General features: G+C 70.3%; 53 protein-coding genes and 3 pseudogenes (1 of these 56 cut by a window edge). 24 read left to right on the top strand and 32 right to left on the bottom strand.

Annotated elements, in window-relative coordinates; translation table 11 throughout:
- Positions 1-669: 669 nt before the first annotated feature.
- Positions 670-3000: a replication-relaxation family protein gene (locus BR98_RS36215; protein ID WP_051969660.1), complete on the bottom strand. Its 2331-nt coding sequence runs from the start codon at positions 2998-3000 to the stop codon at positions 670-672.
- 326 nt (positions 3001-3326) lie between these two features.
- Positions 3327-3608, bottom strand: a complete 282-nt coding sequence (locus BR98_RS11220) for an HU family DNA-binding protein (protein ID WP_035844058.1) — start codon at positions 3606-3608, stop codon at positions 3327-3329.
- Positions 3609-4735: 1127 nt separating this feature from the next.
- Here BR98_RS11220 and BR98_RS11225 point away from each other — a divergent pair.
- A complete protein-coding gene (locus BR98_RS11225) occupies positions 4736-5191 on the top strand; it encodes a VOC family protein (RefSeq protein ID WP_035844059.1) in 456 nt (151 codons plus the stop codon).
- A 129-nt stretch (positions 5192-5320) separates the two neighbouring features.
- On the opposite strand, the gene BR98_RS11230 is transcribed toward BR98_RS11225, so the two are convergent.
- The 3 genes and pseudogenes from BR98_RS11230 to BR98_RS11235 form a co-directional block, all read right to left on the bottom strand.
- Positions 5321-5668 (bottom strand): hypothetical protein, encoded by a 348-nt coding sequence (locus BR98_RS11230; protein WP_035844060.1) that lies wholly within the window; start codon positions 5666-5668, stop codon positions 5321-5323.
- A gap of 268 nt (positions 5669-5936) precedes the next feature.
- A pseudogene (locus BR98_RS41085) lies at positions 5937-6218 on the bottom strand (helicase); the annotation flags it as partial.
- A 32-nt stretch (positions 6219-6250) separates the two neighbouring features.
- A complete protein-coding gene (locus tag BR98_RS11235) occupies positions 6251-7192 on the bottom strand; it encodes a hypothetical protein (protein ID WP_035844062.1) in 942 nt (313 codons plus the stop codon).
- A 319-nt stretch (positions 7193-7511) separates the two neighbouring features.
- Between BR98_RS11235 and BR98_RS11240 the strand changes: the two genes are divergently transcribed.
- Positions 7512-7757, top strand: coding sequence for a hypothetical protein (locus tag BR98_RS11240; RefSeq protein WP_035844063.1), 246 nt, complete (start codon positions 7512-7514; stop codon positions 7755-7757).
- Here BR98_RS11240 and BR98_RS11245 read toward each other — a convergent pair.
- Positions 7754-8644 carry a LysR family transcriptional regulator gene (locus tag BR98_RS11245; protein ID WP_035844065.1) on the bottom strand — a complete coding sequence of 297 codons (891 nt, stop codon included), beginning with the start codon at positions 8642-8644 and terminating at the stop codon, positions 7754-7756. The two genes, BR98_RS11240 and BR98_RS11245, sit on opposite strands and share 4 nt — an antisense overlap.
- A 187-nt stretch (positions 8645-8831) precedes the next feature.
- On the opposite strand from BR98_RS11245, the gene BR98_RS11250 reads away from it, so the two are divergent.
- Positions 8832-9521, top strand: coding sequence for an isochorismatase family protein (locus BR98_RS11250; protein WP_051969661.1), 690 nt, complete (start codon positions 8832-8834; stop codon positions 9519-9521).
- Positions 9522-9624: 103 nt separating this feature from the next.
- Here the strand turns inward: BR98_RS11250 and BR98_RS41970 are convergent, their stop codons facing one another.
- Positions 9625-9750, bottom strand: a complete 126-nt coding sequence (locus tag BR98_RS41970) for a hypothetical protein (protein ID WP_267886058.1) — start codon at positions 9748-9750, stop codon at positions 9625-9627.
- Between BR98_RS41970 and BR98_RS11255 the strand changes: the two genes are divergently transcribed.
- The gene (locus BR98_RS11255) at positions 9749-10882 is read left to right on the top strand and encodes an MFS transporter (RefSeq protein ID WP_232247365.1); all 1134 of its coding nucleotides are present in this window, start codon (positions 9749-9751) and stop codon (positions 10880-10882) included. The two genes, BR98_RS41970 and BR98_RS11255, sit on opposite strands and share 2 nt — an antisense overlap.
- Before the next feature lie 481 nt (positions 10883-11363).
- Positions 11364-12101, top strand: a complete 738-nt coding sequence (locus BR98_RS11260) for a hypothetical protein (protein WP_035844067.1) — start codon at positions 11364-11366, stop codon at positions 12099-12101.
- Positions 12102-12428: 327 nt separating this feature from the next.
- On the opposite strand, the gene BR98_RS11265 is transcribed toward BR98_RS11260, so the two are convergent.
- Complete coding sequence (locus tag BR98_RS11265) at positions 12429-13439, bottom strand: sigma-70 family RNA polymerase sigma factor (protein ID WP_035851632.1); 1011 nt, start codon at positions 13437-13439, stop codon at positions 12429-12431.
- A 152-nt stretch (positions 13440-13591) separates the two neighbouring features.
- On the opposite strand from BR98_RS11265, the gene BR98_RS11270 reads away from it, so the two are divergent.
- Both BR98_RS11270 and BR98_RS11275 read left to right on the top strand, forming a co-directional pair.
- A complete protein-coding gene (locus tag BR98_RS11270; protein ID WP_035851634.1) occupies positions 13592-14176 on the top strand; it encodes a dihydrofolate reductase family protein in 585 nt (194 codons plus the stop codon).
- Between the two features lie 665 nt (positions 14177-14841).
- Positions 14842-16398, top strand: a complete 1557-nt coding sequence (locus BR98_RS11275; protein ID WP_051969662.1) for an RICIN domain-containing protein — start codon at positions 14842-14844, stop codon at positions 16396-16398.
- Between the two features lie 450 nt (positions 16399-16848).
- On the opposite strand, the gene BR98_RS11280 is transcribed toward BR98_RS11275, so the two are convergent.
- The 4 genes from BR98_RS11280 to BR98_RS11295 form a co-directional block, all read right to left on the bottom strand.
- On the bottom strand, positions 16849-18429 hold the full coding sequence (locus BR98_RS11280) for an MFS transporter (protein ID WP_063774688.1): 1581 nt from the start codon (positions 18427-18429) through the stop codon (positions 16849-16851).
- Complete coding sequence (locus BR98_RS11285) at positions 18426-19337, bottom strand: SGNH/GDSL hydrolase family protein (protein ID WP_051969135.1); 912 nt, start codon at positions 19335-19337, stop codon at positions 18426-18428. Before BR98_RS11285 ends, BR98_RS11280 begins: the two co-directional genes overlap by 4 nt.
- A 302-nt stretch (positions 19338-19639) precedes the next feature.
- On the bottom strand, positions 19640-21253 hold the full coding sequence (locus tag BR98_RS11290; RefSeq protein ID WP_051969134.1) for an alpha/beta fold hydrolase: 1614 nt from the start codon (positions 21251-21253) through the stop codon (positions 19640-19642).
- The gene (locus BR98_RS11295) at positions 21250-22476 is read right to left on the bottom strand and encodes a macrolide family glycosyltransferase (RefSeq protein WP_407639400.1); all 1227 of its coding nucleotides are present in this window, start codon (positions 22474-22476) and stop codon (positions 21250-21252) included. The genes BR98_RS11290 and BR98_RS11295 overlap by 4 nt, the downstream gene beginning before the upstream one ends.
- A gap of 686 nt (positions 22477-23162) precedes the next feature.
- Between BR98_RS11295 and BR98_RS11305 the strand changes: the two genes are divergently transcribed.
- Positions 23163-23303: a hypothetical protein gene (locus BR98_RS11305; RefSeq protein WP_198042404.1), complete on the top strand. Its 141-nt coding sequence runs from the start codon at positions 23163-23165 to the stop codon at positions 23301-23303.
- On the opposite strand, the gene BR98_RS11310 is transcribed toward BR98_RS11305, so the two are convergent.
- The 3 genes from BR98_RS11310 to BR98_RS11320 form a co-directional block, all read right to left on the bottom strand.
- Positions 23290-23838, bottom strand: coding sequence for a TetR/AcrR family transcriptional regulator (locus BR98_RS11310; RefSeq protein ID WP_035844070.1), 549 nt, complete (start codon positions 23836-23838; stop codon positions 23290-23292). The two genes, BR98_RS11305 and BR98_RS11310, sit on opposite strands and share 14 nt — an antisense overlap.
- A 25-nt stretch (positions 23839-23863) precedes the next feature.
- Positions 23864-24619, bottom strand: coding sequence for a nuclear transport factor 2 family protein (locus BR98_RS41090; protein ID WP_232247859.1), 756 nt, complete (start codon positions 24617-24619; stop codon positions 23864-23866).
- Positions 24620-25685: 1066 nt separating this feature from the next.
- A complete protein-coding gene (locus BR98_RS11320) occupies positions 25686-26432 on the bottom strand; it encodes a hypothetical protein (protein WP_198042192.1) in 747 nt (248 codons plus the stop codon).
- 165 nt (positions 26433-26597) lie between these two features.
- Here BR98_RS11320 and BR98_RS11325 point away from each other — a divergent pair, with 165 nt between their 5' ends.
- Together BR98_RS11325 and BR98_RS11330 are read left to right on the top strand one after the other, a co-directional pair.
- Complete coding sequence (locus BR98_RS11325; RefSeq protein WP_035844072.1) at positions 26598-27029, top strand: hypothetical protein; 432 nt, start codon at positions 26598-26600, stop codon at positions 27027-27029.
- Positions 27030-27536: 507 nt separating this feature from the next.
- A complete protein-coding gene (locus BR98_RS11330) occupies positions 27537-28535 on the top strand; it encodes a hypothetical protein (protein ID WP_035844073.1) in 999 nt (332 codons plus the stop codon).
- 651 nt (positions 28536-29186) lie between these two features.
- Here the strand turns inward: BR98_RS11330 and BR98_RS11335 are convergent.
- The gene (locus BR98_RS11335) at positions 29187-29723 is read right to left on the bottom strand and encodes a hypothetical protein (RefSeq protein ID WP_157537664.1); all 537 of its coding nucleotides are present in this window, start codon (positions 29721-29723) and stop codon (positions 29187-29189) included.
- Positions 29724-30301: 578 nt separating this feature from the next.
- On the opposite strand from BR98_RS11335, the gene BR98_RS11340 reads away from it, so the two are divergent.
- Positions 30302-30556 carry an acyl-CoA-binding protein gene (locus tag BR98_RS11340; RefSeq protein WP_035851641.1) on the top strand — a complete coding sequence of 85 codons (255 nt, stop codon included), beginning with the start codon at positions 30302-30304 and terminating at the stop codon, positions 30554-30556.
- A 353-nt stretch (positions 30557-30909) separates the two neighbouring features.
- Here BR98_RS11340 and BR98_RS11345 read toward each other — a convergent pair whose 3' ends face one another.
- Positions 30910-31893 (bottom strand): CehA/McbA family metallohydrolase, encoded by a 984-nt coding sequence (locus tag BR98_RS11345; protein WP_198042193.1) that lies wholly within the window; start codon positions 31891-31893, stop codon positions 30910-30912.
- A gap of 65 nt (positions 31894-31958) precedes the next feature.
- Here BR98_RS11345 and BR98_RS11350 point away from each other — a divergent pair, with 65 nt between their 5' ends.
- A complete protein-coding gene (locus BR98_RS11350; RefSeq protein WP_324606668.1) occupies positions 31959-32207 on the top strand; it encodes a VOC family protein in 249 nt (82 codons plus the stop codon).
- A 243-nt stretch (positions 32208-32450) separates the two neighbouring features.
- Here BR98_RS11350 and BR98_RS11355 read toward each other — a convergent pair whose 3' ends face one another.
- Together BR98_RS11355 and BR98_RS11360 are read right to left on the bottom strand one after the other, a co-directional pair.
- Positions 32451-33692, bottom strand: coding sequence for an RNA polymerase sigma factor (locus tag BR98_RS11355; protein ID WP_035844075.1), 1242 nt, complete (start codon positions 33690-33692; stop codon positions 32451-32453).
- The gene (locus BR98_RS11360; protein WP_035844077.1) at positions 33689-34060 is read right to left on the bottom strand and encodes a YciI family protein; all 372 of its coding nucleotides are present in this window, start codon (positions 34058-34060) and stop codon (positions 33689-33691) included. The genes BR98_RS11355 and BR98_RS11360 overlap by 4 nt, the downstream gene beginning before the upstream one ends.
- A gap of 181 nt (positions 34061-34241) precedes the next feature.
- Between BR98_RS11360 and BR98_RS11365 the strand changes: the two genes are divergently transcribed.
- Positions 34242-35735, top strand: coding sequence for an MFS transporter (locus tag BR98_RS11365; protein WP_035844079.1), 1494 nt, complete (start codon positions 34242-34244; stop codon positions 35733-35735).
- Here the strand turns inward: BR98_RS11365 and BR98_RS11370 are convergent.
- On the bottom strand, positions 35714-36067 hold the full coding sequence (locus BR98_RS11370) for a hypothetical protein (protein ID WP_035844081.1): 354 nt from the start codon (positions 36065-36067) through the stop codon (positions 35714-35716). The genes BR98_RS11365 and BR98_RS11370 overlap by 22 nt on opposite strands.
- Before the next feature lie 678 nt (positions 36068-36745).
- Between BR98_RS11370 and BR98_RS11375 the strand changes: the two genes are divergently transcribed.
- From BR98_RS11375 to BR98_RS36220, 3 genes are all read left to right on the top strand, one after another.
- A complete protein-coding gene (locus tag BR98_RS11375; protein WP_035844082.1) occupies positions 36746-40309 on the top strand; it encodes an NACHT and WD40 repeat domain-containing protein in 3564 nt (1187 codons plus the stop codon).
- Between the two features lie 690 nt (positions 40310-40999).
- On the top strand, positions 41000-41281 hold the full coding sequence (locus tag BR98_RS39190) for a hypothetical protein (RefSeq protein ID WP_157537666.1): 282 nt from the start codon (positions 41000-41002) through the stop codon (positions 41279-41281).
- A gap of 82 nt (positions 41282-41363) precedes the next feature.
- Positions 41364-41828: a chromosome partitioning protein gene (locus tag BR98_RS36220; protein ID WP_157537668.1), complete on the top strand. Its 465-nt coding sequence runs from the start codon at positions 41364-41366 to the stop codon at positions 41826-41828.
- A 243-nt stretch (positions 41829-42071) separates the two neighbouring features.
- Here the strand turns inward: BR98_RS36220 and BR98_RS11385 are convergent, their stop codons facing one another.
- Together BR98_RS11385 and BR98_RS11390 are read right to left on the bottom strand one after the other, a co-directional pair.
- Positions 42072-42713 carry a helicase associated domain-containing protein gene (locus BR98_RS11385; RefSeq protein ID WP_035844085.1) on the bottom strand — a complete coding sequence of 214 codons (642 nt, stop codon included), beginning with the start codon at positions 42711-42713 and terminating at the stop codon, positions 42072-42074.
- Complete coding sequence (locus BR98_RS11390; RefSeq protein ID WP_198042405.1) at positions 42710-43069, bottom strand: hypothetical protein; 360 nt, start codon at positions 43067-43069, stop codon at positions 42710-42712. Before BR98_RS11390 ends, BR98_RS11385 begins: the two co-directional genes overlap by 4 nt.
- Between BR98_RS11390 and BR98_RS41095 the strand changes: the two genes are divergently transcribed.
- The 4 genes and pseudogenes from BR98_RS41095 (at position 43059) to BR98_RS11400 (ending at position 45287) form a co-directional block, all read left to right on the top strand.
- A complete protein-coding gene (locus tag BR98_RS41095) occupies positions 43059-43472 on the top strand; it encodes a TniB family NTP-binding protein (RefSeq protein ID WP_232247366.1) in 414 nt (137 codons plus the stop codon). The two genes, BR98_RS11390 and BR98_RS41095, sit on opposite strands and share 11 nt — an antisense overlap.
- Entirely contained in the window at positions 43466-43684 is a 219-nt protein-coding gene (locus BR98_RS41100; protein ID WP_051969665.1) for a hypothetical protein, read from the top strand. Before BR98_RS41095 ends, BR98_RS41100 begins: the two co-directional genes overlap by 7 nt.
- A pseudogene (locus BR98_RS41105) lies at positions 43681-44040 on the top strand (TniQ family protein); the annotation flags it as partial. The gene BR98_RS41100 and the pseudogene BR98_RS41105, both read left to right, overlap by 4 nt.
- A gap of 488 nt (positions 44041-44528) precedes the next feature.
- Positions 44529-45287, top strand: a complete 759-nt coding sequence (locus BR98_RS11400) for a hypothetical protein (protein WP_035844091.1) — start codon at positions 44529-44531, stop codon at positions 45285-45287.
- Positions 45288-45634: 347 nt separating this feature from the next.
- Here BR98_RS11400 and BR98_RS11405 read toward each other — a convergent pair whose 3' ends face one another.
- Positions 45635-46306 (bottom strand): formylglycine-generating enzyme family protein, encoded by a 672-nt coding sequence (locus tag BR98_RS11405; protein WP_035851650.1) that lies wholly within the window; start codon positions 46304-46306, stop codon positions 45635-45637.
- A 461-nt stretch (positions 46307-46767) separates the two neighbouring features.
- Between BR98_RS11405 and BR98_RS11410 the strand changes: the two genes are divergently transcribed.
- Positions 46768-46974 carry a hypothetical protein gene (locus tag BR98_RS11410; RefSeq protein ID WP_035844094.1) on the top strand — a complete coding sequence of 69 codons (207 nt, stop codon included), beginning with the start codon at positions 46768-46770 and terminating at the stop codon, positions 46972-46974.
- 76 nt (positions 46975-47050) lie between these two features.
- Positions 47051-47897: pseudogene (locus tag BR98_RS37790) on the top strand (pyridoxal-phosphate dependent enzyme).
- A gap of 50 nt (positions 47898-47947) precedes the next feature.
- Here the strand turns inward: BR98_RS37790 and BR98_RS11420 are convergent.
- Entirely contained in the window at positions 47948-48313 is a 366-nt protein-coding gene (locus BR98_RS11420) for a hypothetical protein (RefSeq protein ID WP_035844098.1), read from the bottom strand.
- A gap of 134 nt (positions 48314-48447) precedes the next feature.
- Positions 48448-48795, bottom strand: coding sequence for a hypothetical protein (locus BR98_RS11425; protein WP_035844101.1), 348 nt, complete (start codon positions 48793-48795; stop codon positions 48448-48450).
- A gap of 797 nt (positions 48796-49592) precedes the next feature.
- On the opposite strand from BR98_RS11425, the gene BR98_RS11430 reads away from it, so the two are divergent.
- On the top strand, positions 49593-50159 hold the full coding sequence (locus tag BR98_RS11430) for a hypothetical protein (protein ID WP_035844105.1): 567 nt from the start codon (positions 49593-49595) through the stop codon (positions 50157-50159).
- Here BR98_RS11430 and BR98_RS11435 read toward each other — a convergent pair.
- A complete protein-coding gene (locus tag BR98_RS11435; protein ID WP_232247367.1) occupies positions 50125-51033 on the bottom strand; it encodes an IS5 family transposase in 909 nt (302 codons plus the stop codon). The two genes, BR98_RS11430 and BR98_RS11435, sit on opposite strands and share 35 nt — an antisense overlap.
- A 260-nt stretch (positions 51034-51293) precedes the next feature.
- On the opposite strand from BR98_RS11435, the gene BR98_RS11440 reads away from it, so the two are divergent.
- Positions 51294-51659 (top strand): hypothetical protein, encoded by a 366-nt coding sequence (locus BR98_RS11440; RefSeq protein WP_051969666.1) that lies wholly within the window; start codon positions 51294-51296, stop codon positions 51657-51659.
- Positions 51660-51765: 106 nt separating this feature from the next.
- On the opposite strand, the gene BR98_RS40215 is transcribed toward BR98_RS11440, so the two are convergent.
- From BR98_RS40215 to BR98_RS11455, 6 genes are all read right to left on the bottom strand, one after another.
- Positions 51766-52839 carry a CHAT domain-containing protein gene (locus BR98_RS40215; RefSeq protein WP_198042195.1) on the bottom strand — a complete coding sequence of 358 codons (1074 nt, stop codon included), beginning with the start codon at positions 52837-52839 and terminating at the stop codon, positions 51766-51768.
- A gap of 992 nt (positions 52840-53831) precedes the next feature.
- Complete coding sequence (locus BR98_RS39195; RefSeq protein ID WP_198042196.1) at positions 53832-53966, bottom strand: helix-turn-helix domain-containing protein; 135 nt, start codon at positions 53964-53966, stop codon at positions 53832-53834.
- On the bottom strand, positions 53963-54694 hold the full coding sequence (locus BR98_RS41110; protein WP_456152113.1) for a helix-turn-helix domain-containing protein: 732 nt from the start codon (positions 54692-54694) through the stop codon (positions 53963-53965). The genes BR98_RS39195 and BR98_RS41110 overlap by 4 nt, the downstream gene beginning before the upstream one ends.
- Positions 54639-54950 (bottom strand): recombinase family protein, encoded by a 312-nt coding sequence (locus BR98_RS41115; RefSeq protein WP_232247369.1) that lies wholly within the window; start codon positions 54948-54950, stop codon positions 54639-54641. Before BR98_RS41115 ends, BR98_RS41110 begins: the two co-directional genes overlap by 56 nt.
- On the bottom strand, positions 54940-55794 hold the full coding sequence (locus BR98_RS42525) for a helix-turn-helix domain-containing protein (protein ID WP_083976472.1): 855 nt from the start codon (positions 55792-55794) through the stop codon (positions 54940-54942). The genes BR98_RS41115 and BR98_RS42525 overlap by 11 nt, the downstream gene beginning before the upstream one ends.
- A 485-nt stretch (positions 55795-56279) precedes the next feature.
- Positions 56280-56671: the 3' portion of a flavodoxin family protein gene (locus BR98_RS11455; RefSeq protein ID WP_051969667.1), read on the bottom strand. It continues 310 nt past the right edge of the window; 392 of the gene's 702 nt are visible here — the last part of the coding sequence; the start codon falls outside the window, past its right edge; the stop codon is at positions 56280-56282.

The following is a 56671-nucleotide window of genomic DNA, read 5'->3' on the forward strand; positions in this document are numbered from 1 at the left end:
TCCCGCGAGACGCCCCCGGAGCAATCACCAGGGCGACAACGCCAAACCGAACACCACCCCCAGCACCGAGCGGCCGAGGACACGGCGGGACCGCGACCAGGCGCGGGCCCTACCCTCCAGAAGTACTCACCCAGCCCCAGCCGACCACAACCCGAGAACCGACATGCCCGGCCCCGCAAGCACCCCAGACCCTCAGCTCCGCCCCAAGCTCAGGACCATTGCCCTGCGGGCTCTACTGGGCACGGCCAGCGCCATCACCATCGGACTCTTCCTTCTCCTCGTAACCCACCTGCTCGCCATCCACCGCCACACCTTCCATTAACCCCACCACCGACCAAAGCCCCGGAACAGGGCACAGCAGCGATGAGCGGACGACGGGGCACAGCAGCGAGCACGAGGCCGGCGGACCGAACGACAGCGGTGCAACACGCCCCCCGGCCCCCGCCCAGGGCTACATAACACCTGATCAACCCACAACACCCTCTTGCCCACCCACGCAACTAACCCCAGACGGGCACAGCACCCGGAGCCGGACAGTGGCCGGGAAGCTGGAGGCCGGCCTGACGGCCGATCAGCGCCCACCACCCCGGACAGCAACCCCGCCCCGCGGCTGTCACGGATGCCATCACGCCCACACCACACACAGGGATTGAGGGGTAACCGCCCACGTCACACCACACACGACACCCCAACCCGACAACACACAGCCAACCCCCGAACCACCCCCAGCCACCCCGGGAACGCCCTCCGGGGCGGCCTGACGGCCACCCACCACTGGGCGGGCGGCCCCAGCGAGGCGGGCGGGAACAGCGGCGCAAGCCCAGACGGCGGCGCGGGCAGAGACCTGGACGGAGCGAGCCCGGCAGAACGCACAGCAGCCGGTGGCCGGTCACCGCCGAAGGCCACCACCCGAACACACGGCAGGCCCCACCGGTCACCAGACCGCCCCGGCACCAGGCGGAGGCGCAGCCTGGACGCCTCCAAGGCCGCCTGACGGCCACCCAGCACGAGAGCCGACCCGACCCGGGGCAGCGGCGCAGCGGGTGGGCGAGCCCCGAGCGAGCCCGACGCCCGAACCGCAGCAACGGCGTGAGCAGAACGCGGACCTGGCCACCCGCCAGACAGAGGCCGACGCCGAGCCGCAGCACCCGGGAGCGAGCGGGGCCACGGACCGGGCAGCCCCCAGCACCCGGGCACCGGACTCGAACACACCTCCCCGCGCCCTCCCCCAGAAATAGCAGGCCCGAAATACCGCACCCAATTCCCAATATTGCCCCCGTGCGCAGTCAGGAAGGAAATCCATGCCCCCACCGGAGGGTGAAGGGCGGTCACGAGCCGCCCCCGCCCCCCGACCCTCAGACAACACACACAGTAACCGCCAGTGAAGCGAGTGCGGCCCTGCCAGCCACCCGAACCACCCGGACAACAGGTCCAGACAATATGACGATCAAGGCCGTCCCGTGCCACATATCGCCAACAGGTCACACCTGCGCTTTCGCCGGGTAAAGCCCCGCGTGCAACACCCGGACCTCCCACCCACGGATCGTCCGGAGCCGACACCAGCCCCCGCTTCGTCGGGACCGACAGCACCAACAGGCCCAAATCCATTACTACATGGTCCTGTTCACAACCCGGGCACCCCAGCCGGTCCAGGTCGGCCTTCTCTCGCAGCTCCAGCTTCGAGCCCTCCTCCCCGCCGATCGAGCCTCGGCACCTCCAGCACGGGCGCAGCGCGGCGTTCGCCGTGCGGGCGGCCTCCAACTGCTCTTCAGCCTCCCGTTCCAGCCGTTCCTCGCGTTCCTGGTGGCAGGGGTAGCAGCGGCCGCCGGGGCGGCGGGTCCGCTGGCCGTGGAGCCCGTACTCGTAGGTGCTCTCCTGCTTGGGGGCCTGGCCGCAGTCGGCGCAGGCCAGGGTCTGCATCAGCTCCCGGTGGGCCCGGCGGGCCTTCTTCTCCCGGGCGGCCTGGCGCTGGTCGTAGGCGGTGCGGTTGTCCGGGTTGTCCAGCGCGTCGGTCAGGAAGTGCCGGCCGGGGCGGCCGTAGCGCCACCAGATGGGGCCGAGCGGGCCGTGCTCGGCGAGGAGTTCCAGGGTGGTGGCGACGATGGGCACGGCGTCGTCGTACTCGCGCCAGCCGTCCCCGTCGTTGTCGTCCCGGTGCACCGTGTACCGCTGCCCGCGCCAGCACTCCGCCGACAGGCCAGACACCGCCTCCTGCCGGTTGGCCAGGGCGAGCGGTCCGGCGTCGGTGACGACCAGGGCGACCGGCGGGTACCCGGCGTGGGAGTGGCCGGGGTAGGCGCTGCGCCACCAGTGCACCGTCCGGTCGGCGGGTTCCTCGCCAAAGCGGGCCGGGTCGTTGTCGCGGACCTTGACGCGGAACAGCTCGCGATAGGCGGTGAGCTTCGCGGCGACCCGGGCCGGGGCCATGGTGGAGCGGTCGACCTCCACCATCAGCACCGGCACCCCGACCTCCGGGGCCTGGAGCACCGCGTCCGGGCGCACCTTGCGCCTGCCGCCGGGCAGCGTGAACTCCACCTCGGTCGCCCAGGACGTGACCAGGCCGATCCCGCCCGCCGACCCGGGCGCGGTGCCGCCGCGCACGAACGCCACCAGGGTCTCGTTGACGGCCGTCGCGTGCGGGGCGCCCGAGGTGCCGGCGCCCCGGGCCGTTCCACCCATCTCGGCGCGGGGCAGCCGGAGGACGTGCCCGGCCGCCTCCAGACCGGCCGTGCCATCCAGCCGCCACTCGCCGGTGTGGGCCTTGAACTCGGCGAACGCGGCGCGGCGGTCCTTGAGGCGGTCGGTGCCGGCCTCCGCCTTCGCCCGGATCCGCTCCGGGCGCTCCGCATCCGGCAGCAGCTGGGAGGCCTCCAGCAGGGTGCTCGCGAGCTCCCGCGCCGCGGACACCCGGGAGTGGAAGGTGATCACGCGGCGCAGGCGGAGGTCGGCGACCGCGCGCAGCACCGCGGTCTGCAGCGCCAGGAGTGCCGGTGCCCCCACGACGCGCTGCCCTTGGCCGGACTCGCCATCGTGAACGATCCCGACCGGACGCCGGAGTCTGTATCACGCTCCCTCACCCGGGCCGTGTACGACTATCTCGCCGCCACCGGGACCCCGGTTCTTGCCCGGCTTCCGTACCTGCCCCGTGTGGCCGCCCGCACGCCGCTGCCGCTGCCGGTCACTTACCGCCCCGTATCACGGGCAGCCCGGATGTTCGCCACGGACGCCGCGGGGATCGACTCCGCATGGCGGTCCGACGCCGAGGACGACCCGGGCCTCGCGGTCACTACACAAGCACCGACGCGCGGGTCCGCTGCACGGTTGGCTCAGTTGGCCTTCGCGGCGTCCTTGAGCTTCGAACCCGCGCTGACCTTCGCGGCGTAGCCGGCCGGGATCTCGATCGGCTCGCCGGTCTGCGGGTTGCGTGCGGCCCGGGCGGCACGGTGGGTGCGTTCGAACGTCAGGAAGCCGGGGATGGTCAGCTTCTCGTCGCCCTTCATGACGATCTCGCCGGCGATGTCGGCGAAGGCGGCCAGCACGCCGTCGGCGTCCTTGCGCGTCACCTGGGCGCGGTCGGCGATGGCGGTCACCAGTTCACTGCGGTTCATTGCGCGCACTTTCGATCAAGGGACGTACTGATCACCGCATCGTGCCAGACCGCACCGACGCGGCAGTCGTCGGCCCTTGGCGACGCGCCGGGCGAGAGCTCCGCTGTATGGCTGGTTCTCGCGCGTGGTCGCCTGGGCGGCCAGCTCGTGAGTTCTGCCGCCCAGGCCGGCAACGCCGTGGACCGAGCATGCGGGCGTGATGCCGGCCTCTGAGGAGCAGGCGTTGGCGTCGCGTCCCGGTTAGAACGCTCCCTCAGCTCAACGAGCATCTGCGGTGACGGGCACAGCTCGGTGCGGTATGTGCGCGGCCGACCCTCGCCGCGATCGCTCGGGCCGCCGGCACCAGCGATCGCGGCGGTCAGCTTCCATCTGTCCGGCGAGCGGCACCCGAGGGCGGAGGTCCTGCCGCGCCTGGCCCTGGCGGTCGGCCTGGCGGACCCGCTGGACCGACACGCGCTCGGCGCCGGTGCGCTGGCCGTGGACCTGTCTCTTGCCGCCCGAGCAGAGCACGAGCGCCAGCGACCCATGCCGCATATCTATACGAACCATGACAAACTGGGCGTAAGTGATAGCGCTCTACAGAGGAAAATCACCCATGACTCATGGAGCCCACCCCTACGCTCCTACCGTCCGCGCGAACATCGACTGGGCCCGCGGCTGCGAAGAATGCCGCAGCTGGGGCACCGTGATCACACCCGAGGGCCGCCACGAGCTGTGCCCCAGATGTCAGCACCCTGATTAAGCACGCGCCCGCCGGACTCAGGCGAGACCGGCGGCTGTCTCTCGTTCCCGCGGTGGACGGCTCGAGCCACCCGCAATAGCAGGTTGGTCGACTCCAGTCTGCTCACCCTGCTGAAGCCGGTCCGCGACTGAACGCGCCAGCTACGAGAGACGCGCCGCGACGACCTGCAGGACGGACGCCTCCTCGTCAGTTATCCGGTGTCCGATGTGGATCTTCGCAGCGCAGTATCCGAGTAATGAAGGCACGTCAGGATGTCACTGGCAGCCGTGCTGGTGGGTGGCTGCAACGCTGGCCAGCGCCGGACCGGTGCGGCACCCCGGCCCGTGCGCCTAGAGCCTGTTGCGAGAGTGGATCGTCTGTCAGACCTGTCTGGGATTCTCCGAGCATGGAGATGACGCTGCAGCTGACGATCGACTGCTCCGATCCGCAGAGAATGGTGACTTTCTGGGCCGAGGCCCTGGGCTACGTGCCTGAGCCTCCGCCGGGCGGGCACGCCACATGGCGTGCTTACTGGGCGGCGATGGGGGTGCCCGAGGCAGAGTTGCCAGCCGGAGCCGGGGATATTCCGGAGTCGATCATCGATCCCGCGGGACGTGGACCGAGGGTGTGGTTCCAGCAGGTTCCGGAGCCGAAGGCCGCCAAGAACCGGTGGCACTTCGATTTGAAGGTCGGTGGGGGCCGTGACGTTCTACTGGACGTCCGCACGCAGCGGGTCAAGGCTACGGTGGAACGGCTGGTCAAAGCTGGTGCCACCGTGCTGCGGATCAAGGATGAGCCGGACATGGGGTTCTACGCCGCCGCCATGCAGGACCCCGAGGGCAACGAATTCGACATCGTCTGAGGGCCGTTGCGACTGTGCTGGTCACAACCACTCGTTCACGGCTGCGACCAGCACAGTCGCCTCGTAGCGGACGGAGAGCAACTCGCCGAGCAGATCTCCGTCGCCGCGGAGAACCGGGCCGCCGCGGGCCTACTGGCCGTGCAGTCGGTGCGCGAGGAGCACGACGAGGCCGTGGTCGCGGCAGCCGAAGTCGACCTGGCGCAGTGGGGCGCCGTCTTCGCGCGCGCGGTCACCGAGACCGCGCGGCACCGCACCGCGACCATCGCCACCCATCGGCGGCTGCTCGACGCGGCGATCGAGCGGGTCGGGGACGATCCGGCCGCCGTCGCGGTGCTGACCCAGTTCCGGTCCAGCCCGGCGGTGTCGGCGCCGTGGCTGCGCGAGCGGATCGCGCACGACCCGGCACCGGCCCTCGCCCGCCTGCTCGACTCGGGAATCCTGGCCACCCATCCGCGCCTTCCCGGACCACTGGTCCACCCCCAGCTGCTCGCCGTCCTCGACGCTCCCTTCGACGCATCACACTCCGGGCTCGGCTGGTACTCCAGTGAGACTTCTCCATTTGCCCTGGTCAAGAGCCTAGTGGCGGGGAGTTTAGCGGGGCTGGTCGTTGGTGATCCAGGTGGCGCCGGACTGCCCGGTCAGATTGCTGGTGCCGGTGGTGGCGGTGGCGCCGTCGGCGCTGGTGTCGTTGAGGGCCAAGGTGAGAGGTCGCGGCGAACAGCGACTGGGGGCGCCGAAGCGCCCGCCCGATCGCCTGCACGATGTCGTGCGGCGCGCCCTTCGGATCCAGTAGGGCCACGCTGTCCACGCTCCGGATGTCGACACAGTCGCCCAGGACCCGACAGTTCGAAAGCACAGCCCGCTGCGTCTGGCGGCCGAACTCGCCCGGCACCCGCTGACGTCGCTCGCCACCGTGCTCGCCCTTGAGCCGGTTGCTCCACGGCTCCGCCGGGCACAGGTCCGGGTCGGCCGCGTGCGGCTGGGCCGCGACCGCGGGCAGGCCCTCGGCGAAGGCCCGCGCCTCCACGGGGCGGGAGTGAGCGGTGCGCCCACGCCGCGTCAGGCCTGCGCCTGGTAGTCGATCGTGTGGCGCAGTCGGTACAGGTACGCCTTCTCGCGGGCTACCACCGGCGGCCGGGCGGTGACGCTCTCGAACAGGCCCACGGCGGCGATCGTGCCGGCCGTGGCCAGACCGTACAGGACCGGCCAGCTGACCAGAAAGACGAGGACGGCGAGCGGGCCGACCACGAAGAGGGCCAGGGCGCTGAGCAGCGCGCTGACTACCGTGACGGTGACCCACTTGGCGGTCCGCCGCGGGGGCAGCATCCGCCTCTTGTCCACCACCAGCGCACCCAGGCACAGCACGGTCAGCGCCAGTGCGAGGAAGAGGCAGGCGCCGATCCAGTGCGACCGGTAGTCGGCGGCCGAGATCTCGACGAAGCCGCCGAGGTGGCTGCCCGGGTGGACGACCAGGCGGTGCGGGCCGAAGACGTAGCCGGCGCTGGTGGCCAGGGCGAGGGTGGCCAGCCCCGTCAGCCGCTGCTTGCGCAGCACCACGGCGGCCAGCAGCACGGTGACCAGGGTGGCGAAGATGGCAACTGCCTGGTTGGCGATCCCCCAGGTGACCAGGCCGATCACGGCCGCCGACAGCCAGACGGCCGCGGCGTGCAGCGGGGCCCGGGAGTTGAAGGGCGAGGTGGCCGTGCCGTAGAGGGCGCGCTCCCAGGCGGTGGCCGCAGGGAGGGTGAACTCGCCGTGTTCGAGGCCGTAGTCGACCCTGGCGTGCCAGGCGGACCAGCGCAGTGCCTGGAACTGGTCGCTCTGCTCGCTGGACAGCCCCGGGCGGTTCTCGACTGACTCGGTGCGGGTGCCGAAGCCGTAGTCGGTGACGACCAGCACCTGGTGCCCGGCCTGCCGGTCGATCATCTCCTGGGCCCGCACCTCGGCCAGGTACGCGACGTACCACTCGGCGGAGCCGTGGGGGTGGTCGGAGGGTGCCATGGCCGTCTCCCGGTCTGCGCGGCACGCCGGATCGGCGGCGGGCCGGGATCCGGTTGTGGAGCTGACGTGCAGTCACCATAGTGCCCCGTGCGCGGCCTGCGAAGGGGTCAATTGCCCTGCGCTGCAAGGGCGGTGGTGACAAGGCGCGGGCACCCGGCGCGTGGCGGGCCCGGTGGTGCGCCGGGCGGCAGCGGTGCCGTGCGGGTGCCGCGGGTCAGTGCAGGATCGCGTGGGTGACCGCGCAGGAGTTGGTGTCGGCGGACAGCGCCTCGTCCAGGCGCCGCGCTTCGGCGCGGTCCTGGAAGGAGCCGGCACGCGGATGGATCCGGCCGACCAGACCCGGCCAGGTGGCGGGCGCGCGGGGCGCGCCGTGCCGGTGCTGGTGCTGGTGCTGGTGCTGGTGGAGCTCGCCGACGCTCGCGGCGGCGACACTGCGGTCGCCGGAGCCGATGACGTCCGTGCCGCCGACGTGGCCGACGGGCGGTCGGTCAACGCGTGGCTGAGTGCGGACGGATTGGTGCTGGTCACCAGGGGTGGAACTCCTACTCGGCCCCTCTCGGACTAACCCGACAAGGCGGACGTCTCACCCAAGGCTGACAGAGAGGGCTGCAGCGCGGTGACGGCCGGAGACACCTGCCCACGGGGATGCACCACCATCACCTTCCAGGTCGGTGCGTTCTGGGCGAACCGGCGTGCCGTCAGGTCGGGAAAGCGGGCGGCCAGGGATTCCGGCATGATGCACACACCCAAGTCCTGGCGGACCAGGTCGGTGGCGCTCAGAATGTCGTTGACCTCGAAGGTGGCGGCACGGTCGACGAGGGCTGTACGAAAGGCACGGTCGACCGAGTGCCGGATCGCCCAGCCGACGGGGAATTCCACCAGTGGTAGGCCGGCCACCTCGGCGAGGGTGACCGGTCGCTCGGGTTCCACGGCGCGGCTCGGCGCCGCGATCAGGACCATCTCCTCCTCCTTCAGCACGCTTACGGCCAGTCCTCGCTGCTGCGGGCGGGCCAGCGCCACGACGGCCACATCCGTGGTGCCGTCGCGCAGTGCCCGCAGGAGGTCGTCCGCCGATGCCTGGCGAAGCCTGACCGTCACCTGCGGATGCTGGTGACGGAAGGCGGCCAGCGCCTCGGCGAGGCCCGTGTAGAGACCCTGCATGACGCCGATCGTGATCTCCCCCCGGAGCTCTCCTTTGGCCAAGTCAACGGCGGCCCGGGCCTGTTCGGCGGCCTGTAGCGTGGCACGGGCGGCTGGGAGGAACGCCTGGCCCGCCGGGGTGACGGACACCCGGTGGGTGCTGCGGTGGAACAGCGATGCGCCCAGCTCGCGCTCAAGGGCGCGCACCGTGGTGGACACCGCGGACTGCACCACGTGCAGGCGCCGCGCCGCCGCGCTGAAGCCGCCCTCCTCGGCGACCGCGACGACGACCTCCATCTGCCGAAGATCCATCCCACACTCCGTAAGCCGATCCCAGGCCATCTCTCATAGAGATTACCGTCATCTCGAACCATCTCCCTGACCTAGGAAGCGACCACGGTGGCACAGGGTTGAAGAGGTCATCGGCAGCAAGCGCTGCTGGTGAACGAGGGAATCCGGCCCGGTGCCGGACGCCCGCCCTTGCCCCAAGGAGACACCCATGTCGAGCAACAACGGCCTCATCGACCCCGCGGACGCGGCGGTACTGCTGGTGGACCACCAGAGCGGTCTGCTGCAGATCGTCAACCACACCAACGTCCGTGAGCTGCGCAACAACGTGGCCGTACTGGCCAAGGCCGCCACCCTGGCCGGCGCCCCGGTGATCGCCACCGCGTCCGTCCCCGAGGGCCCGAACGGCCCGCTGATCCCGGAGGTGTTCGAGAACGCGCCTAAGGCGACGTACGTCCAGCGTCATGGCGAGATCAACGCGTGGGACGTGGAGGGCTTCCGCCGCGCCGTCGAGCAGACCGGCCGCCGTACGCTCCTCGTCGCCGGCATCATGACCAGCGTCTGCGTCGTGGAGCCCGCGCTGTCGGCCCTCGCCGAGGGATACGACGTGTACGCCGTCATCGACGCCTCCGGCACCTACTCCGACGAAGCTCAGCGGATCTCGATCGAGCGCTTGAGCCGGGCCGGCGTCAAGGTCGTCGACGTCCTCGGCGTAGCGGCCGAGCTGCAGAAGACCTGGGCCCGCGAAGACTGGGCCGACTGGGGCGGCGTCTACGCGAGTGTCAGCCCGGGCTACGCCGCCGTCATGGAGTCGGTGGGCCGCGCCCAGGCGGAGGCCACCGGCGGCGAGGCCACCGGGGCCGAGGTCAAGTGGGCTCGGGCACGCGGCCAGCTGGCCTGAATCCCGTCGCTGCTCCCCCGGGCCGGCGGGCCCGGGGCGGCCGACCCCCGCAGCTGGCGTCGATCCCGGCCGCCGGCCGACAACCTTCACGAAATCGGAGCAGTCACATGTCGTTGTCCGCATCCCGGCCCGCTCTCCGGGCACCCTGCGAGGGGGTCGGCGAGCGGCACTCGTCCCGCAGGCACGGTGCCGGGTTCTGGTTGATCGCCTCGGCGTTCGTCACGGCCATGGCGTTCTCCACCGTCCCGACGCCGCTGTACCCCCTCTACCAGGCACGGGAGGGGTTCTCCACGTTCACGGTCACGATCGTCTTCGCCGTCTACGCCATCGGTGTACTGACCAGCCTGCTGCTGGCCGGGCACGTCTCGGACTGGGTCGGCCGAAGGAAGGTCATGATCACGGCGCTGACGGTGGAACTGGTCGCCGCCGCGCTGCTCCTCACCGAACCGTCCCTGCCGGTCCTCCTCCTCGCCAGGCTGGTCACCGGCCTCGGTGTCGGCATGCTCACCGCGACCGCCACCGCGCACCTGCACGAACTCCACAGCGCGCACCGCCCCGGCACCTCGTCGCAGCGCTTCGAGATCGTCTCCACCGCGGCCAACATCGGCGGCCTCGGCTTCGGCCCGCTCGTCGCCGGCCTCCTCGCCCAGTACCTCGACGCGCCGCTGCGCCTGCCCTACCTCGTCTTCGGCGCCCTGCTGCTGATCAGCATCGCCGCGGTCGCGCTCACCCCCGAGACAGTCAAGAAGCAGCCCGTCAGGCCGGCGTACCGCCCGCAGCGCGTCAGCGCCGACCACGGCGACCCGGCCGGATACGTGGCCGCCGCAGCCGCGGGCTTCGCGTCCTTCGCGGTCTTCGGCCTGTTCACTTCGCTGGCCCCCGGGTTCGTCAGCCACACCCTGCACCACCCGTCCCGCGCACTGGCCGGGCTGATCGTGTTCGCCGTGTTCGGTGCCGCCGCGGTGGCCCAGACGCTCACCGGCCGACTCGACGCCAAGATACGCAGGAACATCGGCCTGTTCGCCCAGGCGGCCGGGGTGGCCGCACTCGCCGTCGGCACGCGCACCGCCAGCCTCCCCGTGTTCCTGGCGGCCGGCATCGTGGCCGGCATCGGCGCCGGAGTGCTGTTCAAGTCCGCGGTCGGCACCGTCGTCGCCATGGCCACGCCGGCCAAACGCGGCGAAGCTCTCGCCGGGCTCTTCCTCATCTCCTACCTGGGCCTCGCCCTGCCCGCGATCGGCCTCGGCATCGCCACCCTCTACACCACCGTGACCGCCGCGATGACGTGGTTCACCGGTGTCCTGCTCATCCTGCTCACCACGGCGGGTGTGCTCGCCCGCCGCCCCGGCGGCACCGGCTGAGCGAACCGTCCGCCACCGGGTCGAAGACCTGGCGGCGGCCCCGTGCCCGGCCGGCTTGGCCAACCCGTCCCAGGTCCGGAAGGTGCACCATGGCGACGACGCCGGGCCGCACAGTGGCACCCCGCTCCGGCCGTTGCGCGGCCGGCAGCTGCGCAGGCCGTCGCAGCCGCAGCGCCAGCAGTCCGCGGACAGATCCGCGACCGCCTCCTGCCGGTTGGCCAGAGCGGCGGATCTTCTGCGTCAACTGAGCGGTTGGCGCCGGCCAATCGGGAGCGCAGTGGCGACGCGAACCAAGCCATTCGACTACGAATAGTGATGATACAGTCACTAAGAGTATCGACGGGTTTCCGTGAGCTTATCCCGGGTCGCCACGCGCCGACCCGGCCGGCACCCGAACGCCACGGCCCGAAGTACTTCAGCGGATGCAGGGTCCATCCGCTCCTGTCCGGGCCCATCAGTCGTCAACAGGAAGGCGGACACGGTGAGCAACGAGAATGCGCAGCTGATCTACGGACAGGGAGAAGAGGCGTGCCCCGAGGGAAGCTTCGGCCTCTACCGCGCCACCAACTTCAACATCGGTCAGGCCCCGGGGGTCGGTGACAAGATCCTGGTCATCCCGGTCGGCACGTACGTCAACGACTTCTCCGTGTACGGCTTCGACCACAGCGGCGACGGGGTGAGCAGCGTCGTCAACCGCACCGACGAGGACAACGCGCTCTTCTCGGCCGCCGACCAGCGGGGGCATTCGCTGCCGGTGGACCGCAGGTCCTCGATCGCGAACCTGGCGCGGATCGCCATGGCCGACAGCCCGAACGGCTCCTGGAACGACCAGCCGCAGTCGGCGCTGGCGGCTCCCTTCCTGGGGAACCTGATCGTCGAGCAGTCCTTCCTGAGCAAGTGGCAGGACTGGGAAACCCAGAAGTGGATCTACTCCTACCGGATCACGGTGCGCGCCGCGCAGACGCGCGTCGTGAAGTGGGCGCTCGGCTTCGGTGACCTGCCCGAGGAGACCTCCCTGTACAAGGGGTTCACCGATGTCTTCTGGGGCCAGATCCTGCGGGACGGCACCGAGGGCAGCGTCCTGCTCGGCTCCCCGGCGGGCGGCGGACACACCATCGACCCCGGCACCGACCTCGCCATCGACATCCAGGTCCTCCACGCGAAGGAAAGCACCGCCCACGAACACCTCACGAGCCTGAACGCCCAGCAACTGGGCTGAGCTCGGACACCACCGACCACCCCAGCCGCGGGCCGTTCCCCCACCGGGGGAGACGGCCCGCGCGCCGCCTCACCCACCGCCAGCCGGCGCAGGCAGGACCGCTCGAAGTTCACGCACCAGCGCGGCGGCGCCTGGCGCGCGACCACGAACACCCCCGCCAGCTCCGAGCCGCGCTGTACGGGGCGACGACCGCGAGGACTTCCGGCTCCGCCTCGGCACGAACCCCGAGAGGTCCCCAAGAGGTCCCTACCGGAGCAGCCCGCATCAAGGACCCGGTCCAACGCGGACCGGCCGCGCCGATAGCCAGCGAATCTCCGACCCAGGACACTAGGAACGGCTCGGGAGCGACCGTGGAAGCCCGAACCATGGCAGCACGCTGTTCTCGAAACGGGTCATCGTGCGGATCCGATCCCCTGAGAGCGTGAGGACGTAGAGGCCGACGCCGTGACTGACACCGGTCGGGTTGCGCAGGTAGGCCCCGAACGCCGGCTGGCCGTTGGCTCGCGTGGGAACGAGATCGAACCTGCGGCCCGCATCGAAGAGGGCGGCGCAGAAGCCAGCCACGACATCCCGGCCCTGGTATTCGAAGGGCATCGGCGGCATCGCCATGAAGACGTCGTCGGTCAGCAGCGCGACGAGGGCATCGAGATCGGCGCACTCCCAAGCGCGGACGAACTTCGCCACGAGCGCGTCTTCGGCCCGCGACCCGACAGCCGGCGCCGGCGCGACGTCGGCGATGTCCCGGGGCTGTCGACGGTGAAGCGCCGCGCGTGCCCGCTTGAGGGCGCTGTTGACCGACTCAACCGTCGCGTCGAGCATCTCGGACACCTCGCTCGCTCGGAAACCGAGGACGTCGCGCAGGATCAGGACGGCGAGCTGGCGCGGCGGCAGGAGCTGCACCGCGGTGACGAAGGCCAGGGAGACGGCCTCGGTCTGCTCGTACCGACTTTCGGGGCCAGGCGTCGTCGCGATCGCGTCCTCCGGCAGATCAGGAAACGGCTGCAGCCACACGACCTCGCCGAGCCGGGTCGGTTCGGGCATCTCGACCCCGGGCACGTCCCACTCCCTACCCAGGCGCCGACCTGCGGCGCGGCGCGCGTCGAGGCACCGGTTGGTGGCGATCCGGTACAGCCAGACCCGGAGGGACGCACGTCCCTGGAAGCCGCCGAGGCCCTGCCAGGCAGCCAGCAACGTGGCCTGGAGGGCGTCCTCGGCGTCCTGGAAAGAGCCGAGCATCCGATAGCAGTGCACCTGCAGCTCTCGGAGGTACGGCTCGGTCAGTTCCCGGAAGGCCTCGTCGTCCCCGGCCTGCGCCTTCTCGATCAGATTCGCCGCCATCGCCACACGCCACCCTCTCCACATCTCGTCCCATCCTGTACAGACGTTGGCCGGGGGCCGAACTGGGCGGGCGGTCGACGCCCGGTTTCGCGACTCTCCGGCGCCTTCATGAGTAGCGGCTGACAACGCCGCCACAGATGAAGGGAACCGTGATGGGAAAGATCGTGATGAGCGGTCCGCAGAACATGTCGCTCGACGGGGTGGTGCAGGATCCGGACGGCAAGGAGGGCTTCAGGGTCGGCGGCTGGTTCCTCGAGTACGGCGAGGGACTCGAGGCATGGAGCAGAGTCGCCCTCGACGACGCGCTCGGCGCCGAGGCGTGGCTGTTGGGCCGCCGCAGCTACGCCTACTTCGGGGAGCGCTGGCGGCCCCGCACCGGCCAGCTCGCGGACAAGTTGAACAGCATGCCGAAGTACGTCGTGTCGTCGACCCTCACTGAGCCCGACTGGAACAACACGACGATCCTCAAGGGTGACATCGTGACCGAGGTCTCGAAGCTGAAGGAGGAGTTGGACGGCGAGATCGTCATCCCCGCCAGCTATCAGCTCGGGCACACGCTGATCGAGCACGACCTCGTCGACGAGGTGCGGCTCGTCGTCTTCCCGGTGGTACTCGGGGCTGGAGAGCGGTTCTTCGGCGAGACCACCGGCAAGAAGCCGCTGTGCCTCGTCGACGTCAAGACCATCGGCGACGGCCTCGTCTCCCTGACCTACCAGTTCCTCCCAGGACGCGGCTGAGTGCGCGGATCCGGCGCCGCCGATCGACGGCGCCGGATCTTCGGTCCGGTATCTGCGCCAGCTGGCCACCGGCTGGCCCCGCCGTCGGGCCGGCAGCAGACGGTAGACGGCGCCGGGCAGGACGCTGCTCATCGAGGACAGGTCCCGGCCCTTCTCGACGGCGGTGGCCGGCAGATGCACAACCGCCCCGACCGGCCGGCCGGTCGGGGCGGCGCTCGGCCACCAGCGCCACGGCGATCCTTCAGTGACGCCTCAACCAACTGGGGAGCGAACAACACACCTGGCCGTCTTCAAGGCTCTCGCCGCAGTTGCGTGAAGGGCCGCCGCGAAGGTCGCTCCCCAGCAGCCACGACCTGGCCGGCCGTGACCTGGGGAAGATTGGGGAGCAGTGACGCGATCCCCTTCCCCGGCCAACGCACACCCTGAGCAGCCGCCCGCGCAGGACGACTCGTCGCGTTCCGCACAGGGCGCGCAGGCGGCGCCTCAGGGCTCGCGGCGAATAGTTCGCAACCAAAGTGATTCCGCCGGACCGCCGGTTTGTGTACGTGCTTCCGGGCGCTCTTACCCAGGCGGGCGCTTCGCACTGATCCTGATGATCGGCCAGGTCGCCGCTGAACCGTGGCCCTCGGCCTCCCACGCCAGCTTGTTCCTATGAGAGGAAACTTGTGGCCATCGGAATTCGCCTGCCGCGCGGCTTCGCCGTCCTGGGCGCCGCCCTGCTCGCCGCCGCCGCCGTTCCGCTGACGGCGTCCAGCGCCGCGGCGGCGTCCCCCATCTGCCTGAGCGGCAAGCTCCAGTACGACTACCAGTCGGCCGAAGCCGGCACGGGCAAGCCCACGATGACCAAGCCGGTCCGCAACGCGAACGTCCAGCTGTGGGGCAGGGAGAAGTCCACCGACACCCCGCACCAGCTCACCGCCGACTACCAGTACACCGGCGTCAACGACGGCGGCTTCAACCTCTGCTACACGCCCACCTCCACCACGTCGATGAGCAGCATCTGGGTGCGGTCCCGCACCGAGAGCACCAAGCTGTGGAAGGTCAGCGACACCACCGGCACCCCCTACACCCTGGACTCGCCGACCCTGACCAACGTCGCCGCCAGCACCTCCGTCGGCACCCTCAAACCGTCCGCCGACACCGCGCGGGCCTGGCACGCCTTCGATACCGTCAACCTCCTGTGGTGGTACCGCAACAACCCCACCAGCGACTGCTGGTCCACCCACGAGCCGAACAGCAACGCCTGCACCGAGCTCAACGTCCAGTGGAGCGCCAACTCGGCCGACGGTCCGTACTACGACCTGGCGGGCACCGTCCACCTGTCCGCCGCCGACCCCGACTCCGAGCACACCGTGCTCCACGAGTCCGGCCACTTCCTCATGCACCGCCTGTACAACGGACGGTGGCCGGCCATCACCAACTGCAGCCCGCACTACATCAACCTGGCCAGCTCCGGCACCTGCGCCTGGGCGGAAGGCTTCGCCGACTCCACCGCCGCCTACCTCCTCGGGGACCACCGCTACGTGTGGCCCAACGGCAGCAGCTACAGCTTCACCTACACCACCGGCTGGAACACCGGGGACCAGGTCCAAGGCAACGTGGACGGCTCACTGCTCGACCTGTGGAACAACCTCGACGACGGCTGGAACAGCACCATCAACGTGATGGCCGCGCAGACGCCCTCCACCTTCGCCGAGTACTTCAAGACCGACCGGCCCACGGCCAACCCCCCGCTCGCCACCACCGCAACCGCGCTCACCTACCTGGCCGCCCACGCCATCAACTACGGCCCCACCATCGTGGGCGACGGCCGGACCCACGCCCTCTCCAACAGCGGTGGGATGGCCCTGGAACGTGCCGACCAGTGCGGCACCTCCGGCAGCTCCCCCGCCATCCTCAACACCTACGACCCCACGCGCGCCAAGCAGCAGTGGACGCTGCGGGCGTATCCGAACGGCACCGCGAAGCTCATCGACGGCTGCCCGGACGCCCTGGTGCTGACCGCGCCCACCACCGCCGGCGGCCAGGCCACCCTACGGGCCGTCAACTCCTCCAACCCCTACCAGGACTGGCAGGTCACCCAGAACGCCAGCGGCACCCTGACGATCACCAACCCGGCGACCGGATACTCCCTCGACAGCGCCGCCGTCACCCTCGGCGCCGCCGTCACCGCCAACCCGGCCGCCAACGCCAACACCCAGAACTGGGCCGCCCTCACCTGACAGCCCGCAGCGCGCCGGCGCTCCCGCAGCCCCCGGCCGCGGGAGCGCCCCACCCACCAGCACACGAGCCTGTCCACAGGCGCGCCGCGCGCTGGATCACTGCTGGACCCGTCCATCACGCACGAAAAGGCGCGCGGCCGCGCGGTGCGGTGCGCGCGGCGGCGCGGTGCGGTGCGCGCGGCGGCGCGGTGCGGTGCGCGCGGCGGCGCGGTGCGGTGCGCACGGCGGCGCGGTGCGGTGCGCACGGCGGCGCGGTGCGGTGCGCACGGCCGCGCGGTGCGGTGCGCACGGCCGCGCGGTGCGGTGCGCACGGCGGCCCTACCGGGCCAGGCGCTGACCGAGCGCCACGCGCAGCAGGGCGAGCGCGTCGGCGGCACTCGCGCAGCGCGGTTCCTGGACGCCCGGGTTGGTCGGCCAGGTGGGGCTCCACATCTACGAAGACCCAGCCGGTCAGAGGCAGCTGCGGCGCACCCCGGGGCGGGCTGCCGGAACCTGGTCGGCGCCGCGCGGGCGGCCAGAAGCTGGTCGTGCCGGTCCATTCACGCTGTACACAGACCGGTCACCAGTAGCAGCCAGGGCCTCCTGGCGCTCGTCACTGCGCCGGTCGACGTGCGCAACCTCGAACCTGCGCGCAGTGGTCTGGCGTGTCCAGAGAAGCATGATCGAGGCGGCCAAGGTGAGCAGCGCGGCCCCGCCCCATAGCGTCGGTACCAGGCCGGCGACGAAGTCGGATCCGCTGCGGTAACTCCCGCAGACGGAGAACACGGTGGAGCCGACGGCGACTCCGAGGACGCCTCCGGTCTCCCGTAGGGCGCTGTTCACGCCGGCTGCGGGGCCCTGCTGGGCCGGGCCTGCGCGGGTCATCAGTAGGTGGGCGGAGGGGGTGAAGAAGAGGGCCATGCCGATTCCGCCAGCGAGCAGTCCTGGGACCTGGGTGGGGTAGGCGACGTCGGGTACGGCGGTCGTGGCGAGCCAGGCCAGGCCGAGGGCGCTGAGTCCCAGTCCTGTGGCTGTCAGGGCCCTGGCGTGGCGGTCGGCCCATCGGCCGGCCAGCGGGGCCACCAGCAGTGGCATGGCTGTCCACGGCAGCATGTGCAGCCCGGCCTGCAGCGGAGTTTGTCCCTGCACGGTCTGGAGGAACTGGGCGAGTAGGAAGACCGCGCCGAAAACTCCGGCGTGCAGGAGGAAGCCGGCCGAGTTGAGGGCGGTGAAGTACCGGTCGCGTAGCAGGGCGGGATCCAGGAGCGGGGCTTGGGCGCGATGCTGCCAGGCGAGGAAGCAGCCCAGCAGGGCGGTGCCGGCTGTGGCGACGGCGATGCGCAGTGGGGTGTTGCCATCGCCCAGGCCGGTTCCCGTCACCGCCAGGAGGATGCCGAGCAGGCCGAGGCCGGCCAGGGCGGTCCCGAGCAGGTCGAGTCGGGCGTGCGTGCCCCGGCTCTCGCGCAGCCGCCCTCTGGCGAGTGGCAGCAGCGCGCAGCCGATCGGGACGTTCAGCCAGAAGATCCCACGCCACGACCCGCACGCCATGACCGCTCCACCGACCAGCGGGCCGAGCGCTACGGCCACCCCGATTACCGCGCCCCACAGGCCCAGGGCGAGCCCGCGCCGTCGCTCTGAGACGGCGTCGGTCAGCAGGGTCAGGCTCAGCGGCTGAATCAGGGCCGCGCCCGTGCCTTGCACGACACGGGACACCAGCAGCGGCCTGACCCCCGGTGCCAGGGCCGCGAGAGTCGAGCCGGCGGTGAACAAGGCCAGCCCGGCGGTGAAGACTCGCCGGCGACCGTAGCGCTCGCCGAGGACCGCGGCCGGCAGCGGGAGCACGGCCAGGGTGAGTGTGAAGGCGTTGACCAGCCAGCCCAGCTCATGGGCATCGAGTCGCAGGTCGGTGCGAAGGACCGGCAGGGCAGCGGTGACGATGAGGTGGTCGAGGCCGCATACGAATCCGGCGATCGCGGTGATGATGCAGGTCCACCGGGCAGTTCGTGGGCTTCGTGCGCCGTCCTGGCAAGCCGCGCCTCGAACTGCCCTCACCGGACGGCGGCCTGCGCGGCCGGGTTATGAACCGGCGGTGCTGCGGGTCGGGAGGCCGACTGCCAGGGGACGCAGCGGACGGAAAGCTCGCCGGTTGGGCTGGTCCGCGGGAAGAACGATGCTCCCGGTCGGCGGTGGATCTCTCGCATCGCCTCCGGCACGCTCAGGTCGTAGGCGTGGTCGCCGAGGTAGCCGGGCTCGCTCGGCGGGCCGGAGGGGCAGGGGGAAGAGGATGTCCGGTATCGGTGGGCGTGGCCTGCCGTCAGGATCGCGGGCAGGGCGCGGTTCTGATAGAGGCGGTAGCCGTCCGGTGAGGGGTGGAAGCCATCCGGGCAGTAGAGCGCTCGCGGGTGGCTGCGGAACTCCGGTGCTGTCAGCGACACCACCGCCGCCCCGGCCCGCAGTGCGGCGGCGGTCTGCAGACTCGCGAGCCGCTTGGACCTCCGTCGGCCCAGCGGGCGGGCCCAGCGGCGTACCGCTCGCGCCGCTGATACGTCAGGGCAGGAGGTGACCACCACCTGCCAGCCGCCGGCCCGCAGGCGCTCGACATGGCCGGCGAGCCGGGCCGCGGTGCGGCGCAGGCTCACCGGGAGAAACACGTCGTTGCCGCCGATCTGGACGATCGCCACTCCCGGCTCCTGCGCCGCCACCGTGCGAATCTGGCGGCTCATCGAGGCGGTGGTGGCGCCGGCCCGGGCTTCCACCTGGACCTCGACCGGGCAGTCCAGGCCCGCTGCCAGTGCGTCGGCCAGGACGGCGGCGACGGTCTGCTCGACCCGGGTCACCCCGACCGTGACGGCGGAGGAGTCGCCGAGCACCGCCAGCCGAAGCGGTTCTCCGTGGGTTGGGCCGCGCAGCCCCTGCGGGTCGGGCACGCCCGAGCCGTCCCACAGGGGGTTGCGCAGCACGAGCCGGAACCCGGCGCGGGCGCCCGCGCGGCGTGCCCTGCGCGCTAAGCGGTCGCGCAGGGCACGCCGGGAAGCCGGGGACGGGGGCATGGACGGGGGCATGGATGTCTCCTCTGATTGGCGCGGTGGATCGGTCCGACGAATTTCGGCGGTGCCGGACATGCGTCGTCCGCAAGCCGTCGGACCGGGCCGTAAGACGGTCGCGGTCCCTGCGTGTCGGACCGTGTTCGGCCTGATCGGGACGTGTGCGGCCCGTGGCTGAGCGGGCTGGCCGGAGGGCATCGGCGCTCGTGCGGTCGGTGTCAGCCGGTTCGGGCGGGGGCCGTGAGACGGGTACCGGAGGTGTCGAAGTCGAGGGTGGCTCCGAGCGGGTTCTCGTCGGCGTAGCGGTGGTCCGCGGTGTCGATGACGAGGGCGAGCCGGTGTCCGGGGCGGATGGTCCAGGCGGTGGCGGGTAGAACCACGTCCACTGGCAGCGGTCTCCCGGCGGGTTGGCCGTAGAAGGAGTAGGGCGTGTGGCTCAGCAACCGGGCCGTTCCCAGAGGGTCCACGTCGTACAGGTAGCTGACGAATGTGCCGTGGTCGGCGGAGCCGGTCACAGTGGTGTGCAGCCGCGGTGAGCCACGCAGTGCCCAAGGAGTGTCGAGCGGTCGGCTCTGCCACACGGCGGCCAGGGGCGGGACAAGCAGCGGGAGCACGGTGGTGGGCGGCAGGCCTACGGTGTCGAGGCGACCGGCAGCCGGGAAGAGACCGGAGTCGGCCGGCGAGTCGGCGCCGGCGACCAGGCGGACGGAGTCGGCGCCCGGGAGGGCAGGCTCGAGCTGTACCGCCCTGAGGGCGAGGTCGAGGGCGGCCCAGGTCGGGTAGCTCTCCAGCCGGTCGTCGTCGCGCGGGCGCATCAGGACGGGCCCCAGTGCCTGGGCGCCGTTGGGCCGGCCGCGCAGGAAGTGGTCCAGCCAGTCGGTGGCGTGCTCCCACACCCGGGCCTCGGGCTGGAGCAGGTCCGCTTCGCGGGCGCTGGAGTCACCGTGGCCGCCAGGACTCATCCACAGTTGGCGGGGGCCGGTCAGGGCGTCCAGGAAGTGGCCGCTCTGGCCCGCGGGGACCAGCGGGTCGCTCCATTCGCCTGCCATGAACACTGCGGTCTGATGGGCGTTCAGCTCCGGTACGAAGGAGGCCGGCGAGCGCTGCGTGGTCCAGTCGCGGACCGCCGCGATGTCCTCTCCTGAGCGGATCCGGGCCATGGCATCGCGCGTGGCCGGGCTCAAGCGGCCGTTGAGCCGGCCGATGACCTCCTGAAACGTCACCATCGTGCCGGCTGGGGTGTTGCCCGGATAGAAGGAACCCGCGAGGTCGGTCCACGGACACAGCGCAGCCACCGCCTTGATGCGGGCGTCGTGGGCGGCCGCGTTCAGGCTGAGCGCCGCGCCGTAGGAGGAGGAGAGCATCCCGATCCGGTCCGGGTCGGCGCGGGTGTGCGCCAACGCCCAGCTGATCACCTCGGAGGCGTCGGAGACGTCGGCGGGGCCGGTCATGTCGATCTCGCCACCCGAGCGCCGCAGCCCGCGCGGGTCGTAGGCGACCACCAGGTATCCGGCCCGCGCCAGCTCTCGGTGACGGTCGATGATGGTGTCCAGCGGCATGGCCCACCAGGCGCCGGGAATGACGAGCAGCGGGTGCGGTCCGGGCCCGGCGGGCTGGTACACGTCCACGGCGAGCGCGGTGCCGTCCGGGACGTGGACAGTGGTGCTGTAGGTACTCCCTCCACTCGCCTCGGCGCTGTCGACGGCCGGGAACGCAGTGGCGGCTTCAGCCGCCGCGACCGGCCCAAGGACGCCGCAGAGCGCCAGCATCGAGGCCAGCAGCACGCGCGGGGCCACCCGCCGGCCGACCGACGCGACGCGGTTGCCTGTCATCGGTTCACTGCGGGCTGACGGCGCAGCGCCTGCTCGATCACATCGGCGGCTCGGGCGGCGCCGCCGGCCTCCTGGACCTGACGGCGCATCGCGGCGACAGCGCGCGCGACGTCCGAGTCCGCGGCGACCTGCAGGACCGCCTCGCGCAGGGCCTGTGGCGTCGCCAGCTCCCGCGGCAGGTGCATCCCCAGAGACAGCTGCTCGATCTGGTGGGCGTTGGCCCGCTGCTCGGCCATCTGCGGCACCGCGACCAGCGGAACGCCGTACGCCAGGGCCTCCATCGTGCTTCCCATCCCGCCATGAGTCACGAACGCGCTCGCCTGGGCGAGGACGCTCAGCTGCGGCACGCTGGAATGGATCTCGATGCTGTCGGGAACCGGCCCGATCTCCCGGGGATCGACACCCGCTCCGACAGACATGACGACGTGCCAGGGCAGCTCCGCGAACGCCTGCACGCACGCACGGTAGAAAGACGGCCGGCGCGTGTACTGCGAGCCGAGCGAGACCAGCAGGACCGGAAGACCCGATGCCGGGGCCTGCCAATGCCCCTGGTACGAGCGGTCTCCGAGCGCCGGACCGACGAACGCGACCTTCTCGGCAGCCACGGTCTCCGCACGTCGCTGGAAGCTGCGCGGGAAGAACGCCACCGCCTCGCGGGGCGCGAGCGTGAGTTCGTGGACCGAGGCGGTGACGCCGTGGGAGGCCAGTGCGGCGGCAAGTTGCGCGTACCCCGGAATCTGCGCGATGTCCGCCACCCCGAGCAGCTCCTGGACGATCCCCTCGTAGGGCAGATGGGTGGGCGCCAGCTGAACGGCCGGCACCCGCCAGCGCGCGGCCAGCAACGGGCCGGCCCACGCGTACATGTCGTACAGCACGATCTCGGGATGGTCGTCGGCGAACGCCGCCGCCAGGTCGGGAAGCGCGACGACGGTCTGCATGACGGCCTGGGTGACCCCCGCCGCCAGGTCCTCCGGCGCCTCCTGGCCCGCAGCGGCGTCCTGGTAGACCACCGGGGTCGCCCCGACAGCCTTCACCTGCGCCGCGAACTCCTCCGTGACCGCATAACTCACGCGGTAGCCCCGTGCGACGAGCTCCGCCACCACAGCAAGCGTCGGGTTCACATGCCCGTGCTGCGGGACGTTGAACACCGCGACGTGCCCCCTGCCTCCCACGGCGGACCGGGATGCCGGGAAAGCGGCACGAGCGTGGGGAAGAACAGTCACGGTGGCTCCATCGGATAGACCATCACCGCCAAAGCGGGCGGGATCATTGCAGCGATCAACTGCCGTCCAGCAGCGAGGAACCGGCCGATACCGCCTAGTTCGCCCACACGAGGCCGGCGCCCCACGGTTGGTTGACAGACCACCGGACCACCCCCTGCCGCCGCACCCCGGGCCCGGCCGACACACGGCACAGGTGGTACGTCCCCGGCGAGCCGACCGGCCGCCGGCCTGGCCATCCGCGCGGCCCTCCTGCAGCATCGCGTACGGCGCCCCGCTCAACGCAGGCCGCGAGTGGTGGCGCGAACACCTGAACCCGACACCCGACGACCCGTCAACGTTCGACCTGTCCGAGCTGACGGTCCGCCCCCGCTGGCGCAAGACCGGCACCGCCGACCGCCTCCACCAAGAGCTGCTCACCGACCGCCCCGAACACCTCGCCGTGCTCCTGGTCGACCCCGACCACCCCCGTGTCCAAGCCCTCTACGAATCCCGGGACTACCAACAGATCGACATCCGCCAACGCTTCCCCAACCCCCCGCCACACCGTCACACAGCGCTTGCCGCGGTACCGCTTCTACGATCCGTCACCGGGCAGGTACCGCCGGGAGGGCGGCGTGGGGATGCGGGAGCCGGAACGGATCAGGGCTCGCCGGGCTGAACTGGACACGCTCGCTGCGGAGCTGGCCATGCAGCTGCAGGAGGTCCAGGCCGAGCGAGAGACGCTCGTGATCGCCGGGCGGGTCCTGAACCGGCTGGCCGAGCCGGCCTACGAGGAAGGCTCGGGGCCGTCGTCGCCGAACTGCCGGTGTCGGGTCATCGAGCGGTGAGGACGTGCGCCCACGGCTCATCGATGTCGGCCAGGCCCAGCACGGCCGCCACGTTGTCGAGCATTCCGGCGCCGAACCAGCGCCGTACGGCGTCGTCGTCGCCCAGCAACTGCCGGACGGTGTCGACCTGCTTGGCGTAGCACCGGCGCACGGCCTGTGCCACCAGCGGCTCGCCGGCGGCACAGTTCGCGTGCATGAGGAAACGCAGGATGCTCCGGTCCGCGACGAGCGCGGCGTAGGCGCCGCGCGCCGCGTCCAACGCCGCCTCGGGCGCAAGCCCGGTCCCACCCGACGCCGGTGAGTGAGCGAGCAGCGTTTCGGTCATGACGACGGACACGTGGTCGACCACCGCCGCGAACAGTGCTTCCTTGTTCGGGTACAGGCGATACAGATACGGCTGGGAGACGCCGACCAAGTCGGCGATCTCGTGCGTCGTCGTACCGTAGAAGCCTTTTTGCGCGAAGCACTCGACCGCGGCGGCCACGATGGCCCGGCGTCGTTCGTCGCTCTTCGTACTGATACCGGCGGCAGGCATGGGCGTCAGTCAAACACGGCTCTCCTCAGCCTCCAAAAGTCACGCTGAGGTCGGAGTCGGACGGCACGTCGTCGGGTGTGAGCGCCTCGATCGCCACCAGCGGGTTCCAGTAGTCCAGGTAGTGGGTGATGCGCGCGTCGTCATCGGTCCGCACGACGGAGATGCACGTCTGCTCGTACGGCTTGCCGGTCGGCAGCGCGGTGCCCTTCGAGCGGAATTCGGCGATCACGAGACTCGGGTCGACCGTGTCGTGGAAGACCAGGTCGACGAATTCCACGTCGAAGGTCTCGGGAAAGTTGCTCATGTGCGCGAGCAGTGCGTCTCGCCCCGTCACCCGCTGGGGCACGCCGGCCGGCGCGTACGGAAACTCGAGCACCGCGTCCGGGGCGAACAGCTCCACCCATTCCTCGACGCGTCCCGCGGCTGTCAGGCGCAGGTGCTCGGCCAGGGCGTGCTGGGCAGCGGCACGGCGGGCGGCGTCGTCTTCCTTGACTGTCATCTTCACTCCTACGTTAGTGATCGACCTATAACCTACCACGCCGTGAACCGTTTCGGGTAGACGAGCAGAGGCAACACCCGAGGGATCCCGGCTGCGGGCCTTCGTCGAACGCCACCGCCCCAGTATCGGCGCCGAGCAGAGCGCGGCGCAGCCGGCGGCCTGCGCCCGGTGGTGGCGGACCTGCGCCCTCGCCGAGGAGAACCCGACCACCGGCGAGAAGAAGAGCACCGCCACTGCCGGGACCCGGACCGACCCGAGCGCGCGCAAGAGCACCAACACCACCGCCAAGGGCCGAGAAGACCTGCGCGCCCTGACCAAGGCCGAGCTGTACCAGCGGGCCACCGACCTCGACATCCCCCACCGCTCCACCATGACCAAGGAACAGCTGCAGGACGCCCTCGAACACACCCCCCTCGGTCGCCGACGCAGCGCCTGACCACCCGTCGCCTCGCCCGGGCCGGCCCGCCGTGCCGGGGCACCGGTTCGCGGTTTCTCAGCCTCCGGGTGCCGGCAGCCGCACCACCACCCGGACTGGAGGACTACCACCAGCGCGTCCTGGACTCCATCGAACCCGCCCGGGAAGCTACCGCCCCGCAGTAGCCACCGCCCCAGCAGAGCGTCGGCCCAGTGAACCGGGCCGACGCTCTGCTGCCCCGGCGCCGCCGTTGACGGCGACCGGCTCCCTATCAGCAGAACGCCTCCCACCTGGTTCCAAGTGCGGTCCGCCGCGCCCTGCGGTGCCCCTACGAGGCCGTGGTCACCCGTAGAAGGCCGCGGCCTGGGGGCCGGGCTGGATCAGCAGGGCATCCAGGGGGCGGGTGCCTGTGGGCTGGACGACCTCCAGCCATTGACCCGTGCGGGGCAGGGCGGGCGGTCTCAGCTACTCACTGGTTTCGCGACGGCCCGGGCGGCTTCATCGTCTGCTCCGGCCCGGCGATAGGCCGCCGCAGATGCCTCCCGCACGGCCCGCACCTGGATGCCCGACCGGTCGGCAGGTCACCGTGCTGGCCGTCCAAGCCGCCGCTGCCCCGCAACCGGCCCGTCCCGACGCCGGCGCACCATGGCGGACGAGTGCCCTCTACCTCGCCACGCACCCGCACAGCGCCGCACACGAGTTGGGTGCGCGCCTGGTGCGGGCCGGCCGTGCCCTGGACGATCTTGGTGTTGGCCTCTTCCAGGGTGATGCCCCAGGTCTCGTTCAAGTCCGAAGGACGAAGACCCCGCTGAATGACGGGCTCGTTGGGGTACCTGAGTTCGAGGCCCTGCTCTCCCGAAGCTATTGCCGGCTGTCGAGGTCCCCACGGATGGCTCCGGCCGGTGGCCCACCCAGGCGCCAGCGACATCAAAGTCACCCTGCCGATGACGACATGCCCAGCCGCAGGTTATCCGATGAGTGTTCGCTGTTTCCGCCAGCGGGCCTGGTGGAAGATCGGTTCGATGGCGTCGCCGAGAACGCGTGCATGGGCTGGTCCGTGCCCCCGGGGTCGAAGAAGCCCACCATGTCGCCGAGGAAGCTTTCGCCGTGCTGATGGACGCGGGGGTCTTGGGCGACGCGGTCGCCGGCGGCGGTGAGCCAATCGCCGATCCAGAACAGAAGTTCGGCACGGGCGGTGATGACGATCGTCGCGGCGTACTCGGCGAAGCGGGCGGGGTGGCGATCGGCTCGGCGACGGACGTCGTCGGGACGGTCGGGAGATCGTGCCGCTGGGGCGGTCACCCTCAACGGCACCGAGGCGCGGCGCATCCTGTGCCGCAGATCCGGCCAGTCGGAAGGCCGCAGGCCCGTATCCTCACGGGCCACGAGCATGGGCATCGGATGGGTGTCGCCGCTGGCGGAGGCCATCGGATGGGCGCCCGGTGGGACCGGGATGTAGATCGCGCTGTGCGAGCTCGCCGCGGCGACGCGGAATAGAGCGCCGAGCCGGAGGAGATCGGCGCGGCTTGCGTTCAGATACCCGACTTGGTAGTTGGGCGGGTGGACGAAAGTGTTGCGGAGCATGGGACCGGCACTCAGGATCCGGCTGAGCCCGGATCCGGGATCGGCAACAGGGTGGCTCGTCACCCGCAACCGCATCCGCCCGTCGCCAACCCCCATGCGCCAAGTACAACACGCGCGCCAGTGGCCGCAGGCTCCATTTTTTGCGAGCCCTGGGAGCCCCCCGCGGTGCAGGGCACAACCATGGTCCCAAAGCAAGCACCTGAGCGCTCTCGAAACTCGGCGACATCCGCGGCACGGAGTGCTCTCGCCGCTGAGCAACAGGTGCTCTCACTACTCGCCTACAAAGTCATCCAGGATGACCTGCACCAGCACCTCGCCGGCACGCTCACCCCCGGCACCGTGCAGCGCGAACTCATCGACGTCGCCAGCGGACGCACCGACGTCACCTACACCCCAGAGCCCGGCAGCCGCTTCGTCGCCGAGGTCAAACGCCGCGACACCAGATGGACGCGCGAACGCATCGAGAAGAGCTACCTCGCGCAGGCCGCCAACTACACCGCCACCGGGCCGCCCTTCGGCGTGCTCCTGGTCGGGGACGACAGCGGCCACGCCAGCGGCTACCGGAGCGTCGAGGACGGCGTCTGGATCATCCACCACGCGCGCAGCGCCACCGAGGTACCCCGGCTCATCGTGGTCGGCGTCCTGCCGATCGGGCGCCCAACCCCGTCCGCGCTACGCATGCCCCGGACCTGACCTGACCCCACTGCGACTCACGGATCCCATCCCGCTCGCCTGGCACCTTCAGCGGCTCGAACAACGCGAGCGGGCAACCCGATGACCATGCGAAGCCCCGCAGCCGCTCGGACGAGAGCGTGACCGCGGTGCTGACCGACGCCGACCCGGACGGCATTCCGGTCGGGGTGCCGGGCTGCGACTGGCTCGTCAGGCAAGGTGGGCCAGGTGGAGCAGGGCGTGGACCACGTCGCCGGCAAGGGCCCCAGCTGCGGCGGCGGCTGTGGCGTGCAGGAGCGCCCGGTGCAGCCGGTGTCGCCGGCGGCGAGCGGGCCTGGGCTGTCGGGTCCGGCGGGTGCTGCGGTGTGACACGTTCGTCCTCTTTCCGGATTGGGGACTCGTGCCACCCGTTACCTTTTGACGGGTTGTCGGTGCGGGGCGGCTGCTTCGTCTTCTGTCTCCAGCCTGGCGGCCGGGCCCCATCGGGTGCATGCCGCGGGCCGCGAATCTGGGTGTAGGTTCTGCGCCATGACGGACCCTCACGACGGCACCTGGGTGGAGGGCACGGCCGCCGAGTTGGTGGCGGACGCGATGGCGCTGGGGGTGGAGAAGGTCAGCACCCGGATGGTGGCTGACTGGGTCGGCGACGGCCTGCTGGCCAGCCCCGGCTTTCGCAAGAGCACCCGGCACGGCAGCGACGAGCGGGTCTTCTCCCCCGAGCAGCGCTGGCTGTTCACCGAGCTACTCAAGGCCCGCCAGCGCTCGTCCCTCAAGCGGATCCCGCACCACACCCTGACCCGGATGGTCTTGTACCTGTGGCTGGTGGAAGACACGGTGGTGCCCACCGAGCAGGCCCGGCGAGCTTGGCGCACATACGCCCGCGCCACCGGCCGGCACACCGGGCCCGGCCGCCGCAGGCTCGCCCAGCGGGTCGTCGAGCAGCTCGCCCACCCGGAAGCCACCTACCGTCAGCGGCGCACCGCGCTGCTGCTCATCGAGGCCGGGGAGAAGAGCAAGCAGCCCGACTGGGAGAAGCTGTCCCCGGTCATCGCCCAGCTCGCCTCCCCGTGGCTGGTCCCCGGCACCCCCCGGATCGAGCGCTCCCTCGGCCCGGCCTGGCTGCCGGGCACCGCCACCCAGCTCGTGGGGATGTGGTGGGCCACGCAGCAGGTGACGGAGCTTCTGCTCAACAAGAGGATCAAGGAGCCGGTCCTGGACGAGGTCCGCGCCGTGTTCCGGGCGTCGTGGTCCGACTACCAGGCCCGGCGCGCCGGGATGGCGGCGGCCAGCGGGGAGTACGGGCGCATGTTCGCGCCGCCGGCCAGCGCCGAGGCCCGGATCAAGGAGACGGTGGAGGCCTTCGTCGGTGAACTGGCCGGGGTGCTCGGCTTTATCACCGCCGCGATGGAGGCCGCCGACGCCGGCGCGGTGCCCGAGAGGCGCTCAACGCCGAAACGTGATCCGGCACTCGGCAGACCAAAAAGCCCCGTGATCCATGAGCCAACCATTCCCGATCTGTCTCGCTGAATCTGGACCGCAGTCACGAGTGCCACGTCCGCCAGGTTCGGTGAGACCGGACAGCCGCAGCCCTGCATCAGTGCTGCACGCAGCGGTGCAGCGGCAGCGGCCGGACGTTCCCGCTGTCCAGGTAGCAGCGCGACATGTTCTCCCGTCACCGGCCGTAGCCGCTCGCCCCCTTGTCCTGCTGCCCGCCGGCCCCTTGTCCGGGGTTGTCCCGCGCAACGGCCCGGTTGTCCCGTTGCGCATGCGCAACGGCTTTCCCGCCACCATGCGCATGCGCATCCGGCTGACCGCCCAGCCGAGGCCTGCGGAACCCGCGTCTGCGATCCCCGTCGCACCGCACCCACCTGCGGCGTCGCACCCGGCGGGCAGCCCCCGCACCCGCCCTCGCGCATGGCGAGCCGGGCGGCCGCGACCCGAATCGCACTGTCGCACCCGGCTCCGGCCGTTGCGCAGCCAGCGGCCGCGCGGGCTGCGCGCCGACGGTGCAGCATGCGCTGTTGCTGCGCCGCCGGAAGCAGCAGTGTGTAGCAAGGGCCGCCTTGCTACACGGGGGCAGCAGGACGCCCGGGTGTAGCAAGGTCCTTGCTGCTCCCGTGACCGTCCGGTCCGGCGGGCGGTCGCACCGGCATGACGACTTTCCAAGGCGGGCGGCGACTACTGCTCCACGAGGGCCGGGTAGTCCTCCAGCAGTTCTCCGTACAGCGGCAACCGCCGGATCTGCGCCAGGACGCTGTCGGCGACCGGCCGGGCCGCCTTGTAGGCGCTGGGGCCCTTCTCCCGCCTGTCGAACGGCATGCCGCCACTGGCGTGGATCTCCCGGCGTCCGAGGTTGGCCATGGCCCTGATCACGACGCTGGCCCGCACTCGGCCGCGGCCCTGCGGGTCGTCCGGCACGACCGCCTGGGCAATCTGCGGGATGGTGACCCAGACATCGGGCGTGCTGCAGATCCGCCAGACCGCGGCCAGCTGCTCGGTCGCGTCCAGGAGTCCCACCCAGCGGTGCAGCATCGCCCCGTCCCAGTGCTGGACGAACCAGCCGCCGTGCTGGATCCACACCGTCGGCCCTGGCGCATGCCTCACCCCCGTTTCGGGAGGCTGCACGGCATTGACAGCCCCGAGACCATAGGCGGCGCGGACCGCAGCCATGGCCTCTTCGAACGTGCTCTTCTCGGTGTCGATGACGATCTGCACGAACGGCCTCCCCTGACGCCTGCTCAGGCCACCGTAGCGAGCCGGCACCGGGCCGGAGCGAGGTTCGGCCGAGCTGGGCATGGTCTGGTCCGTGTTCGGCACCGCCTTCACCGACAATCTCGCCGCGGTGGCCGGCTACGCCGCCGACACGGGCAGGCCTGCCCCCCTGCCGAAGTGGTCTGGGGCGGTCGGCCGGTCGGGACCATCATGAAGAACCTGCGCACCGCCCAGCGGCGCACCAAAGCCCTGGAGCGCCGCGCGGAGGCTGGCGAGACCGGCCTCGACTGGGCCGGGCGCTGACCGCCGACCGCAAGGCTGCCCTGGACGCCATCGACCCGGCATGGTGCCCCACCTGGTCGGAGGAGTGGCAGCGGTGCTTCGCCCTGGCCTGGCGCCACGTGAAGGAGGGCGGCACGCTCGCCGGAGCCGAACCGGATTGAGCACCCGGACCGCAGCGGGCAGTCTGCGACGGGACCACTCCAGCGGAGAGGCCGTTTCTGCGTGGTTCAGCCCGCGCCGTCGATCTTGGTCGATACAGTCTGAACGCCATGCCAATGACCTCTCTTGGGGAGACCCAGATGACGCTTCAGGCTCAGTTCGCGCAGGCACAGGCCGATTCCAAGACGCTCTCCGAGCGCCCGGACAACATGACGATGTTGAAGCTGTACGCCCTGTTCAAGCAGGGCAGCAGCGGGAACGTCCAGGGCGAGCGCCCAAGGATGACCGACTTCGTCGGCCGGGCCAAGTGGGACGCCTGGAACGAGGTCAAGGGCACAACACAAGAAGACGCACAGCAGCAGTACATCGACATGGTCGAGAACCTGAAGAACTGACGCCCAACTGCTCTGAGGGCGGAACCGGCTGCGCGGGCCGTCGGCTCGCCTTCCCCTGCGCTGCCCCTTCTCCATCTTGTCAGCACGATGAGGGCCACCAGAAGCACTGACGCGCCCGCGAGCCGCCCAGTGGTATCGGGTCTCCGGGCTGCCACGGCGCCTGGCGTTCCTATCCCGGCTACCCCAGGCCGCGAGCGCCTCCGTCAGTTCCGGCAGGGCCTCTGACCTCAGCGGTCAATCTTCCGTGACACAAACCGGCATCCGTCATCTGCCTCCGTGTCGGCGGCGGTTGAAACCAGCTTCACCCGGCGCCGACACTCCGTCGCCTGCGCACCACACGATGAAGCGATCAGTCAGAACAGGATGATCGGATTGGTGAGTGCGGCGACGGTCCCGTCGGGATGGCGGACCTCGATGCGGACGAACGCCGAGTCCTCGGCTGTCGTGTACCACTGCACCAGACCTGCTCCATCACCCGGAACGGCCGCGCGGTGAACCTTCCCCCGATCGGTGTGGAAACTGACGGTCGCCGCCGGCACGCCCTGTATCGCTGCGCGGACCTCGACTTGCCCACCATGCGTTGCGAGCCGCTCCCCCACTCCGGCGATGTGACCCTCCAAATGGGCCACGAACGACACCTCCACGGCCGCCGACTCGGCGATCCAGCTCCGGCCCGAGCGGATCCCCGCCAGGATCGCCTCCGTGCTCAACTCCTCGGCGAAGACCACCGTGTGAGGTATGCCGATCTGCCCTTCCAAGTGCGTGTCGCTGCTGCCCATCGCCGGCCGCCACGAACCCGTCTGAATGTCGGCTGCGAGGCTTCGCCCCCATTCGGCCAGGGCGACCTCGTTGTCAGCCTGCCAGGGCTGGTCCGAAGTCCATGGCCCGTTCCACACCTCCACCACGTCGAAGCCCTGGAAGGAGTACATGAAGTCGCCTGATGGATAGGGCGCATGCGGATGCGCCGCCACGCACAGGCCCCTCACCCGATGGACCTGGTCCAGACACTGATCGATCAGTCCGTCGCTGACCCCGTAATTCCAGTCGACGACCTGGCCGGGTCGGAGGCCGAGCGCGAGCCAGTGCCCGGTCTTCGTGGTCACTTCCTGACCGAGAACAATCAAGAAGTCATCGGCGGCCAGATGCCCCCATGCACCGGGTTCCGCAGCAGCTTTGTGCTCTGTCGTCGCGATGAAGTCGAGCCCGGCGGCGCGGGCTCGGACCACCAACTCTTCCGGAGTGAGTTCTCCCCCACCCGAGCGCACGGAGTGGACATGGCTGTCGCCGCGGTACCAGGTCGCCCCGCGTCCGACCGCCCGCACCGGCGGGAAGCTCAAGCCCGACAAGGTTCTTCCCCCTCATAGCCCTGTCGAGGCAACGTGCAAGCAGAGCAACCTGTTCCGTGGCATCGCCGAGTTCCACGTCGCCGAGAAGTCGAGATCACGATCTCATTCTGAAACGATCAGTAGCCCCGGCCGCGCCGTTGGCTGTGATCCAGGTCGACGACCTCGATGCGACACGGCAAGCCGTGATCGAGGCGGGCGGCACGGTCACGGTCGAGGCGTTCGACTTTCCTGGCGGGCGGCGCATTCATTTTCGTGAGCCCGGCGGGAACGAACTGGCCGTCTGGGTTCCGATGAGCCAGGGGTGATGCCCCACCCCCAAGGTCTCGGGCGCTGCTGCGCCCGAAAGATGCCTGCCGAACCGCCGGTGCGGCGGAATGGGTGGTGGGCCAGGCGCAGTTGCAGTAGGCCTGCCGGGTCCGGGCAGGTCGCGACGGTGAGCCAGAGCGCGCCTGACGCGCCGACAGCGGCGACCGGCAAGCACACGTCACCGGGTGCGGCTCTGGCGGACAGCTGAACGCCGCCAGGCAGCCCACCCGCCGCCCGAGGACCTACTCGTCCAGGCGGGGGGAGGGCCTCGTCGCCGGTTTCACCCGGCTGGCCCGGGATTCCAGGTAGCGCTGCTCGGCGATGCTGGCGGTGGCTCTCGCGGCGCGTCGGTAGTGCTCGTGGGCCCCGGCCAGGTCGTCGGTCCGCTCCAGCAGATGCGCCCGCACGGACAGCAGTCGGTGGTGCCCGGCCATCCGCTCGTCACCGTCCAGTGTGGCGAGCAAGGCCAGCCCGGCTGACGGGCCCTCGGTCTCGGCGAGTGCGATCGCGCGGTTGAGGGTGACCATCGGGTTCGGTGCGATCCGTTCCAGGATCAGGTAGAGGGCGTGCACCTGCGGCCAGTTGGTCTCCTCGGTGGTGGCCGCGTCGGCGTGTGTGGCGGCGATGGCAGCCTGCAGCTGGTAAGGCCCCAGCGCCGGCCCGGCCAGCGACGCCCTGGCCAGCGTCAGCCCCTCGTCGATCAGCCGGCCGTCCCAGCGCGTCCGGTCCTGCTCGTCCAGCGGCACCAGGTCCCCGGTCGCGGTCGTACGCGTCTCCCGGCGCGCGTGGGTCAGCAGCATCAGCGCCAGCAGCCCGGTCACCTCGCCGTCCTCGGGCAGCTGCGCGTGCACCGTCCTGGTCAGTCGGATCGCCTCGCGCGCGAGGTCGGGGCGGTGCAGCTCGCTCCCGGAGGAGGCGGTGTAGCCCTCGTTGAAGATCAGGTAGAGGACCTGCAACACGACCCGCAGTCGCTCCTTGCGCTCGGTGCCCTCCGGCAGGGCGAACGTGCTGCCGGCAGCCCTGATGCGCTGCTTGGCCCGGCTGATCCTGGCCGCCATGGTGGGCTCCGGCACCAGGAACGCCCGGGCGATCTCGGCCGTGGTCAGGCCGCCGACCGCCCGCAGCGTCAGCGCCGTCTGGGAGGCCGCGGTCAGCGTCGGATGGCAGCACAGGAACAACAGCACGAGCGTGTCGTCGCTGTCCGACACCTCGGCGGGAGCGACCTCCGCCGAAGTCGCGGACTCCCGTTCGCGGCGGGCCCGCTCGCTGCGCATCTGGTCGATGAAACGACGGGACGCGACCGTCACCAGCCAGCCACGCGGGTTGTCCGGCACCCCCTCGGACGGCCACTGCACGGTGGCGGCGAGGACGGCCTCCTGCACCGCGTCCTCGCAGTCCTCGAACCCGCCGTACCGCCGTACCAAAGCGCTGAGGACCTGCGGCGTGAGCTCACGCAGCAGGTCCTCCGTCACCGGTGCTGTCATGCCTCCAATTGTCCGACAGCGAACATCACCTGCCGCACCTCGACGCCCAGGCCCTCGACCGAGGCATCCGGGATCTGCGCGGCCAACTCGATCGCCCGGCCCTTGTCCTCGCAGTCGACCAGGTAGAAGCCCCCCAGGTGCTCCTTGGCCTCCAGGAACGGGCCGTCGGTGACCACCGGCTGGCCATTGCGCACCGTCACCACGACGGCCTGGGACGGGTCGACGAGGGCCTGGGTGCTGATCAGCTCCCCGGACTGCTTCAGCGCCTCGATGAACGTGCCGTGCCCGGCGCCGATCGCCACCTTCTCCTCGTCGGTCAGCGCGTCCAGCACCGCCGGGTTGATGTGCAGGCTGATCAGGAACTGCATCTCGTACTCCTCGTGGTTCGCGAGCCCCGGCAGGGGCCGTCCGATCGGTTGGTCGGAGCCACTGCGCCCGTCTTGACATCCTCCGCCGGAAAATCTCGCACGAGTTCGATGTCAAGAACCGCTCCGCCGCTCCGACCAAGGGACGAAACCTCGAGAGTCGAGAGAGCGGAGCGTTTCGGACATGCGAGTCAACCGGGCATGGCTGGGGTTGGTCCTCCTCATGCTGCCCACCTTCCTCGTCGCACTGGACACGACAGCGCTGCTCCTGGCGCTCCCACGGTTGAGTGCCGACCTGGGGGCGGGCGGCGTCGAGCAGCTGTGGATCAGTGACGTATACGGATTTGCGGTGGCCGGCCTGGTCATCACGATGGGGACGCTCGGCGACCGGATCGGTCGCCGACGGCTGCTGCTGCTCGGCGCAGCGGCTTTCGCAGTGCTCTCGGTCGTGGCCGCCTTCGCGGTCGACCCGCTGATGCTGATCGTTGCGCGTGCGCTGCTGGGTGTGGCCGGTGCGACGTTGGCGCCGTCGACGCTGGCATTGATCACCAGCATGTTCCGCGACGAACGCCGGCGCGGGAGGGCGATCGCGCTCTGGGCGAGCTGCCAGTTCGCCGGCGGCGCGCTCGGCCCGGTGCTTGCCGGGTTCTTGCTCCAGTACTTCTGGTGGGGGTCGGTGTTTCTGGTCTCGGTGCCGGCGATGGCGCTGCTGCTGATCGCCGGGCCGGTTCTGCTGCCGGAGTCCCGCGGCGAGGGTGCCGGGCGGCTCGACCCGGCGAGCGTCGGCATGTCGCTGGCTGCGGTACTGCTGGTGATCTACGGCATCAAGCAGCTGGCCGTCGGGAGCGCGCCGCTCGTGCCGGCCCTCGCCGTGGTCGTCGGCGCCGCGATCGGCGCCGCGTTCGTGCGCCGCCAACTGCGGTTGGAGACGCCGCTGCTGGAGTTGCGGCTGCTGCGAGCCCGCCCGTTCACGGCCGTGCTCGTCGCGCTGGTCCTCGCCGGCGTCGCCATGGCCGGGACGGGCTTGCTGGTGACCCAGTACCTGCAGAACGTGCTGGGCCACTCGCCGGCCACGTCGGCGCTGCTCTTCGCCCCCATGGGCCTGGGCGTGGCGGTCGGCACCGTGGCCGCGCCGGCGCTGGCCGCGCGGATGCGGCAGCGGACCGCGATCGCCGGCGGTCTGGCGGTGTCGGCACTGGGCGGCCTCCTGCTGGTCGGTGTCGACGGGGCGCACGCCCTGCCCCTGGTGATGACCGGCGTCACGGTCCTCGCGCTGGGCACCGGCCCGCTGTTCGCACTGGGCACCGGCCTGGTCGTCGGCTCGGTGCCGCCGGAGCGCGCCGGCTCGGCGGCGTCGATGTCGGAGACCGGGAACTACCTCGGCGGCTCGCTCGGCTTCGCGCTGCTCGGGGTACTGGCCGCGGTGGTCTACCGCAGCCGGATGCACGGCACCTCCGGCTCCCTGGCCGACGCCGTCGCCGCGAGCCGGCGCCTTCCCGCCGCCCGGGGCGCAGAACTCCTGCACCACGCGCGGGAGGCGTTCACCGCCGGCCTGCACGTCGTCGGCGGTGTGGCCGCGGTCGTCTTCGCCACGTCGTCCGTACTGATCCTGACCATGCGTCCGGCACGCCCGACCACCCCGGCTGCGGTCCCCGACTACGAGGCGGTCCCTTCATAGCGGCGATCGCGCTCCAGGGTGGTCGCGACGATGGGCACGGCGTCGTCGTACTCGCGCCACCCGTCGTCGTTGTAATCGCGGACCTCCCTGCACCACCGGCCGCGCCAGCAGTCGGCGGACAGGTCAGCGACGGCCTGCTGCCGGTTGGCCAGCGCGACCGGTCCGGCGTCGGTGACGACCAGCGCGACCGGCGGGTACCCGGCGCGGGTGTGGCCGGGGTAGGCCCGGCGCCACCAGTGCACCGTCCGGTCGGCCGGCTCCCGGTCAGCGAGGGCCGGGTCGTTGTCGCGGACCCTGGTGCGAAACAGCTCGCGGTAGGCGGACAACTTCACGGCGACGTCGGCCGCGCGGGACGGCTGGTGGCGCAGCGGTGGCGATGGCCGGGGACGGATGACGGCGGCGACCGCGCGAGTGACCGCACGGCCTGGCGGCCACCAGGACCACTGGGCCGCCTACGAGTGTTCCGGGCGGGATAGAGGCAACTTGCAGGCCATGACAGCCGCTTCCTCACCTCACGACAGCCAAGATCCACGACCTCGACCATGAGAAGCCCAGCTCACGAGCCTTTAGGCTCAGCCAACCCGCTGCCACCCAACCCACTGACACCACCCCACCCACTCACACTCTGACTCGGAAAGGGCCGTGTCGAATCCCGGGAGAACTGGGTTCCGTCTTTCCTGGGTCTGTGGTCGCGGGGGTCTTCTCGGCGCTGGTGCTGGCGGAGGCCGTCGCCCCTTCCGGGTGCGTGCCCTGTCCGGTTCCTGTGGGTGCGGCAAATCGGGCACCGGCTGCGGTAGGGCGGCGCTACGCTCCATCAGCAGGGCGGACGGGCAGGGTGTCCGCGGCATGTGGGGGTGGGGACGCGGGTGGATACCGACGGCGCGGCAGCGCAGGACGGGCAGGACAAGCGCAGGACTGATGCCCCACCAGAGTTCCTCCAGGGCTGGCGCGGTGGCGATCCCGCCGGACCGGTCCCGGAGTCCGATCCCGGACGGGATGGTGGGGCGGGCGTGTCGATCTCGGCGAGCAACCGCTCGGCGGCGGCGTACCGCATGGATCATGTGGAGGTGCACGACCACCAGCACCATCACTACCCGCCGACCCCTGACCCGGTGCCGGGGCTGGTGCGAGTCGGGACGGTACCGCCGCTGGCGTCCGAGGCCGACGACTTGGCCCGTACCGTCGACGCGCAGTGGCGGGAGGAGGCCAGGGCCCGCAGTCTGCGGGACCCCCAGGTGGTGCCGCTGACGTGGTCCGCGACCCGGCGGGCCGTTGCCGACGGCCCGGAGGCGGTGTTCGGCCGGGGCCAGGCCGGACGGATCACGCGGGTCAGCGTCGACGGCAGGCTGGAAGGCGGCTTCGACGCGGCGGTCGCCTCCCTCGGCGAGGACTTCGGGCGCATCCCCAGCGGGCGGCTGGTGGTGCTCGGCGAGCCGGGCGCCGGGAAGACCGTGCTCGCGCTGCTGCTGACCCTGGGCCTGCTCGGACGCCGCGCGCCCGGCACCCCGGTGCCGGTCCTGCTGTCCGTGGGCGGCTGGGACCCGGTGCGCAGGTCGCTGGCCGACTGGGTGGTCGGCACGCTGGCCGACACCTATTACGCCGGGCGCACCGAGATCCCGCGCCGGCTGCTGCACCAGGGGCTGCTCGTGCCGGTCCTCGACGGCCTCGACGAGATCCCCGAAGCAGCCCGGCGCAACGCAGTAAAGGAGGTCAACCGCTTCATCGGGACGGACCGTCCCGTGGTGGTGACCTGCAGGTCGGCCGAGTACGAGGACGTGATCACCGGCGGTTCCCCGGTGCTGCGCCGCGCGCCAGTGGTGGAGGTGCGTCCGGTCCAGGTCGAAGACACCGTGGCCTATCTGGAGAGCGTGGACTGGCCTGACGGCACCTCGTGGGACCGGGTCGTGCATCACCTGCGCACGGAGTCCGACAGCCCGGTCCACCAGGCCCTGCTCACACCGCTGATGATCTCGCTCGCCCGCATGGTGTATGCGCGGTGCGGTGGGGACCCGGCCGAACTGCTCGACCCGGAACGGTTCGAATCCCGGCACGGCATCGAGGACTACCTCTCCTCCCGGGTGATCGAGGCCGCCTACGCACCGGACCGGCTACTGTCCGGTGCACCGGCCGACCCGTCGGACCCGGCCGGATTCCCGGGCGCGGGAAGGCCGTTGACGCCACCCGGTGCCGCGGGCGCGCCCGGTGCGGCCACCGCAGCGGCGGCCGCCGGAGCCGGGTGGGACGCCGAAACCGCCCGGCGCCTGCTGACGTACCTCGCCCTGTACCTGCATCGCCACGGCGAACGCGACCTGGCCTGGTGGCGGATGTCGGGCCGGCTGCTCCCGGCGTGGGCCGTGCCGGCCGCGGCGCTCGCCCTCGGTATGGTCATGGCGGCTGTGGCAGTCGTGGGGTCCGGCGTGGCATCGCACCGGGAGGCGCTGCCCGCACTCGGGATCGGCGGCCTGCTCGTCGGGATCGGCACGGCAGTGGTGGCTGTCGCCCTGCTCGCCGTACCCGAACGACTGCCCGGGCGCCTGTCCTCGGGCCGGGCCGGATCGCTGCGCCGGCTGCGCCGCGGATTCCTCAAGGGCTTCGGGCTCACCATGGTCCTGACAGTCCCGATGCCGGCCACTTTCGCCCTGATCCTGGCGATCGAGGAGGAGCCGCTCTCCGTTTACCTGAACTACGTCCAGCTGATCGGCGGCTGCACGGCTTTCGCCTGTGTGGTGGGGCTGGGGTTGGCGGCTCACCACTGGCTCGATTCACCGCCCCGCTCGGCGGTCCAGGCGACGCCGGACCTGTTCCTCGTGGAGGACCGGCGGGCGTCGGCCGTCGGCGCGGGGAGCGCGGGGCTGGTGGTGGCGCTGCTGACCTGGCCCCTGGTCCTGGTGGGCTTCGTGATCGGTGGGATCAGCGGGCGGGCCCTCAGCGGTTGGCCGGGGTGGCCCGACCACTACGACCTGGGCGGCGTCGTGCGCTCGATGTTCGCGAGCGTGTATACCCCGGGGAGCGGATTCGGTAATTACAGTGCCAAGTTGGTGCTGGTCCCCGTCCTCTCGTCGCTGGTGCTGGGTGCCGGCTTCACCCTCGCCGCGCTCATGACGAGGGCCTACCCGCGATTCCTGATCATGCTTGCCTATCTGGCGTTCCAGAAGCGGCTGCCCATGCGGTTCATGGCGTTCCTGCGCGACGCGCGGAACCGGGGGCTACTGCGGCAGTCGGGAGCGGCGTACCAGTTCCGCCATGCACGGCTGCAGGAGTATCTGGTGGCCGCTGCGACGGTGCCGGACGGGCAACGATCCGCCGCCCGAGGGGCGGGCCTCGACACGGAGGGCCGCCGGGGCGAAAACCGTGGCCGGATCGGGGGCCGAGGCCGGGTGGTTGCGCTCGCCTGTGCGGTGCTGGCGGTCGTGGTGCTGGCGACTCCCCTCACCAACCGCCCGACGGACTCGTCCAGTGCCGTACTCGGCGGATTCCACACGGGAGTGGAACACGTGGCGTTCGGCCCCGACGGCCGGACCCTGGCCACCGTGGACGGCGGCACGCTGTGGAGCCTCATCGGCAGCGACACGGCGTACGTAGGAGTGTGGAGCCTCGACGACGGACACCGCATCGCACGGATGGAGTGCTCCGGGTCGCTCGACAGGGTGTTCTTCGCCGGCAAGGGTCGTGCTCTGGTCGCCGCCGGGCGGACGGGACCCACCGAGCGACCCCGGCGCTACATTCAGGTGTGGGAGGCCGGCTCCGGCACCGCGCTGAGCGGACCCGACGGCGGGGAATCTGCCGCCTACGCGGGACTGGGCGCGGACGACCAGGTAAGCCTGCTCAGCATCGCGGCCGACCCCGACGCCTTGACATTGCGCGACGCCCGGGACGGGCACACGATCAGCCAGCTGACCGGGCCGAGCGCGCGGGGCGCTACGTCCGCCGTCCTCAGCCCTGACGCGCGCTTCGTGGTCACCACGACCCGGAATTCCCTGATGCAGCTCTGGCGGGTGGCCGACGGCCACCCGATCGGTGACGCAGGCACCGGCTTCGAGCCCACAGCCTCCTTCAGCGCCGACTCCTCCGTTGTGGCGATGGTTGCGACGGACGGGAAGAAGGTCGAAGTACGGGACACCTTCCAGGGACGGATCATCAGCACCTTGCAGACTGAAAGCGCCAGTGCTAGCCAAGTGCTGCTCAGCCCGGACGGCAGTACGGCGGCGACCGACACCTACTCCGACGTCCAACTGTGGAACACGGCAACGGGCAGTAAGATCGGCAGCCCGCTTGCCGGCACGGAGCCTGACACGTCGGACGGGCACCACGACGCCGTGATGCGCTTCAGCCCGGACGGGCGCACGCTCGCGACGACGGTGGGCCCGGACCTGGAGCAGATCCGGCTGTGGAACACCGCGGACGGACAGCCGATCGGCCCTGTTCGGTCCGGTCACGTCAAAGCGGTCAACGACATCGCGTTCAGCCCCGACGGACTCACCCTGGCCACAGCATCCGACGACAAGACCGTACGGCTGTGGCGGCTCGACACTCTGGGGCTGCGGGAACGGGCGGGTGCACTCGGCAAGAGGTGAACCGTCGCGTGAAGCTTCTTCGCGGTAGAGGGCGGCGACGTGGCCAGGGTCCAGACAATACTGGACCCGAGACGGCCATTCGTAGCAACAGGTCACACCCTCGATGGGGGAGGCAGTCCAACCTCTACCGCCGGGGCGGAGGCGGACCTGGCGGAGCGTGGCCCTGGTGGCGGTGCCGGCGCACCGCCCTGTGGTCGGCGCAGCGAGGCGAGGTGTCCGAGCCCCGCGGCGGACGGCAGGGCCCGGAGGCCACCGGCGCGCTGATGCCCCGCCAGGACCTGCCCCGGCCCGCCGTAAACAGGGCCGGCGGCCGGGCGGCAGACCGGGCCGGACAGCGTGCTCAGGACAGCTGCAGGGGCCCCGCTCCTCGTCCTCCTCGTCCAGGCGCAGGGTGAAGCGCCACCGGGCGCACGGGGCCGCCTCCCACGCCCGCCCCGGCCGCGTTCGCTGGCCGGTGGGTGTCCACGGCCCGGGCCGCGCCGGTGTCGGAGGGTCGACGGCAAATACGCCGGCGCCGGCCGCAACACCAGCCCCTGGTCGGCCACCGGCCCCGTCAGCATCGCCGCCGCAGCCACCAACAACTACCCGGCCGACAGCCGGGCCAACGGCGCCGTCAGCGACCCGTGCTCCCCATGCGATGAAGAGCCCAACTATGCCGTGCTCAACGGGCCGCGCCAACGTCGCGGCCGAGTGCGGCCAGGACATACCCCGGGCCTGGTCCACCCGGGACGCGCCCACAAGCAGCGGCCCGGCACCGGCACCGGCACCGGCACCGGCACCGGCACCGGCACCGGCAACGGCAACGGCAACGGCAACGGCAACGGCAACGGGATACGCTCCGTCAGGGCAGCACGGGATCGGCGGCGCCGCGGCAGGCGAACACGGCTGCCACCTCCCAGAGCACCCCGGCAGGCGGTGACGACCGCGCTGGCCGGAGCCCGGCATAGGCCCGACCCGGCCGGTTCGCCGTAACTTGCCATTCAGGATGGGCGGTTGTGGGTACGGTCTGATTCAAGTGTTCCGTCGGTTTCGAGGGGGTCTCGTGGTTCCGGGTGTGGAGGTCGCGGTGGGGTACATCTTCGCCTGGGCCGTACGCAAGGCGCGGCTGGTCGCCGGCCGGGCGGACGGGGAGGTGGACCGGGCGCTTGGGGCCGGGATGGATCGGGTCCACGACGTGGTCAGCCGCAAGCTCGGGCAGGATGCCGCGCTGGTCCAGGTCGTGGAGGAGGCGAATGCCGACCCTGCCCGGCTGTCGGAGGACTCGCGGCAGTGGCTGGCGCTCAGCCTGAACAACGCTGCGAAGCGTGACGCGGAGTTCGCCGCTGAACTGCTCGCCGCGGTGGAGGCGGCCCGGGTCGCAGAGCGCGCCGCCCGGGTGCAGGCGAGCGGAGACGGCGTGGCAATCGGCGGAGGCGTGTCCATGCATGCGGAGAGCGGGTCCGTCGTGGCCGTCCGGATCGACGGGCCAGTGACGATCGGTTCGCCGGCCCCTTCCCCGCCGGGGGCGGCCCAGGGCTGACCGCACCCGGCACACCCACCCCGGCCACCGCCACCGGTCCGGCCACGGGAACGTAGCCCACCACCCACATCACCGCCGCCAAGAGCAGCATCGCCGGGTACATCATCGGCGAGGCACACGTCCACCATCACGCCCTATCCGGCACAGGCAGGTGCTCGAGCCGCCGTTCAGGTCGATCCGCAGAAGCGCCGGCCGTCGGACCGGGCACCAGAACGGGCCGAAGCGGGGTCTCTCCCGGTTGGGTCAACCAATGACGGTCTCGACGTGCCGGGTGAGCGCGTCCAAGAGGGCGGTCTGCTGGTCGGTCAGCTTCCCGTCGGTGCGGGCCTTCTCCTGCTTGCGCAGCCAGGTGCCGGGCCGGAATGCCGGGTCGTCGCCGAGGCCGGTGCGGTTGGCGGGGCCGTCAAGGGTGCCGCCGGCGGCAAGGTAGGCGAGCAGGCGCCGGTAGGAGCGGTTCCAGTCCGGCTCCAGGCGCCACAGCTCGTCCAGCGCGTCCAGCTTGGCGGCCTGGTCGGCGGTGAGGTTGTCGGCCTTGCGCTGGCGGCGCATCCACGCGCCGACCGCGTAGTCGTCGACCTTCGCGGTCGCGGGGATCGCGAGGTGGCCGTGCCGGCGGTGGAAGGCGGCGGCGTAGGCATGGCCGCGCTCCCAGACGTTGGCGTTCTTCGACCAGATCATGCCGAGCGCGTCCAGCTCCCAGATCCGGGCGGCGTCGAGCAGGCCCTGGCCGTGGAGGTGGCGCTGGCGGGTGAGCCAGGAGATCAGCTCGGCGTTCTTCGTCTTGTCGGTGGGGTCGAGGTGGCCGCGCTCGATGTGGAACGCGGTAGCGACGGCGTGCATGCGCTGCCACTCGACCGCACGCGGGTTGAACGCGCGCAGCTTCACGGTCTGCAGGATCCGGGCGGCGTGCTGCCGAGGTTGATCTTCAGCCACTCGACCGGCGACCCGACTGGGGCCGACTGCTGCTCGCCCTCCCCCGCTGCGGCGGCCTCGCCCTCGGCCGGCTTGGCCGCGGTAGTGTGCGCGGTGCCCTGGGAGCGGTGGGCGCGCAGCTCGGTGATCCGGCCGACCACCCGGGCATCGTGCGCGGCCAAGGCCCGCAGGACCCGCCAAATCGTGCGGAACGAGCTGGCCTCGATCTCGGTGTCGGCCTCCGCCTTCACAGCCTCGCCGGCGTCGTGGACCTCGGCCGGATCCGCGGCGGCGGTGTCGTCGGCCGCCACTCCGAAGATGCTGGCCATGGAGTTCGCCCGGTTCATCGGGCTGCCGCTGCCGTCCCGTTACAGCCAGGTCGAGGTCACCAACAAGGTCTGCGATCTGCTCTGCACTCTCGGCTGCCGTCTCGTGCTTATCGACGAGCTGCACAATCTCGACATCGGTACACGGGTCGGCGCCGAGGCATCCGACCAGATCAAGTACCTCTCCGAACGGATCCCGGCGACCTTCGTCCTGGCGGGCGTCGACGTCGAGGGCACCGGCCTGTTCGCCGGACGGCGCGGCGGACAGATCGCCAGCCGCTACAGCCTCACCCCCACCAGTGCCTTCCGGCACACGACCGCAGACCAGCGCGGGCCTGGCAGTCCCTCGTCGCGACGCTCGAGGAATCGCTGCGGCCGCACGCCCACCGGCCGGGCACCTTGCTGAAACTCAGCAGCTACCTCCACGACCGCACCGGCGGCATGATCGGCAGCCTGTCCCATCTCGTCCGCGAAGCCGCCCTGGACGCCATCCTCGACGGCAGCGAAAGAATCACCAAAGCCTCGCTGGAGCGGGTCGACCTGGACGAGAACGCCGAGCAGCAGAACCTCCCGCGCGCACGTCGGCGCCGGGCCCGCAACGAGAAACGCACCGCGTGACCACCCGGCTGCGAGCCCTGCCGCTCACGCCACCGCCCGTCCACGGTGAAACCATCGGCTCCTATCTGAACCGGCTCGCCGACGCCAATCACCTCACCATCGGGCACCTGTCGTCCCTGATCGGCCTGTCGCGACGCCACCGCCGTGGCGACAACCGAGTCGGCTACTGGACCCCCGAGGGACTGTTGCGGCTCGCAGCCCTGACCGGCCGGAACCCGTCCTCCCTGATCCACTCGATGCCCCCGCTCTGCACAATCGGCGACCTGATCCGGCGTCTGCCGCTGTCCGCCACCGACGAAGTCATCGAGCCTCGGCGCCGCCCGGCCTGTCGGCTCTGCATGGCCCGCCGCCACGTCCACGGTCTCGTCATCCGCAGCACCCCTCACCATGAAGGCGTCTGCCACCGGCATCACCGATGGCTCCTCGGAGACGAGCAACACGGGCTCACCCGACTGCCCGAGATCCTTCGGGCCAACCGACGACATCAGCGGATCGCCCGCCGAGGCACCCACCCGTCCACCGCGCTGGCCTACGTCGATGCCCGCGACCGCCTGATCAAGTGGTTCACCAACGAGGTCAGCGGCCCGCCGCTTCAGCAGCGTTGGAACCATCGCCTCGACGTGCTCGGCGAGGACCCGTTCGGCGATCCCCACCGTCCCTCCGAGGCCCGGATCGAACTGGTCACCTATCCCGAAGCCGTCGTTCTCACCAGCCTGTTCGCCGCACCGCACTGGCGAGACCACCCCCAGCTGCCTGCCGAGGCAGCACGACGCTGGGCATCCCTCCTCAACAACTGTGTGATCTTCAGCGGCAGTTGCCCACTGCCGGCGGATAGGGTTGCGCCATGTTCGACGTCGATCACCGGGAACAGGTCCGAGCGCAGCTCCTCACACTGGCAGAGGCTGATCCCGACGTCGCAGGCGCCGCGATCACCGGCTCCGCAGCCGTCGACGGGGGCGACCGCTGGTCGGACATCGACCTGGCGTTCGCCATCAACGGTGAGCTCGGCCCGGCCCTGGCCCGCTGGACCGAAACGCTCTACCAGGAATTCGCCGCCCAGCACCACTGGGACCTGCCGTCCGGTTCCACGATCTACCGGGTATTCCTCCTCCCGGGCTGGTTGGAGGTCGACGTCGCCTTCACCCCTGCGGACGATTTCGGCCCGCTCGGACCCGCCTGGCGCACCGTCTTCGGTCGAACCGCCCAGCTTGAACCCGCCGGTCCGCCAGCCCGCGCCCATCTCGTCGGCCTGGCCTGGCACCACTCCCTCCACGCACGCGTATGCATCGAAAGGCGCAGGTGGTGGCAGGCCGAGCACTGGATCAGCGCCGTCCGAGACCTGGTGATTGCGCTGGCCTGCCTTCGCCTGGGGCACCCCACCAGCTACGCCAAGGGGGCTCACCTGCTGTCGCATGACGTGACCGGACCGCTGGAGACGACCCTGGTCCGATCGCTCGACGAGGCGGAGCTACGGCGCGCACTCGAAGCCGTCGCTGCCGCGCTGAACCAGGAACTTGAGCACACTGACCCGGCTCTGGCCGCGCGTCTTCAGCCCATGCTGACCGAACTCGCACAGCCCGATGGACCCGCACCCGCCCACTGACGCGCTCAGTCTCAGCAATCACCGATCGAACCCAAGTGGCCAACCATCGCTGAGCACGACCACCCGTCTCTGAACGTCACGAGCTGCCGCGGGATCCGACCCGGAAACTGCCACCTTCGATGAGAACTTCACACGCAGACGTCCCAGCTTCCTGACACTCCCCAGCCCAGGCGAACCTTCCTCGTCATGATCGACGAGACATGCGCTCAGCACCCGTGCACCGGTCGCCAGGACGCATCCCCTCAAGCCCTCCCTGCGTCCCACTCCAACCTGTCACCCCGCAGGTCAACGATCCCACCCCCGCATCTAATGAGACGGGACAGAAGCGGTCATGCACACAACGTGGATCAGGACACGAGGGAACGTGCGATGCGGAATCCCACGTCGTCGACCTGGAAAGTCGGATGGCTGCGGCGCCGCGCGGAGGCCCGGCAGCTCCAGTGCTCGTCGAACCAGCCTCCGCCGCGTAGCACTCTGTAGTCTCCGTAGACCTCGGCGTCGTAGATGTCCCAGCACCAGTCCCAGACGTTGCCGAGCATGTCGTAAAGGCCCCACGGGTTGGGCCGTTTGCCACCTACGTCGTGGATCTGCTCGTGGGAGTTGCCGCGGTACCAAGCGATCTCGTCGAGAGGTCCGTAGTGCGGTCCGGTCGTACCGGCACGGCAGGCGTGCTCCCACTCGGCTTCGGTCGGTAGCCGGTACCCGTCGCCGGACGCGTCCCACTCGATGCCTTCGCCGTCGGCATGGAGGTGGTAGGCGGGTGCGATCCCGTCGCGTTGGGACAGCGCATTGCAGAATCGGACCGCGTCCCACCAGGAAACGTTCTCGACGGGCATTGTGTCCACCTGGGCGGTGCTCGGCCGCAGGCCGGTGACCTGTGCGTACAGTGCCTGGGTGACTGGGAAAGCCGCGAGTTCATAGGGCGCAAGCTCGACCGACCAACTGCGTTGTGTCCGCCGGTCCGACAGCGTTACCTGCCCCTGCGGAACGGCGATCATCTTTCCTGCGCTCGCATCCATGGACAGGTGATCATATCGGTACCTGTTCTGGACGACCGCGCGGCTGACCTTCTGCATCGCGCCCCGCGCCGGATCGGACGGATCTTCAGGGGCTACCAGTCGTGGCTGACGACTCAGGCGTGGTATCAGTTCGAAACGGCGAAGCCGACCAGATCGGCTGAGACAGCATCCGGCATTCGCTCGCCCGGGACCACATCACCTGCGATTCCCAGCATCTCCACGTCCCAGCTGAACTGGTCGCCGCAGGTCAGGAGCCCGACTCGGGGCCAGATCATTTGAGACGGGACACCGGCGCCGTGGTCGCCGCTGCGAAGCGCGTGGGCCGACCCGAGCCCTTGCACCGGCCGTAGGCACGGCGAGCTGGTAACAGGCGCGTATTCGGATCGCGCGGTATTCGGCCGCGCCTGCGCCGATCGGCGGTCCGGCCCGTGCCCTGCACCCGCGGGGCTCGTTTGCAGAGCATGAAGAAGATCGTTTCGGCCGCCGCGCTCACCGCTGCCGCACTCGCCCTGGCCACCCCGGCCGCCCACGCCGCGCCCGTCTCCACCCAGGAAGGCTCGGTTGGCTCGGCCCCTCGCATCGCCAACGGCGGCCCCGTTGGACCCGGCCTCAGTGAGCTCGTGGCAATCGCGGAAGGCATCCTGAGGAAGTACGGAATCACCAAGTAGATTGTCTGGCTCCCATCGACGCTCCGCTGCCGGCAATCGGCGCCGGGGCGTCGAGTGTGACTGGCGGGCCAGGTCAATGACCTGCGGAATCGTCCGCACCGCCCACCGCGCCCCCCTGGACGACCGCCCCGAACAGCCCTGCGAGGTCTACCTCGCGCTGGAGTACATGCAGCACACCGGCTCGTTCAAGGCCCGCGGCGCGCAGAACTTCATCCAGGTCCACCGCGCTCGTACGGCGCCAACGTGCGCCTGGTCGGCGCGGAGTACGCCGAAGCACTCGCCGCCTGCGAGGACTTCGCCGCCGCGACCGGCGCCCTGGCCAGCCACGCCTACGACCACCCGCTGATCGCGGCTGGCGCGGGCACCCTGCTCGAGGAGATCCGCCAGCAGATTCCCGGCCTGGACACCGTGGTGGTCGCGGTCGGCGGCGGCGGCCTGTTCGCCGGCATCGCCACCGCCGCCCAGCACCACGGCGTACGTGTCGTCGCCGTCGAACCGCAGAGCTGCCGCGCGCTCAACGCCGCCCTCGAGGCCGGCCGCCTGGTCGACGTCACCGTCGACTCGATCGCCGCCGACTCCCTCGGCGCCCGCCGCACCTGCGCGATGGCCCTGCACGCAGCCCAGCAGGAGGGCGTCCACTGCGTACTCGTCCCGGACACCGAGATCGTCCGCGCCCGCCAGACACTGTGGGACCACCGCCGCGTCGCCGTCGAACACGGCGCGGCGACCGCGCTGGCCGCCCTGACCGGGCCGGCCAGCCACGTACCGGACCGGCCAGCCACGTACCGGACCGGGACCTGCCCTCGCGGCCCGCCGGCCCGGGCCGCGGCTACCGGCCCGGCAGCGGCGAAAAGGTCGCGGTGGTGCTGTGCGGCGCCAACACCGACGCCCGCACGCTCATGGACCACACCAGCGACAGCTGACCACCAACCCCGAAGGAGGCAGCCGGGCGAAGACCGCCCGGCTACCCCCTTCAGGTTCCTGACCAGCAGCTCCGGCCGATCAGGCCGGTCAACGGCGGCGCCGCGGTGACGAGCACTCCCTCGCCGATGCCGTCGGCCAGGGCGAACCCGGACTCCCGCAGCTGGGTGGCCACCATCCGGGAGGCCATGGACAGGACCGCCGTGGCGCCGATCCGGTCGGAGTCGCACAGCCGCAGCATGAACGGGACCGTGGGCGGGGTGAGCGGTTGCGGGCCGAGGTTCCACTTCAGGACGACGCCTTCGGGTCGCGTGGCGACCGCGAGGCCGGTGGTGCCGGGCTCGGTGAGCGCGTAGCCGGCGGCGCACAAGGTGGTGTGGACGGCGTCGTACAGGTGCTGGTGGTGCTGGTCGTACATCCGGTGAGCCTAACCCGCCGAGCAGTGCCGACAGGCGGCCCCGCGTCGGTGACCAGACATGGAAGACCTGGACCAGGACGCCCAACGGGACATCACAGCAGTGGGTCGCGTCCGGCCAGGGCGCAGGCGGCCACCTAGTTGATCCTGAAGTCCTCCCGCACTACTTCACCGTCGGGCAACTCCTTGATCTCCTCCCGCACTACTTCACCGTCGGGCAACTCCTTGATCTCCTCGATCGTCTTCTTGCCGTTCTCGTCGTCGAAGATGATCGCCTCTCCGCGGACAGGATCGACGATCTCTTCGATACGCGAGTGGGTCGAGTGGTGTCCGTTACCCACGTGATCGTCCTGGATGACCTCGGTCTCGACGAACTTCCTCTCCTCGAAGAAGGGGGGAGGTTCAGCGGCGTGGGCGGTAGCGGACAGGGACAGGGCCACGCCCGCCAGTGCGATGGCGACAGTCACCCGCTTGATGTTGTTCATACCCTGCCAACGATCTTGATGGCCTGCCGTCACCAGGGATCCCGGGTGGCGTGCCTCCGTGGCCACCGGGCATGGAACCCGGATAGCTCACTTTCCGGTACCCACAGACACGACGACGGCCCGCGCACCCCCGACGGGGTCGCACACGCCGTCGTCGCCAAGGCCCTCGCCGGTTCACTCACAGCATCCCTGGAGGGAGGGCATATTGGGGCGTGCTCGGTCTAGTAGCTGCCGGTTCAGTTGCAGAACTCGTCGGGGCGGAGGCCGAACCAGACTTGCCTCGCTTCGGGGCTGCTGCTTCTCACCGACATCGCGCACGGCCGTGATCGGGAAGTGGTCTTGGAAACCGACGATGAATGCTCTCGGTTGTGACCTACGCAGCCACCCTGTCGATCGCCATCTTCGAGCGCACCGGGTATCCGAGTCCCGGCGGCGCGAGCCGCTTGGCCCAGCCGCCATACCCGCGCTCCGCACCAGCGGATTCCTCCAGCCACGGCCCGGGCGCTGGGCCAAAAAGCCGATTCAGGCGCAGCGGGGCACGATGCGACCGGGTAGCGGCTCTGCCCGGGTAGGCGCGCCGCAGCCGGGGCGTTCGGTCGCGCGGCCGCCACTTCGGTCGCGCCACCACAGGCATTCCCCACTCCATGCGGCACGGCGTGCACCTGCACAGGCCGGGCCGACTCAGAGGCTGTTGTCGTACCGAACTTGATCGGCGTGTTCTCGCAGCTCAGGCATGATGTCGCGGTTGGCGAGGCAGGCTGATGCCGTCGGGTTGTCTCGTCGGTGGAGGTACCGGGATGGCGTCGGTCGTGGGTCTGCTGGAAGAGCGGGAGCTGGCCGCGCGGGAGCGGGTGGAGGGACTGCGGGAGGAGGCGGACCGGGTGCTCGCCGAGCTCGCGGAGGCGGAAACCGACTGGCAGGAGTGGTTGATCGCCCGGCAGCGCGTGGGTGAGGTCTTGTCTGTGCCGCGAACCCGGGAAACCGAAGTGGCCAACGCGGTCACGGTAGGGGATGCCTCCGCGCCGACGCCGGAACCCGAGCCGGCGGCGGACATGCCCGCCGCGGTGTCTGCCCCTGGGGCTGCGCGGGCGGGTTCGATCGTGCCGGTGTGGCGGCCCGCGCTGACCGCCGACATGCTCGCCGTGGACTATCAGCGGATCCTGTCCGCGCTGGCGGAACGCCGATCGGGCGGTGACGGGGTGATGACGTGCCAGGAGATCGCCGCCCGGCTCGGGCTGGAGCTGTGCCCGGCCAGCGTGGAGGGGGTGCGGTCGAAGATGAAGCGGCTCGCGGACCACGGCTGGGCCACCGAACCGACCCCGGGCCGGTTCACGCTCGCCGACGGGCCAGTCTGCGGCTCATGAGCATCGTCATCGACCACAGCACCATCTGCTCGTGGACGGCGGGCAGCGTCTCGTAGTCGCGCACCAGCCGACGCGAGCGGAACAACCACGCGAAAGTCCGTTCCACGCACCAGCGCCTCGGCAGCACCACGAACCCCGAGACGTCGTCGCTGCGCTTGACGATCTGCACGGTGAGCTGGAGCTTCTCCCTCGCCCAGGAGACCAAGCGGCCCGCGTAGCCGCCGTCGGCCCACACCAGCACGATCTTCTTGTAGCGGTCCCGCACCCGCTTCAGCAGCGGCGCGGCCGCGTGGCGGTCCTGGACGCTCGCAGTGGTCACCATGACCGCCAGCAGCAGGCCGAGGCAGTCCACCACGATGTGGCGCTTCCTGCCCGGCACCTTCTTTCCCGCGTCGTAGCCCCGTGAGGACGCCGGCACGTTCGCGGCGGCCCGCACCGACTGCGAGTCGACGATCGCGGCGGTCGGCTCCGGGTCGCGGCCAGCGTCCTCGCGCGCCAGGCCCCGGAGCCGGTCGTGCAGCTCGGTCAGCAACCCGGTCGCGCCCCAGCGACGCGCGAAGGCATAGACGCGGTCCCACACCGGGAAGTCGCCTGGCATAGCGCGCCACGTGATGCCGCCCGCGACCAGGTACCGCACGGCGTCCAACATCTGCCGGTGGCAGTAGCACTCCGGCTGCCCGCCACGGCCGTTCATCCACGCAGGGACCGGCATCGCGTCCCGCACGACCGCCCACTCCGCGTCCGACATGTCCGAGGGATACCGCGGCTCGCGATCCGGATGGTCGCCCGCATTCCCGAACCGGTGAGCGAGGCAATCACACGACCGGGCAACCGAGTTGGACTCCACCGGCACGGAACCGCGAGACTGCGACACGAGGGCCTCCTGGCTGGCTCGTTCGGACTTCGACAATCCCGAGCTGGACAGGAGGCCCCGCCTTCATGCGTGTCGGCGACAATATTCCCCCGACCGAGTCACCCCGATACGTAAGCCCCAGAGCCGCTCCAGGGCTGGCGGACAGCCGCTTCCTCGCCGGCGACGCGCCGCTCCAACTCCTCGTCCGGCGCCTCTACAGTGTCGGAATGCACTGGGGGGAACGTCCGCGCTGGGCGCGGTGGGCAACGGTCGTTTTCGTCGTGGGGTTCGTCGAGGGCCTCGGCTCGCACGTCCGTGACGTGCTGGTCCACGGCCCGCACGTCTACGACGGCTGGCCGGAACCGAGCCGGCTGCTCTTCTTCGCACTGTTCGTGTTGGACCCACTCATCGCCGTGCTGGTGGCGTTCGCCCGGCCGTTCGGCCCACTCCTCGGGGCGGTGGGCATGACAGCCGACCTGACGGCCAACTACCAGGGCAACTGGGACGGTCTGCTGCACGACCCGCTCGCCTACGTGGGGATCGTCGGGCTACTGCCTATGACGCTCTTCGGGCTTTTCGTCCTGGCGACGGCTCTCCCGCTCCATCGCGCCTTCCGCAAGATCACACGGCAGACCATCGCCGTCTGACCCGAGTTCCGCGTCCGCGGGTCAGAACGAGACCGCTCAGCCTTCAGCCTGACGGGATAACCCGTTCGAGCTCTCTGGCTCGAACGGGCATGCAACAAGATCGGTACTACAACAGCCTCTCAAACCAGCTGAAACGGGATGTCTCACCCGAACCCGTTACAGAGGGGTGAGCGGTGGCGGCGGGGTCGCCATAGGCGGTGTACGCCAGCCACGTCGGATCCCCGTCTCCACTGGCCGCGGACCGGCGTGCCGTCAGAACGGCCTGGCCCAGCGGCTGCCCGTCCGCGAGCGCGGTGTAAAAGGTGGTGGCAAAGGAGCTGGCCTTGTCGCTGCGCACGGCCCACAGCGTGCCCAGGAAGGCGCCGGCGCCAGCGGAGAGAAACTGCTGGGCCCAACCCATCATCTGGGTGTACTCGGGGATCGCCCCGGCGGAGCGGCAGGCATTGAGGAAGACGATCGGGTTGTGGCGCGCCAGTGAGCGCCGCGCGGTGGCCCGGTTGAGCATTTCCGGTACGAATGGCCCGCCGACCAAGTCGATGCTCGATCCCGCCCCGTCCGCTTGGAAGGCGTTGTGGCAAGCGAAGTGGGCGACGCTGGGGCCTCCGGCGTCGACGATCTGCAGGACATCCTCCAGTTTGTCGGTGGTCTCGCCTGAACCGATGACGGCCTGGACTGCGGCGATCTCTGAGGCCGCATCCTTTGGCTGCCTGGCTGAGACGACGAAGTGTGCGTCTTCCAACCGGAGGCGGCGCGCACGTCCCTGCCCGCGCGCACGGCGCAGCACAGGAAATCCTTCGACGAGGAAGCCCTGGTCCCGGCCAGGTGCCAGGGGGTAGAGAAGTTCCCAGGGAATGTTGTCGTCCGCTGCGATCGTGAACGTCGTGATCTGATCCCGTAGCTGCCAGTACTCCTCCTTGATCGCGTCCGGGACCATCTGCAACCACAGCCCGGTGCCAACTTCCTCCATCCACCGGCGCGCTGTGCCGGCGGAGTAGGGCGAGCGTCCGACCGCGAGGTCGCGCAGTGTCGCGATGGCCCGCTCCACAGCATCACCAGGGGCTCCGATCAAGCTCTCGGCATGGACGATCTTCCCCAGGTACGGCTCTGAGATGAACTGGAACGCCGGCCGACCCTCGATATTGGTGATCTGCAGAGTGACCTCGCCTGGTTCGGCACTCATCCACCCAATCTGGGCTGTCACCCGACGAGATGACCCACCGTGGAGCGCTGACGTCCGGACAGAGATCTCCACCTCCAACTCACATAAGAACGAGCCGCCCACCCAAGCCGTGAGGCGGATCCGCCGGAGGCCCGCCGCTGTTCCCCGGAACACGAAACGCGCCCGTGGTGTTTCGCTTGCTAGCGACGTCACGAGCAGTACTTGTTCGGCGGCCTCTTCCGAGACGAGTCCGGCAGAGGGATGGGCCACAATAACGACTGAAGTGCCATCAGGATTCGAAGGCACCCCCATGCGAACCGCCCGCACCTGCTCCGCTAGGGACTCTCGCCCAACGATGCTGACGATCAGGCTGAACGAGGCTCCCAGCGGGGCAGCGGAAGGTATCTCGGCGACAAGCAACCGATCCCAGCGGGGTGCGGCGTCACTGGGACGATCTCTACGGGTGTCTCCGACCAGCTCGATAGGCGGGACCTGTCGGGGCAGCCCCGCAGGACGACGAGGGGTGTATCCGGCCGGCGGCTCCGGTTCGGGCAGCCCCGGCGGGGGCGACGGCTGGTAATTGCCGGCACCGACGCTTCCTAAATCGTCACCATCACCCACGAAGACCGACCGGGGGACGCCCAGACGTGTCGCCCGGCCGTCCAGACGTACCGCTATTCGGTCCCGCCCGGAGGAATCACGGGCGTCGGCCCGCCATCGGATCACCACTCGGACCAGCACAAAGAGCTGAATGGCGATCGTGGCGAACCACCGCGCGTCGGTTCCCACGCCCAGGACGATCGCCGCGACGGCGCTTGCGCCGAGTAGGAACAACAGCACTGCTCGAAGACGAGTTATCGGGATCACCAGTCGAACCCAAGCCAGGAGGGGATCAGCATCATCTCATCAGCGCCTGGCCCGCGTTGGTGGTATGAGTCACCCAACACACCGCCATCGACGCCATATGCTCAACTCGCCAGGTCAACCGCTCATCCGCCAACTGAAGCGCTCAGTCACAAGAACTGGGAGACGAGGGAAGCGTCGCGGCCGAGCATCCGGGCGACCTGGCGCTTGGTGTAGCCCTGGTCAAGGAGTTGCTGGGTCAACCGGGCGGCTTCGTTCGGGTTGTTCGGGTCGGCCGGGCTCACTGGTCAGTCCCCTTCTCGGCGAGTTCGGCGCGGCCCAGGCCGCGCAGCTTGAGGTACTGCTCCTGGCTGGTCGGGTGCTGGATGGGCCCGGTGAGGTGGCCCTTGAGGAGGTAGTCGCCCACCTCGCCCCGGTACGGCCAGGGCTGGCGCTCGGTCAGGGCGATGCCGTCCGTGCCGAAGTAGACGACCGTGCCGGGCTTGGCGTGCAGCGCCCCGGCGTAGCCGATGACCTCCTTGCCCTGCCGGTACTTCATGTCCAACAGCGCCGCCCGCGCCCCCGACCACACGTACGCCGCCCACTCGGGGTGCGCGTACCGGTCGCGGGAGAACCCGGCCTGCCGCTGCCAGGTCGCAACCTGATCGTCCTGGCCGAGGATCTCCACCCCGGCCGGGAGCGCCTCGCCGACCGGCGTGGTGCCGGAGACCAGACGCGGCCGCTGCGCGAAGGCGCCCAGGCCGAACAGCAGCACGCTGCGGACCGCGCCCTTGAGTTCGGGCACGTAGTTGTAGATGGTGTTGCGGGAGACGCCGAGGAGCTTGGCGATCGAGGTGACGGTGTTCTCCGGGCGGGCGAGTAGGTCGCGGGCGTGACGTACCTGCTCCTCGGTCATCGCCGGCGGGCGGCCGAGTCGGGTGCCGCGGGCGCGGGCGGCGTCCAGGCCCTCGAATGCGTTACGCGGCCAGGTCGAAGACAGTGTCCTTGACCTGACTGCCCAGGTCACAGTCACGCTTGATCGGCAAGCTTGAGATAACCGCCAGGGCCGCGAACACGTGGAAGACCAGGCGTCCGCCGGGCGTGGTCGTGTCGAGCGCCTCGTGGAGCGAGGTGAAGCCGACGCCACGCTTGCGCAGGCCGGACACAATCGCGATGAGGTCCTGGATGGAGCGGCCGAGCCGGTCCAGCGACGGGACGACGAGGGTGTCGCCCTCGCGCAGGTAGTCGAGGGCCTTCCACAGTTCCTCGCGTTCCGACCTACTGGTCACCCGTCGGCCGCCTACGGAGCAATCGCTGCAGAGTCTGCTGGCGATACTGCGACGGGGAGCAGCCGACGTCTCGACGGAATGCGGTAGCGAAGTGTTTGGGATTGGGATAGCCGCATTTTTGGCCGATGGATGCCACGCTGTCGTCACTGTGCTCAAGTAACCAGCGGGCTCGGTCGGTCCGGAGCCGGGTGAGGAACTGGTGTGGGGTTTTCCCGGTGGATGCGGTGAATGCCCGGATGAAGTGGAATCGGCTCAATTTGGCCACTCGTGCCAAATCCTCTAGGGCGACGGAGTCAGCAAGGTGTTCCTGAAAGTAGGAGATCACAGTGGCCAGTCTGTGAAGTGATAGGGCACCGACACTGACGGCCGACTCCGATGGTTGCTGTAACAGCATGTGTGAAGCCAGAAATTGCATGAGTGTCGCTACGCACGCCTCCTCGGCACCCATGTCCTGTGCGCGCGCCAGATTCGTTGCCAGCAATGCGACCAAAGGGTCCTGCTGCGGAGTTTTCTGGAGGGCTTGCATGCGACGTCTGCCTAGTCCATGTCCGGCGAAGTGTGCAAATATAGCTGAGGATAAGAGGATTCGCGTGATCTCCACTGGTTGGAGCGAATGCCAAAGTAGAACAGATGTCTGGCCGGGTGGTGACAGCCAGGCGGCCCCGTCAGTGATATCGACGGCCTGTGTACCATGCTCGACTCCGTCCCTTTCCATGCGAAGCCGTCCCTGATTGATTAAGGTGATACCGAAACGGTCCGACACGAGTTGCAGCCGCCCTCCCTTCTGTTCGGGGACCAGTATGTGCTCAACGGATAGAGACTTCCATTTGCTCAACGGGTGCATCTCCAGCGAACTCTGGCGGGGGCGTGATTGTGTCTCGCTAAAGCTTCACGAGTCTCGCGTCGGCAGTAGTGCATGGCCCTCGCGTGCACAGTTGGCGCGACCGCAGTCAAGCATTCGTTGCTCTCCTGCCTGTTGTTGCCGAATTGTCGGCAGGCTGGCCGCCCTTTGGGCGGCGGTCCTTTGGCATCGACGATTTTCATGCTGCGCCGCCAGCGTGATCGCTTCCGCTGCCTGGAGGCCGTTGAAGATCGCGAGCGGCTCCGCACTTCGCTATGCCGGGTCTTCGAACTTGAGGGGGGTGCTGTGGTGACGGACAGGCTTGCCGGTCACGTTGCGCGAAGCAGTGAGGGTGCGGGCGCCCGGGAAACAAGTCGCCCGCGATCCTTCGTGGTCCTGGTTGTTCTCCATGCAATCGATCATGAAACCCTGGGAACGGTCTAAACGATCATTTCGGGTTCCTTCATTGCTTACTTCGACATCGTTTCTCAGCGATATTCCGGGTTCTGGAAGTCGAACCGGCACCCGGCGTCCCACTGCGACCGCTGGTTCCCGTGCGCCAGGACACCACCGGCGTCCTTGAGCAGCCGGGCCAGATGCAACAGGTTCCACGTCATGAACGTGGTGTTCCTGTTGGTGAAGTCGTTGGTGGGACCGCCGGAGCCGGGGTCGAGATAGGACGGGCCTGGTCCGGCTTCTCCGATCCAGCCCGCGTCCGCCTGCGGCGGGATCGTGTATCCCAGGTGCTGCAGGCTGTACAGGACGTTCATGGCGCAGTGCTTGACGCCGTCCTCGTAGCCGGTGATCAGGCAGCCGCCCACCCGCCCGTAGTACGCGTACTGGCCAGCGTCGTTGAGCAGGCTCGAGCAGGCGTAGAGCC

Source organism: Kitasatospora azatica KCTC 9699, from assembly GCF_000744785.1.
Taxonomy (GTDB): domain Bacteria; phylum Actinomycetota; class Actinomycetes; order Streptomycetales; family Streptomycetaceae; genus Kitasatospora; species Kitasatospora azatica.

Excerpts from the sequence above, each read along its gene's own strand:
- BR98_RS11220 (WP_035844058.1), bottom strand. The coding sequence starts at position 3,608 with ATGAACCGCAGTGAACTGGTGACCGCCATCGCCGACCGCGCCCAGGTG.
- BR98_RS11225 (WP_035844059.1), top strand. The coding sequence starts at position 4,736 with ATGGAGATGACGCTGCAGCTGACGATCGACTGCTCCGATCCGCAGAGA.
- BR98_RS11235 (WP_035844062.1), bottom strand. The coding sequence starts at position 7,192 with ATGGCACCCTCCGACCACCCCCACGGCTCCGCCGAGTGGTACGTCGCG.
- BR98_RS11240 (WP_035844063.1), top strand. The coding sequence starts at position 7,512 with ATGGATCCGGCCGACCAGACCCGGCCAGGTGGCGGGCGCGCGGGGCGC.
- BR98_RS11245 (WP_035844065.1), bottom strand. The coding sequence starts at position 8,644 with ATGGATCTTCGGCAGATGGAGGTCGTCGTCGCGGTCGCCGAGGAGGGC.
- BR98_RS11250 (WP_051969661.1), top strand. The coding sequence starts at position 8,832 with ATGTCGAGCAACAACGGCCTCATCGACCCCGCGGACGCGGCGGTACTG.
- BR98_RS11255 (WP_232247365.1), top strand. The coding sequence starts at position 9,749 with ATGGCGTTCTCCACCGTCCCGACGCCGCTGTACCCCCTCTACCAGGCA.
- BR98_RS41970 (WP_267886058.1), bottom strand. The coding sequence starts at position 9,750 with ATGGCCGTGACGAACGCCGAGGCGATCAACCAGAACCCGGCACCGTGC.
- BR98_RS11265 (WP_035851632.1), bottom strand. The coding sequence starts at position 13,439 with ATGGCGGCGAATCTGATCGAGAAGGCGCAGGCCGGGGACGACGAGGCC.
- BR98_RS11270 (WP_035851634.1), top strand. The coding sequence starts at position 13,592 with ATGGGAAAGATCGTGATGAGCGGTCCGCAGAACATGTCGCTCGACGGG.
- BR98_RS11290 (WP_051969134.1), bottom strand. The coding sequence starts at position 21,253 with ATGACAGGCAACCGCGTCGCGTCGGTCGGCCGGCGGGTGGCCCCGCGC.
- BR98_RS11305 (WP_198042404.1), top strand. The coding sequence starts at position 23,163 with ATGCAGCTGCAGGAGGTCCAGGCCGAGCGAGAGACGCTCGTGATCGCC.
- BR98_RS11310 (WP_035844070.1), bottom strand. The coding sequence starts at position 23,838 with ATGCCTGCCGCCGGTATCAGTACGAAGAGCGACGAACGACGCCGGGCC.
- BR98_RS11320 (WP_198042192.1), bottom strand. The coding sequence starts at position 26,432 with ATGGGGGTTGGCGACGGGCGGATGCGGTTGCGGGTGACGAGCCACCCT.
- BR98_RS11330 (WP_035844073.1), top strand. The coding sequence starts at position 27,537 with ATGACGGACCCTCACGACGGCACCTGGGTGGAGGGCACGGCCGCCGAG.
- BR98_RS11340 (WP_035851641.1), top strand. The coding sequence starts at position 30,302 with ATGACGCTTCAGGCTCAGTTCGCGCAGGCACAGGCCGATTCCAAGACG.
- BR98_RS11355 (WP_035844075.1), bottom strand. The coding sequence starts at position 33,692 with ATGACAGCACCGGTGACGGAGGACCTGCTGCGTGAGCTCACGCCGCAG.
- BR98_RS11360 (WP_035844077.1), bottom strand. The coding sequence starts at position 34,060 with ATGCAGTTCCTGATCAGCCTGCACATCAACCCGGCGGTGCTGGACGCG.
- BR98_RS11365 (WP_035844079.1), top strand. The coding sequence starts at position 34,242 with ATGCGAGTCAACCGGGCATGGCTGGGGTTGGTCCTCCTCATGCTGCCC.
- BR98_RS41095 (WP_232247366.1), top strand. The coding sequence starts at position 43,059 with ATGCTGGCCATGGAGTTCGCCCGGTTCATCGGGCTGCCGCTGCCGTCC.
- BR98_RS11390 (WP_198042405.1), bottom strand. The coding sequence starts at position 43,069 with ATGGCCAGCATCTTCGGAGTGGCGGCCGACGACACCGCCGCCGCGGAT.
- BR98_RS11400 (WP_035844091.1), top strand. The coding sequence starts at position 44,529 with ATGTTCGACGTCGATCACCGGGAACAGGTCCGAGCGCAGCTCCTCACA.
- BR98_RS11405 (WP_035851650.1), bottom strand. The coding sequence starts at position 46,306 with ATGGATGCGAGCGCAGGAAAGATGATCGCCGTTCCGCAGGGGCAGGTA.
- BR98_RS11410 (WP_035844094.1), top strand. The coding sequence starts at position 46,768 with ATGAAGAAGATCGTTTCGGCCGCCGCGCTCACCGCTGCCGCACTCGCC.
- BR98_RS11420 (WP_035844098.1), bottom strand. The coding sequence starts at position 48,313 with ATGTACGACCAGCACCACCAGCACCTGTACGACGCCGTCCACACCACC.
- BR98_RS11425 (WP_035844101.1), bottom strand. The coding sequence starts at position 48,795 with ATGAACAACATCAAGCGGGTGACTGTCGCCATCGCACTGGCGGGCGTG.
- BR98_RS11430 (WP_035844105.1), top strand. The coding sequence starts at position 49,593 with ATGGCGTCGGTCGTGGGTCTGCTGGAAGAGCGGGAGCTGGCCGCGCGG.
- BR98_RS40215 (WP_198042195.1), bottom strand. The coding sequence starts at position 52,839 with ATGAGTGCCGAACCAGGCGAGGTCACTCTGCAGATCACCAATATCGAG.
- BR98_RS42525 (WP_083976472.1), bottom strand. The coding sequence starts at position 55,794 with ATGCACCCGTTGAGCAAATGGAAGTCTCTATCCGTTGAGCACATACTG.